Source organism: Duganella sp. CF402, assembly GCF_900109645.1.
Lineage (GTDB): Bacteria > Pseudomonadota > Gammaproteobacteria > Burkholderiales > Burkholderiaceae_D > Rugamonas.
In genome coordinates, this window is record NZ_FOBG01000001.1 from 2,321,974 (window position 1) to 2,379,075 (window position 57,102).

The following is a 57,102-nucleotide window of genomic DNA, read 5'->3' on the forward strand; positions in this document are numbered from 1 at the left end:
TACGCGCCATCACGCGTGCTATCGCGCCGCGCACCAGCAAGTCCTTGCTGACGTTGTAGACCACGTTCAGGTTGGGCAGCACGTCGGTGTAGCTGCGTTTGACGTCGCCCAGCACGTAGTTGCCCTTACCGCTCAGGTCTTGATACGCCTCGGAGGTCTGGTCGGTCTTGACCACGCGGGCGCCGAAGTCGCCGCGCCACTGGCCGGTGGCGAAGTCGGCGCGCAGATAGGTGGCGTAGATTTTTTCCTTGATCTTGTAGTATTCACCCTTGGCTTCGGCGTAGGTCATGGCCTTGTCGTACATTGGGAAACCCTTGGAGTACGCTAGTCCATCATCCACCCATGCATACTGCGTCAGCGAGCCGGCGGTGGCCGCCTCCTGGCTCAGCTTCGGCGAGGCGCCGGTCGACAGATCGGCCAGCGAGTACGAGATCCAGCCAGGGCTGCCCGGACCTGCGGTGCCGATGATGCGGCGGTTCTGCACCGTGGTGTCGCGGAATTTGGCGCCGACCTTGATCGATTTGAAGAAGTCACCGTTCAGGTCCAGCGTCAGGTCGCCCTGTGCGTAGTTCTCCTTGGTCTCCATGCGGCGGATCCAGTCACGCGCGCTTTGCAGCGTGAGCTTGGACGCGTCGAGCGGGCTGATATCGAGGTATTTGACCTCGTAGGTATCCGGTGCGATGTTGAAGCTGGTGCGGGTATTCCCGACGAACCAGAAGTTGCGGTCATGGTCGCTGCCGCCCGAGCCCTTGGTGGTGCCGGCCTGGCCGTGGAACTTCCAGTTGTCCGCATCGTAGGTGCCTTCCAGATCCAGCACTTCCGACTTCACATAGGACTGGCGGAAGATAGGCTCGAACGATACGCCGCCGGTCGGGCCGACGGTGCCGCCGACCAGCGCCTTGGTGCCGTCCGAGGTGGTGATGAACTTCGGATTGGTGACCTGGATATTGCCCTTGGCATCCGCCAGCCCACCAGCTTCCCACAGGTAGTTCTGGTTGCTGTTGTCCATGCTCATATCGGAGTTCATGTAGTTCAGCGAGATATCGGTGTTGGCGTTCGGGCGCGCCTGCAAGGTCAGGTTGCCGGTGGTGCGTTCGCGGTCCTGGCGGAAGATGGCCGAGCCGCCGCCCCACGACGCGTAGGCGCCCGGCGTTACCGCGCCGTTCTGGTCGACGATGTTGTACTTGGTCGAATCGGTGAAGTTTTCCAGGCCGTCGCGGCGCATGGTGCGTTTCTGTTTGCTGATCGCCAGCAGCGCGCCGAAGGTTTTCTGGTCGTTGGTCCAGCTGATCAGGCCAGACAGCTGCGGATCGGTTTTCTTCGGCAGCTCGCTGTAGGTCGCCTCCACCGAAGCCTGCGCCACGAAGGATTTCAACTGGAATGGCTTGCGGGTCTTCACGTTGACCAAGCCGCCGATCGAACCTTCATCCAGATCGGCCGATGGGCTCTTGTAGACGTCGATGCTGCCCACCAGTTCCGAAGCGAGGATGTCGTAGTTGAAGCCACGGCTTTGCGAGTCGTTCTTCCACCAGTAGCCAGAGGCCACGGCCTGGCCGTTCAGCTGCGTGAGGTTGAGGTTCTTGTCGGTGCCGCGCACGAAAATGTCGCGGCCCTCGCCCCAGGTGCGGTCAACTGAAATGCCTGGCACGCGCTGCAGCGAGTCGGCCACGTTCTTGTCTGGGAACTTGCCCACTTCTTCGGCGGTGACTGTGTCGATCACATTACCCGCATCGCGCTTCTCGGCGAGGTTGCGCTTGAGGCGTTCGCGGATGCCGCGCACTTCCACGGTATTGGCGTCCGCTGCCGGTGCGGCATCGCTGGTTTGAGCGTAGGCATGCGGGCCGAATGCTCCGCCCAGCGCCAGCGCAATCACGTGAGGTAGTATTTTTTTCTTCAGTACCGGCTTGTTCATCCAACTCTCCCTGTTTTTAAATTTAAAGGACTCGTGGCGTGTCAGGCGCTGCGCAGGCTGCGCGACGCCGACACCATATTGCCGGGCCGTAGGCGCCGCCGCGCCAGGCCCGTTTCATCAAACACGTGGAAAGCAGTACTCTCGGCCGAGAAGGTGATGGACTGTCCCGGCGCGACATGGCGTTCGCCATCCCCGCGTATTACTACGTCTTCCCTGCCTTCATGGCTGACGTAGATGTAATTGGCTTCGCCCAGGTGTTCGACCACACTGACCTCGCCGCTGAAAACTTCCGAACCGCTGCGCGATTCGCTGATGTGTTCCGCCCGCAGGCCGAGCGTGACCTTGTCGCCGGCCTGCATACCGCTGCCGTCGACCGCTGCGCGCACCGTCTCGCCGCTGTCCAGCAGCACCGAGACGCCACCGGCATGCGCATCGATTACGCTGCCAGCCATGAAATTCATTTTCGGCGAGCCGATAAAACCCGCTACGAACAGGTTGCACGGCTGCTGGTACAAGTCCAGCGGCGAACCGGCCTGCTGGATATGCCCCTCGTGCATGACCACGATCTTGTCGCCCAGCGTCATCGCCTCCACCTGGTCGTGGGTGACGTAGACGATAGTGGCGTCCAGCTGGCGGTGCAGCTTGGCGATTTCCAGCCGCGTTTGCACGCGCAGCGCCGCGTCAAGATTGGACAGCGGCTCATCGAACAGGAACAGCTGCGGTTCGCGCACGATGGCGCGGCCGATGGCCACGCGCTGCCGCTGACCGCCGGACAGCTCGCGCGGCAGCCGCTCCAGCAAGTGATCGATCTTCAGGATGGTGGCGGCTTCGCCGATGCGCTGCTTGATCGCGGCCTTGTCCTTGCCCGCCACCTTGAGGCCGAACGCCATGTTCTGGTACACCGTCATGTGCGGATACAGCGCGTAGCTCTGGAACACCATCGCAATACCGCGTTCCGCCGGCGGCAGCTGATTGACTGTGCGCTCGCCGATCTGCATCACGCCATCGGTAATGCTCTCCAGACCGCATAGCATGCGCAGCAGCGTCGACTTGCCGCAGCCCGACGGCCCGACCAGCACCACGAATTCGCCATGCGCGATGTCCAGGTCGATGCCGGCCAGGACGTCGTTCTTGCCGTCATACGATTTGCGCAGCTGTTTTAAACTTACACTTGCCATTGCGAGACTTCTCCTTATTTCACAGCGCCTGCCGTCAGGCCGCGTATCAGTTGGCGCGAGAACAGCGCATACAGGACCAGCATCGGAATCACCGCCAGCGACAACGCGGCCAGCACCGAATTCCAGTCCGTGACGTACTGCCCGATAAACTGCTGCACGCCCAGCGTGACAGTCTTGGTGCGGTCAGACGGCGCGAGGATCAGCGGGAACCACAGATCGTTCCACGCCGGGATCATGGTGAACACCGCCACCGTCGCAATCGCCGGCCGTATCAGCGGCAGCACCACCTGGAAGAAGATGCGCACTTCGCCGACACCATCGCAGCGCGCGGCGTCCTTCAATTCCGCCGGTACCTGCCGCATGAATTCGGACAGGATCATCACCGCCAGCGGCAGTCCCTGCGCCGTGTACACCAGCACCAGCGCCGTCAGCGTGTTGACCAGATCCAGCTTGACCATCAATTCCAGTATCGACACCGTGCCAAGCCGGATCGGGATCATGATGCCGAAGGCGAGGAACAGCATCAGCACGCGATTCCCCTTGAAGCTGTACTCCGACAGCGCCCACGCGGCCATTGCGCCGAACAGCAGGATGCAGAACAACGCCGCCAGCGTCACCACCAGGCTATTGCCGAAGTAAAGCAGGAAGTTGGTGCTGGCGAGGACCTTCTGGAAACCGACAAAGGTCAGCGATTCCATCGTCGGCAGTGCCAGCGGATCGTCAAAAATCGCCTCGCGGGTCTTGACCGAATTAATCAGGATCAGCGCGATCGGGAACAGCGCCAGCACCGTGTACGCCATCAGGGAGGCGTGTACCATCAAGCGGTTCTTCATAGCGCGAACCTCGTCAGGCGGCGCTGCACGCCAATAAAGTAAACTCCCACGCCGGCCAGAATCACCAGGAACATCAAGGTCGCCACCGCCGACCCGAGGTAGGCGTTGCCAACCTGCGCCTGATAGCCGAAGAAGGTCCGGTAGAACAAGGTGCCCAGAATATCGGTCGAATAATTTGGTCCCGCCAGCGCGCCCTTGATCGAATAGATCAGATCAAACGCATTAAAGTTGGCCACAAAGGTGAGTATCGTCACAAGGCCCAGAGTCGGATAAATCAGCGGCAGCTTGATCTGCCAGAAGATGCGCATGGCGCTGGCGCCTTCCACGTGCGCCGCTTCGACGATTTCGTCCGGCACCGCCAGCAGCGCTGCGTAGATCAGCATCATCGGCATGCCGATGTACTGCCACACCGAGACCATCGAAATCGCCGCCAGTGCGCTCTCTTCCTCGCCCAGCCACGGCGCAAAGAAATCAGCCAGGCCGGCAAAACCCATCAGCTTTTCGCCTACGCCCCACAGCGGCGACAGGATCAACTGCCAGATAAAGCCGATGATCACTACCGACAGCAGCGTCGGCAAAAAGATCAGCGTACGGTAGGTGCGTGCGCCGCGCAGCCCTTTCAGGCTGAATAAAGTCGCCAGCAGCAGACCAATCGGATTTTGCAGCAGCATATGCAGGCAAAAGAACTTGGCGTTGTTGAGCATCGCATTCCAGAAACCGGCCGACCAGTCAGGGTCCAGCAGCACCGTGCGGAAGTTATCGAGGCCGGCGAAGGCCGCATGGCCGCTGTCGTCGGCGCTGAAAAAGCCCTGCCCCAGCGTCTGCACCAGCGGCAGCGCGCTAAACACGCCGTAGACCAGCAACGCCGGCGCCAGGAAAAGCAGCAACTGCCAAGGCCGCACCGTATTCACTTCTTGCTTCAAAACTGCCTCCGGAAAACTGAAAAAAAGCCAGCACCGCGCCCGGCGCTGGCAAACTGGATCACACAAAAATCGAAGGGAGGGACTTAGTGTGACGCTACTTTTGCTGTGGTTTGTACCACTTGGCAAAACCGTTTTGCAGCCGTGCCGCCGCATCCTTCGGCGCCAGCTTGCCGTTCAAGACCTGCGAGTTGATATTCCAAAGTTCACTCTCCATGCTGGGCTGCCCGCGATTGAGCACTTGCGCGTTGAAGCGGATGGTGGAGGCGCAACTGTTGCGCCACTCCGCCATCTGCTTGGCCACCGGATCACGCACTGAAATCAGGTGATGCGAGAGCGAGAAGAAGCCCGTCACCCGGTTGGTGTAGATGTCCGCAAACTCCTGCGATCCCACCCAGGCCAGGAACTTGAAAGCGTCGTCCTTGTTGCGGGATTTCTTGTTAATGCCGATGCCGATGTCCATGTGATCCGAAATGAAGCAGGCATCGCCCGCCTTGCGTACCGGCGGCGCAAACGCGCCCAGCTCCAGCCCCGGCGTCTGGCTGAAGTAGGAGATATCCCAGGAGCCGGTCGGATAGATAGCGGCGCGGCCCAGCGAGAACTGGTTCTGGCTGTCGCCGTAGGTTTGCGCACTGGCGCCGCGACCGAGGTAAGTACCCATGCGCTGCTCGAATTGCAGGGCCTCGACAAACGGCGCGTCGGTCAACTTGGCCTTGCCGGCAATGAGCGCCTTGCGCCCTTCCTCGCCGCGCCAGAAATTGGGGCCGATATTGGTATAAACCATTTGGCTCGATTCCCACTGGTCGGCGGTGCCTAGCGCGAGCGGCGTCACGCCGGCCTTCTTCAGCGTTTCGAGCAAGGTGAAAAACTCGTCCACTGTTTTAGGCGGCTGTACATTGAGCTTCTTGAAGATCTTCTTGTTGTACAAAAAACCGTGGATCACCGACGCCACCGGCATGCAGAAAGTGTCCTTGCCGTCGTCGGTTTGCCAGGCGACGGTGGCCGTCGGCGCGAAGTTCTGCATACCCGCCTTGCCGTCCAGCTTTTCGAGATGGCCTTTTTTGTACAGCGACAGCGACACATCGAACGGACGGCAGGCGATCAAATCGCCGGCGGTGCCGCCGGCCAGTCGCGCGGCCAGGCTGGAGTCGTACTCGGTCGGCGCGGTCGGTGCGAACTTGACGTCGACGCCCGGATGGTTTTTTTCGAACGCCGGGATCAGCACTTTTTCCCACAGCGTCTTGTCGTCCACGCGCCAGCTTTCGATCACCAGCGTACCGGCGCGAGCGGCTGTTGCGGAGCACAGGGCGAGCATCAAAGCATGTCGGAGCAAGCGGCGGAGCGGCATTCGTTAGTCCCTTTCATCACAGCGATGGGACCATCTTAGCTTGCCTTTTACGTAACAGCACCCACGCCACCGCGACAGCTAAGTCATTGAATTTATTGGAATCGCCTTCTGCCGCGATTACATTTCCTAACGCCGCCGGGTGCAGCCGCGCCGCGCGCTGCAACGCTACGCAAGAAAAGCTTACAAAACTTAACAAAAAGGTTGGCGGGAGCGTTGTAAAGCAGCGAGTTTAGTAAAGACGAAGAAACTGAGCGTCGTTTTATGGATTCGTTTGACCCTTCAAACATGGCCGGGAAATACTGAATTAGCAATAAAACCATAAGGAGACGAAACGATGTATTCCACAAAACGGACTCTCATGAGTCTTGCAGTAACCAGCGCATGTGCCCTGATCAGCATGGCCTCCCACGCCGAAGATGACGTCGCGGCACAGGACCAGATCCCGGAAGTCAAGGTCACTGCGACCCGCTATTCCACTTCGCTGCTGAAAACCCCGCTGGCGGTAACGGCGCTGAGCCAGGACCAGCTGACCCGCAAAGGCGCCACCAGCCTGCGCGACTTGAGCGGCGAGATGCCCAACGTGGTGATCGAAAATACCGGCCTCGATTCGGCGGTGCAGATCACCATACGCGGCATCACTTCGACCAATTTCACCGAGACCGGCGACCCGGCGGTCGGCTTCCACGTGGACGGCATGTACTCGCCACGTCCACAAGGCGCGCAGGCGCTGATGTTCGACCTTGAACAGGTCGAAGTGCTGCGCGGCCCGCAAGGCACGCTGTTCGGCCGTAACTCCACCGGCGGCAGCGTCAACGTGATTCCCGCGAAGCCCGATTGGACCGGCAACTACGGCAAGGCCGATCTGGACCTCGGCAACTACGACAAGAAGCAAATCAACCTGGTGCAAAACGTGACGGTCAACGACGCGCTGGCACTGCGCGCCACCTTCATGAAAGTGAAGCGCGACGGCTACGCACACCAGACGCGCGACGTCAGCGAAGCCAATGCGCCGGCGCTGGGCTGGATCCCTAACGGCAAGCCGGACGTGGACCAGCGCTTCAACCGCTATATCGGCGCCAGTGAGTACTACACCAACCAGAACGAATGGGCAGGCCGCCTTGGCGCCCTGCTGAAGATCAACCGCGACGTCACCGCCAAGGCGTCGTATGAAGAGTTCCAGGACTCCAGCGCCGGCGGCGCGGCCTTCCGCGATTGCGAGGCCGGCGCGGGCACGCGCTACGCTTGCACCGATCAGGGCAAGTGGGATATCAATGTCAACGTGCCGGGTCACATCGACATGAAGATCCGCACGCTGCGCACCGGCGTGAACTGGAACATCAACGATCACACCAATTTCGACTACACCTTCCAGGTTGCCGACCAGCGCCGAAATGAAATCACCGACGACGACAAGGGCCTGCAGAACGCCGCGCCGTTCCAGATCAACGGCGCATATCCAAACACCGCCGACGGTAACTGGGGCACGTGGCCGCTGACCGATTCCTTCCACCGCACGCTCGATTCGCGCTACCTGTCGACCGTGCATGAGGCGCAGCTCAAGCAGCAGCTGGGTAGCCTGAAGTACGTGGCGGGCCTGTTCTGGATGCATGAGCGGAACAACATCGACTACGAAATCACCAATACCATCCAGAAGCCGTACGGCGATGTGGGCAGCGTGCTGTATCACCAGCCGAACCGGCAGGTCGATGCGAAGGCCGCCTTCGCGCAGGCCGACTGGCAGTTCATGCCGACATGGACCGCCACCGCCGGCGCGCGCTACAGCGTCGATAGCAAGGAGGACAAAGGCGGCGAAGTGTATGGCGCCAACTGGATCGGCAACGCAGCCTACTACAACGGCTGGTACTCGCAAGGGACACCGGGCACGCCGGGCTTCCACGTCCATGACGGCACCGACCTCGCGCCCGGCATGGGCGGCAGCGTGGCGGCGTATCACCTGTATGGTTCGCCAACCTCGAATGACCACAAGCAGACGTGGAACAAGGTCACGTGGCGCCTTGGCCTGCAAAAGCAGATCGACAATAACAAGATGGTGTACGGCTCCATCTCCACCGGCTACAAGGCCGGCGGCTTCGCCGACAAGACCGACAGCTGCAACTATCACAAGTGCGCGGACGGCAAGCCGGGCGTGGTCACCTTCCTGCCTTACGATCCGGAGACGGTCACCAACTATGAGCTGGGTTTCAAGGGCAAGTTCCTCGACAATACCCTGAGTCTTTCGGCCACCGCCTTCTTCATGAAGTACAAGGGCATGCAGCTGACAGGCACCTACTTCGTCAACCAGATCATCCCGGACAACGGCCTGCCCTGCCCGGCCGACCAGCCGAAGTGCGATGTGTATGAAACCTGGCGCACCATCAACGTCGGCAAGGTGAATATCCCGGGCCTCGAGCTGGAGTGGGACTGGAAGCCGTGGCGCGGCGGCCGCGTCGGCGGCGGCTTCGCCTACATCAACACCAGTGTGCACGACTTCAATTCCTACAGCGACGACTACCAGTGCGACGTGCGCACGGAGCTGGGCCTGCCGGCCTGCCCTGCGGTGTACAACGGTACTGACAAGACGCTGCTGGGCCGCCGCCTCGCCAACATCGAAGGCAACCATTTGCCGAATACGCCGAAGTACCAGTTCAACCTCAACTTCTCGCAGGAATTCGGGCTGGAAAACGGCTACAAGCTGATTCCCTACGTGAAGGTGAACTGGCGCGACAAGGCTTACTTCGATTTGCTGAATTCGGACTTCGCGCACATCGGCCGTTACCAGAAGGCCTATGCGATGGCCGATGCGTCGGTACGGTTTGAAGCGCCAGAAGACAAATGGCACGCGGAGCTGTATGTGCGCAACCTGACGGACGAACATGCGAAGACCAGCACCGATTCGGCCTTCGGCGGCTTTATGCGGGCCTACTACGTGGAGCCGCGCATGTTCGGCCTGCGCGTAGGCGCCAACTTCTAAGCCTTGCTCTTCACCTGCTGCCGCTTACCAGTGCATGATGGCGCGCACTTGCGGCAGCAGGTCGTTGACGATGCTGAGGTTTTGCTCCTTGGTGGGATGGCCGTCGATATCATCGCCGGGATAGCCGGTGGAGGCGATAGCGTGCACGCGCAGGTCGCCAACGCGGCGCACAGTGTCGGCGATGTAGCCACGCAGCGCTGCCTGTTTTTCATCGCGCAGAATGCCGCCTTCGGTCAACATGATCTGCGCTTGCGGATGATCTTGCAGCAGCGTGCGGACCAGCTTAACGTAGGCTTGCACATACTGCTCGCGCTCAGGTATGCCAGTGGTCATGTCGTTGGTGCCGATGGCAACCAGGATGGCGTCGGGACGGTAGTCGCGCTGGTTCCACGGCACGGCGACAGGCTGGGTGGGCAGCGCCATGCCGTAGTAGTCGGCCAGGTTCATGTCGTCGGTCTTGCCTTCCCAGGTGCGGATCAGGCCACGGCCGCCGTAGCATACCAGTTGCACTTGCGCGTTAAGCCGCTGCGCCATCAGCATGCCGTAGCTGGCGCGCGGATTGGCCCATGCGGCGCCGGCCTTCTCACCAGCCACGCGGTCCAGCGATGCGCCGCAGGTGACGGAATCGCCCAGCAACAGCAGCTTGCGCGAGGGCAGCGCGGGTGCGGCGCGCCATGTGCCGTCGGTGTCGAAGCCAAGCAGCGCGGCGCTGCCTTGCCAGGTTTCGGAGCGGTTGACGATTTCCACCGAGTGCTGGCCGGCCGGCAGCCCGTCGGCTAGCGACAGTGTCTGGCGGCCCGCGCTCAGGCGGATCCTGCGTTCGGCGCCGTCCACAATCACGTCCAGATAACTCTGGTCGCCGCTGGCCTGTGCGACGGCGCCGAGGCGCGTGCCTTCGAAGTTCAGGAAGAAGCTGACACCGGGATAGCTAAATCGCACGCCGCCATCCGCCGCCACCTCCGTCCGCCCCATGCGGGCAACGTAGGGATCGGCGGCGGTAATCGAGGCTGCAAGAACGACGGCGGCGAACAGCATGTTTTTACTCCATCAGCTTGCGGATATCCGGCAGCATGGCGTCGGACCAGATTTGATATCCCTTGGCGGTCGGATGGAGGAAGTCGCCCATTACTTCGGCCGACATCTCGCCGTTCGCCTGCAGGAAGCGGTTGCCGTAGTCGTGGAAAATCACCTGCTTGCCATCGCCCAGCGAGGCGACCAGGCGATTGATCTCGACCACTTGCAGGCGCGTCGGGCTGTTGGCGAACTGACCGTAAGGCAGCAACGCGTTAAGCAGGATGCGGCTATCCGGGTACAGCTTACGCAACTGCGCCACCACCGCCTTCACCCCGTCGAATGCTTGCTGCGGCGTGGCGTTGCAGAAGCCGAGGTTATTCACACCCACCGTCAGCACCACCAGCTTGGGATGGAGCTTTTCCGCGTGGCCGTTCTGCAAGCGCCACAACACATTGCCGGTATGGTCGCCGCCGATGCCGAAGTTGGCCGTACGCCAGCTGCCGAACGAACGCTCCCAGACCTCGCGGTTCCAGCCCTCCGTAATCGAATCGCCGACAAACAGCAAATCCACATTGCCCTTGTCGGCCACCGCCACGTCTTCCGCAAACATTTGCTGCCAGCGCTCGCGCGACATCCAGTGATAACTGAGCTTGCGCGGCGCCGGCGTAGTGCTGCATGCGGCGCCGTCCACCGGCTGCGGCTTGAGGCGCAACAGCAGCGCGCTGTGCGGCGCCACCTTGGTTTCCAGCTTCTTGCTGGTGTCGCCCATCTTGCCGCCCCAGATGTCACGCCAGTCGTAGACCGTCTGCTTGAAGTCCGCCTCGTGCTTGCTCAGGTCATCGCTCAGCTGATGCTTCTTCCAGTCGTAGCTGATATTGGCCGCCTGCTCGCCGCGATTGAGCACCATTACCGCCCACTCATTGTTCGCCAGCGGCTTGGCCCAGTATTCAAGCTGGCCCGCGTCCATGAACTTCCATGCCTGGATGCCTGCCTTGTCCTGGTTGATCGCGATCACGTCCTTGTTGGACAGGATACGGCGCGTGGATTCCGGCATGCTGCGCAAGTCGTTGCCGAGAATGAGCGGCGACGCCATCATGGCCCAAATCGCAAAGTGCGCGCGGTCCTCGTCCTCGGTCATGCCCATGCCGACTTCCAGCATGTCCATGTCGTTCCAGTGGCCCGGCCCTGCGTACTTGCGCAAGCCCGCCTGCTTGTCGAGGATCCGCATCACGCCATAGCGGGAGAAACTACTGTGACTAAGCTCGCAATCCCAGCAAGGATAGATATCGCCGGTAGTCCGCCACGAATGGCTCACGTCCGCCGCCCACTCCCACGGCTTGTTATCGCCCCACTCGCACATGCTGAACAACATTGGCCGGCCGGCACTGCGGATGGCGTCGCGCATGGTCGTGTAGGCACCGACCGGACTTAGGCCTTTGCTGTCACACCAGTCATACTTGACGTAGTCCACGCCCCAGGCGGCGTATGTGATCGCATCCTGATACTCATGCCCACGGCTGCCTGGATGGCCGCCGCAAGTGGTGGCGCCGACGTCCGAATAGATGCCCAGCTTGAGACCTCTGCTATGCACATAATCGGCCAGCGCCTTCATACCGGATGGGAAGCGCTTCGCGTCGGGATGGATCACACCATCCTTGTCACGCTTGCCGTGCCAGCAATCGTCGATGTTGACATACTCGTAGCCGGCGTCCTTGAGCCCCTGCTTCACCATCGCATCCGCCGTGTCGCGAATCAGCTGTTCGTTGATATCGCAGGCGAAGGAGTTCCAGCTGTTCCAGCCCATTTGCGGGGTGGCAGCCAGGCCGTCGAACTTCTGCGCTTGCACGTTAAAGCTGGCGACCAGCGCCAGCAAGGTCAGGACGCGCTTCATCGCTTGATCGCGTGCAGGCGGTCGGCGTACTCCTTGATCAGCAACAGCGAGCTGACGTCGGAATCGAATACGGAGTACAGGCCCTGCTCTTCCTGCGGAGGATCACCGACGAAGTCGTTACCCGGCTTCCACCAGTAATCCGCATTGGCCGCGCGGCCGGCGCCGCCCCATGCCCAGAAATTGAAGCCGGCAATCGGATCGCCTTTCGCCGCGCGGGTGGCAACCACGTCGAACACTTCGCGATAGAAGCGGTCGCGGATCTTGGTGGTGGCCTTGATGCTGAACGACGGGCCATCGCGGTCGAGGCCAAATTCTTCCAGCACGATAGGCTTGCCCAGTTTCTTGGCCAGCTCGATGTGCGAATTCAGGTAGTCGCGGCTCTTGCCGATGGCGTTATCCCAAGTGCCGCTTGGGTTGTTGGAGTCGAACCAGCCCCAGTTTTTCGGCCACAGGTGATAGGTCAAGTAGTTGATGTTCTTGGTGCGGTGCGCGTCCAGATACAGCTGCGCGTCCTGCGCCGAACCGGCCAGGCCTTCGCTGCCGCTGCTGACCAAGTGGTTTTTGTCGAGGCTATGGATGTAGCCGGCCACGTCGTCCACCCACTTCACGTAGACGGCCTTTTCTTCCGGCGTCGACTTGCTGTTGCCTGGACGCGGCTCGTTGGCCAGCTGCCACGACAGGATATGGGTGTCTTCAGTGTATGGCTTGCCGGTGATGGTGTTGACGCGCTTGACGATCTTGGCGATGACGTTGCGGTACTCGGCCTGCGCGGCGGCGTTGCGGTAGAAGCCTGCGGTCTTCTGCATATAGGTTTCATAGTCCTTGGTCACATTCGGGTCCAGCGCCGGCGTGCCTTCGAACCAGTTCAGGTACTGCGTCATGCCGCCCGACCATTGCCAGAAGTTGTTCAGGTAGAGCACCACGGTCATGTCGCGCTTGGCCACTTCCGCCATCAGGAAGTCCAGGCCGGCCAGCAGGTTTTCGTCGTACTGGCCCGGCGCGGCGGTGGTGGCCGGGCTGACGGCGCTTTTCATCTCGGTCTTCTCGGACACTGCGAGTACGCGCAGGTTGTTGATGCCGATGGCCTTCATGTTGTCCAGTTCTTTCAGCAGGCGGGCGCGCTCGCCCACGCCGCTGGCCGCACCGAGGTAGCCGCCGTACCAGAAGTTGGCGCCGACGATGTAGTAGGCCTGTCCCTTGCGGGCGAAGTGGGTGTTCTTGACGGTGACGAAGTCGCTGCCGCTTGCCGGTGCTGCTTCAACCATGCCGGCCATGCCGAGCATCAGCGCCGCAGCGCAAAATTTATACAGTTGTTTCAAGTCTCGCTCCTTGGTTTTTTATTTGCCTGCCACGTTCAGCGTGCGCTGAGGCAGTTGAATGGTAATGCTGGCGGCCTTCGCATCTGCCGCGTCTTGTGCCAGCAGGACTTTGTAGCCGCCCTTGGCGATGCGCCAGGTCTTGCTGCGGCTGTCGTACACGCCCAGCAGGCGCGGGTCGACACTCACACTGACTTCCTTGCTTTCGCCCGGCGCCAGTTCAAGCTTGTCCCAGCCGGCCAGGCGTTTCGGCGCTTCCCACTTGGCGTTCAGCGGCGCGACGTACAGCTGCGGCACGTCCTTGCCTTTCACCGCGCCGGTGTTGGTGACCTTGAAGCTCACCGACAGCTTGCCATCTTTCTGGCTGGCCGCGAGGCCAGAATACGCGAACTGCGTGTACGACAAGCCGTGGCCGAACGGGAACAGCGGCTTCAGGCCTTTCAGGTCGAACCACTTGTAGCCGACCGCCGCGCCTTCGTGATAGTTGACGGTAAAGCGCACCGCTTCGTTCTTGGGATCGCCATCCAGTTTAGGACGCGGCAGCTGGCTTTCCGATGCCGGGAAGGTCGCCGGCAAGTGCCCCGATGGATTCACTTCGCCGAACAGCACGCGCGCAATCGCCTCGCCGCCGGCGGTGCCCGGATACCAAGCCTGCACAATGCCGGCTGCCTGGTCGACCCACGGCATCAGCACCGGGCCGGAAGTTTCCAGCACCACCACGGTTTTCGGATTGGCCTTGGCCACGCTGGCGATCAGCGCATCCTGATTGTCCGGCAGCGACAGCGATACAGCGTCCAGCGCCTCGCCCACCCACTGTTGGGCGAACACCAGCACCACATCCGCATCGGCGGCGGCGCGCGCTGCTGCTGCAGGATCCTTGCCATCGTTGTAGGTCACGGAAGCGCCGGGCGCGCGCGCCTGTATCGCTTTCAGTGGCGAAGATGGGTGGTAAACCACGGGGCCCGGCCACACGGTCGGCTCGATGCCCGGCACGGCGTTGCCGCCGATCGGGTACACCAGCGACGAACCGCCACCCGCCAATACACCGACATCGGCATGCGCACCGATGATGACGATCTTCTTCGCGCCGGCTTTCAGCGGCAGCACATTACCCGCGTTCTTCAGCAGTACCATGCCCTCTTCCGCGTCGGCGCGGCTGACCAGGTTGTGTGCGTTGAAATCGATTGCACCGCCTTCCGCAACAGGGTTGTCGACCACGCCCTTGGCGAACATCGAACGCAGCACGCGGAACACCATGTTATCGAGACGCGCTTGCGGCACGTGGCCGTTGGTCACCGCTTCTTCCAACGCGCCGCCGAAGTACTGCGACTTGTCGAACTCCCAGCCCGACTGCTGGTCCAGGCCGGCGTTGGCCGATTCCACCGTGCTGTGGGTCGCGCCCCAGTCGGTCATCACGTAACCTTTATAGCCCCAGTCCTTCTTCAGCACCTGATTGAGCAGATAGTCGCTCTCGCAGGCATACACGCCGTTCAGGCGGTTGTAGGAACACATGACCGAACCGGGATCGGCCTGCTCCATCAGCAGCTGGAAGGCCAGCAGGTCGGACATGCGGTTGCTGGCGTCGTCGAGACGCGCGTCGAGCACGAAGCGGCCGGTCTCCTGATCGTTGACGGCGTAGTGCTTCATGGTGGCGATGATCTTGTTCGACTCAATGCCTTTCACCTGCTGCGCCACCATCGTACCGGCCAGCAGCGGATCCTCGCCCGCGTATTCGAAGTTACGGCCGTTGCGCGGTTCGCGCAGCAGGTTGACGCCGCCCGCCAGCATGACGTTGAAGCCGGAAGCGCGCGCCTCGGCGCCGATCATGGCGCCGCCCTGGTAGGCCAGCTCGCGGTTCCACGTGGCGGTGGTGGCAAGGCCAGACGGCAGCGAGGTGCGTTCGCGCGGCGTCTTGGTCGCCTGCGTGGCGACGCCCAGGCCTGCATCCGTTTCGAACAGCGCCGGCAGGCCAAGACGCGGCACGCCTTCGATGTAGCCGGCCGAGGAAGGCAGCGCCGCCGGGTGCTTCTTGGTCTTGTTCGCGAAGTCGGAGCCGAAGTGGCCCAGCACGTACTTGAGTTTCTCCTGCTGCGTCATCGCTTTCAGCGCGAGTTCGGCACGCTGGTCGGCGCTCAACGATTTGTCCATCCACGGTTCCGCAGCTTGCGCCGACATCGCAGCCAATGCGAGTGTGATTGCCATCGCCAGTTTCAACTTCATACAGTCTCCTTGTTGTTATACATGCCGGCGTATTTAACGCCGAAGTACAGAATAAAGATATAGCAGGCGGCGGGCACGAAGAACGACCATTGCAGGCCGATGGTGTCCGCCAGCAGGCCTTGCGCGAACGGCACCAGCGCGCCGCCGACAATCGCCATGCACAGAATGCCCGAGCCCTGGCCGGTCTGCTTGCCCAGCTTGTGCAGCGCCATGCTGAAGATGGTCGGGAACATGATGGAATTGAACAGCCCCACCGCGATGATGGACCACATGGCCAGCTGGCCGCTGCCGAAGATCGCCACCAAAATCAGGAGGATGGAGGCGGCCGAGTTGAACGCCAGCGCTTTGCCGGGACTAACGTAGCGCATCACGCCGAAGCCGATGAAGCGGCCGGTCATGGCGCCGCCCCAGTAGTAGCTGACGTAGTGCGCGGCCGCGCCGGCCGGCAGGCCGGCCACGTTGGCGTCGCCGAGGAAGTTAATCAGGAAGCTGCCGATGCTGACTTCACCGCCCACGTACAGGAAGATGCCGATAGCGCCCAGCAGCAGGTGGCGATGCGCCAGCACGCCGGTTTCGACGCTGGTGGCGACTTCGTCATCGGCGGCGTGGCTGATCTTCGGCAGGCGCACCACGGCGAACAGCATGGCCAGCGCCAGCAGCGCGGCGGCCAGCGCCAGATACGGCCCCTGCACCGCCGCAGCTTCCTCGGCCTTGGTACGCACCAGATTAGTCACACCTTCCGACAGGATCAACATCCCGCCCAGCGCCGGGGCGATGGTGGTGCCGAGCGAGTTGAAAGCCTGCGTCAGCGTCAGGCGGCTGGACGCGGTAGCCGGCGCACCGAGCACCGTCACGTAAGGATTGGCCGCCACCTGCAGGATGGTGATGCCGCTGGCCAGTACGAAGAACGCCAGCAGGAACAAGGCGTAGCCGCTGACCGAGGCCGGAAAGAACAACGCGCAACCGGCTGCGGCCAGCACCAGTCCACTGACCGCGCCGCGCTGGTAGCCGATCTTCTTGATCAGCATCCCGGCCGGCAGCGACACGATGAAGTAGGCGCCGAAGAAGCAGAACTGCACCAGCATGGCCTGCACGTAGTTCAGCGTGTAGATCGATTTCAGGTGGGGAATCAGCACGTCGTTTAGTGAGGTCAGCAAGCCCCACATGAAGAACAGCAGCGTGATGATGACCAGCGGGATGGTGTTTCCGCTTTCCGTATGGCCGTGCGGGCGCACGGCTGCGGATGCAACGTGTTCCATGAACTGTCTCCGTTTTTGTAATGTTGAAAAGATTCTGCATAGTTGCCGCAGGCCGGTCAAACAACATACGAAATTTGGTCGCAGTTTAGCCCCATTCACTAAACGCAGCGCGTTTAGTAAATTGCGCTAAACTCAAAGGCCAAGTCGACAAGCTGTTTGACCGTCAATAGACGCCTATGCAAGACTTCAATCACACGAGGAGACACAAGAAAAATGGCCACCAACGTAACGATCAGGGATATCGCCCGCGTTGCAGGCGTGTCGGCGGGGACGATTTCACGTGCATTGAAAAATGAACCCGGCCTGACCGAAGCCACGCGACAAATGGTACTGGAGACGGCGCGCGGCCTGGGTTACGACTTTTGCAAGCTGCGCCCGAAACGCCTGCGCCGCCTGACTTTCCTGCTGCACCGCCAGCACAACACCGCGTCCAGCAGCCCGTTCTACTCGCCGGTGCTGCACGGCGCGGAGGAAGCCTGCCGCAAGCAAGGCATTGTGCTGTCCTTCATGGCGGTCGGGCCGGCCGATGGCCTGATCGACCAGATTCGCATGCACGCGCCGGACGGCATTGTCTGCGCCGGTTTCTTCGAGCCGGAAACGCTGAGCGCCCTGCGCTCGACCGGCAAGCAGTTGGTGCTGATCGATATGAAGCTGCGCGGCTATAGCTCGGTCAATCCGGACAATATGATGGGCGGCTACCTCGCCACCCGGCACCTGATCGACACCGGCCGCACGCGCGTTGGCTTCATCTCCGGCCCGCTGGCGCACTACTCGATCCGCGAACGCGCGCGCGGCTACCGGCAAGCGCTGTTCGAGGAAGGCATCCTGGCCGATCCACGGCTGGAAGCGCACCTGCCGGATGGCGTCGACCTCGAAACCGGTGCATGGGAAGCGATGGAGCAGTTGCTGGACCTGCCGCATCCGCCGGACGCGGTGTTCTGCTACAACGACAGCGCCGCGCTGGTGGCCATGCGCTGCTGTATCGCGCGCGGCCTGAAGGTGCCGCACGATATCGCCATCGTCGGTTTCGACGATATTTCGACCGCCGTGCTGGGGCATCGTCCCCTGACCACGCTGCGCATCGATAAAAAGACTTTGGGTGCGTTGGGCGTGGAACTGCTGCTCAACGGCCCGCATGAGGAGCCGGTCGAGAAAGTCTCGCCGGTGGAATTAATCGTACGCGCCAGCACTGTCATGGACGGCTGGCGGCCCAAGAACCTGGTAACTTTCAAACGGACCTGAAGATGGCCCCTGATTTCCGATCCCGCACCACCCTGCTGAACCACATTCGCCACACCAAGCAATTCTATGATGCGCGCTGCACCGACCCTAGCGGCGGCCTGTATCACTTCTACAAAGACGACGGCACGGTCTACGATGCGCACACGCGCCATCTGGTCAGCAGCACACGCTTCGTCTTTAACTATGCGATGGCGTGGCGTCAGTTCGGTGATGAAGCAGATCGGCAGCGCCTGCGCCACGCGCTGGCCTTCCTGCGCGACGCGCACCGCAATCCGGCCACCGGCGGCTACGCATGGCAGCTGGAATGGAACAAGGGCGAAGGCCGCGTCACCGACGGCACCAACCACTGCTACGGCCTGGCCTTCGTGCTGCTGGCCTACAGCCACGCGCTGATGGCCGGCGAAACGCAAGCCGCGCCGTGGATCGCCGAAACCTTTGAACTGATGGAGCAGCGCTTCTGGGACGCCAGGTACGGCCTGTACGCCGACGAAGCCAGCGCCGACTGGTCGCACCTCGACGGCTATCGCGGCCAGAACGCCAACATGCACGCCTGCGAAGCGCTGATCGCCGCGTTTGAAGCGACCAAGGACCGCGCCTACCTGCTGCGCGCCGAAACGCTGGCGCACAACATCGCGGTACGCCAGGCTGCGCTGGCCGACAACATGGTGTGGGAACACTATCACGCCGATTGGACCGTGGACACCGAATACAACCGCCACGACAAGAGCAATATCTTCCGTCCGTGGGGCTACCAGCCGGGCCACCTGACCGAGTGGGCCAAACTGTTGCTGCTGCTGGAGCGCCACGGCGCCCATCTCGCCAACAAACCGGACTGGCTGGCGCCGCGCGCGGTGGAGCTGTTCGATGCGGCGCTGGCCAAGGCATGGGACCACCAGCACGGCGGCATCTACTACGGCTTCGCGCCGGACGGCAGCATCTGCGACGATCTCAAATATTTCTGGGTGCAGGCAGAAAGCCTGGCCACCGCAGCCCTGCTGGCGGCGCGCACCGGCGAGGCGCGCTACTGGACCTGGTACGACAAGATCTGGGCTTACAGCTGGGAGCATTTCGTCGACCACCAGCACGGCGCGTGGTATCGCATCCTTGGCGCGGACAACAGCAAGCTGACCGACGAGAAAAGCCCGGCCGGCAAGGTGGACTATCACACGATGGGCGCCTGCTACGAAGTGCTGAACGTTTTGACGAAGGATTGAAATGACCTTCCCTACTTTCGTCGCGGCGGGCGAAGCGCTGACCGATATGGTGGTGCAGGACGCGGCACAGCAGAACTGGGCCAGCCTCACCGGCGGTTCGACGTGGAATGTGGCGCGCACGATGGCCAGGCTGGATGTGCCGACCGCCTTTGCGGGCGCCATCAGCAAGGATGTTTTCGGCGACGCGCTGTGGCAGGCCAGCGAGGCGGCGCGGCTTGACATGCGCTTCCTGCAGCGCTACGACCGCGCGCCGCTGCTGGCCATCGTGCACCGCACCGATCCACCGGCCTACTTCTTCATCGGCGACGACAGCGCCGACCTGCACTTCGACGCGGCGCAGCTGCCGGAAGGCTGGCGCGCGCACTGCAAGTGGGTGCACTTCGGCGGCATCAGTCTGGCACGTGAACCGCTGGCGGGCAAGCTGGTGGCGCTGGCCGAGCAGCTCAAGCGCGACGGCATCCGCATCAGCTACGACCCGAACTACCGCCTGCTGATGGATGAGCGTTACGACGCCACGCTGCGCCGCATGACCGAACTGGCGGATGTGGTGAAGGTATCGGAAGAGGATCTGGAAGGCCTGTTCCGCACCCAGGATATCGGCGGCGCATTCGCCACGCTGCGCAGCTGGAATCCGGCGGCGACTTATTTGTACACCAAGGGCGGCGACGGCGCCGAGCTGCATCTCGGCGCTCACTCCTGGTCACTGCCGGCGCCGCGCATCACCGTGGTGGACACGGTGGGCGCCGGCGACGCCAGCATCGCGGCACTGGCGTGGAGCATGATGCATCGCAGCGAGGCCACACCGCCGCAGCACCTGCAGTTCGCCGTGGCGGCCGGCGCGGCAGCCTGCCTGGGAGCGGGCGCGTCGCCGCCATCGCTGAAACAGATTGAAAACTTGTTATAAATAAAACCAAGATTATCAAATGCTCTATACCAAAAGGCGCTTATGGCCGAATAGCAACAATTAATACAATTCGATACTCGCGAATCGCCAGTTGCCGGTGCTAAACTCATGAGGTCACCAGACCTAAAAGAGAGGACGACACCATGAACCAGATGTCGAGACGCCAGTTCCTTCGGGTGACTGGCGCGACCATCGCGGGTTCGAGTATCGCGCTCCTCGGCTTTGCACCGGCAACGGCTTTGGCCGAAGTCCGGCAGTACAAGCTGGCGCGCAGCACCGAAACCCGCAACACCTGCCCATACTGCTCCGTCGGTTGCGGCATCCTGATGTACGGCCTGGGCGATGGCGCCAAAAACGCCTCGGCCAGCATCATCCACATCGAAGGCGACGCCGACCACCCGGTCAATCGCGGCACCCTGTGCCCGAAAGGCGCCAGCCTGATTGACTTCATCCACTCGCCGAACCGCCTGCTCGCGCCGAAGTACCGCGCGCCGGGTGCGACCGACTGGTCGCCGATGTCGTGGGATGAAGCGCTCAACCGCATCGCCAAATTGATGAAGGCGGACCGTGACGCCAACTTCGTCGAAAAAACCGAAGACGGCAAAACCGTCAACCGCTGGACCACTACCGGGATGCTGTGCGCGTCGGCCAGCACCAATGAAGTAGGCTACTTAACCCATAAAACGATGCGTGCCACCGGCATGCTCCCATTCGACAATCAAGCACGTGTATGACACGGTCCAACGGTGGCAGGTCTTGCCTCGACATTTGGACGTGGTGCGATGACGAATCACTGGGTCGACATCAAGAATGCTGATGTCATCCTGGTCATGGGCGGCAACGCAGCAGAAGCACACCCTTGCGGGTTTAAATGGGTCACGGAAGCGAAGGCGCATCGCGGCGCCAAGTTGATCGTGGTCGATCCGCGCTTTACCCGGACTGCCTCGGTGGCGGACTATTACGTCCCTACCCGCACCGGCGCGGACATCGTTTTCCTCGGCGGGATCATCAACTACCTGCTTACTAACGACAAAATCCAGCACGACTACGTCCGCAATTACACGGACATGCCGTTCATCGTGCGCGAGGATTTCGCCTTTAACGACGGGCTATATTCCGGCTGGGACAACGAGAAGAACAAGTACACCGACAAGAGCAGCTGGAACTACGAGATCGGCGACGATGGCTTTGCCAAGATCGATCCGACGCTCGAGCATCCGCGTTGCGTGTACCAGCTGATGAAGAAACACTACGCGCGCTACACGCCAGAGATGGTGGAGAAAGCCTGCGGCGTGCCGCCCGAGAAATTCAAGCACGTAGCGGAGCTGCTGGCATCGACCGCAGTGCCGGGCCGCGCCGCGACCATCCTGTATGCACTGGGCTGGACCCAGCACTCGACCGGCGCGGAAACCCTGCGCACCGGCGCGATGGTGCAGCTCCTGCTCGGGAATATGGGTATCGCCGGCGGCGGCATGAATGCGCTGCGCGGCCACTCCAACATCCAGGGCCTGACCGACCTTGGCCTGCTGACCAATATGCTGCCGGGTTATCTCTCGCTTCCGGGCGAGGCGGAACAGGAATGGGATGCGTATGTGGCCAAGCGCGCGTTGAAGCCATTGCGGCCGAATCAGCTCAGCTACTACAGCAACGCCAAGAAATTCCTGGTCTCCTTCATGAAGGCCTGGTGGGGCGACGCTGCCACCGAGGAAAACAACTACGCCTTCAACTACCTGCCGAAGCTCGATAAGCCGTACGACATGATGCAGGCGTTCGAGCTGATGATCCAGGGGAAAATGACCGGCTATATCTGCCAGGGCTTTAACATCCTGGCCTCGGCGCCGGACAAGCAGAAGACCACCGAGGCGCTGTCCAAGCTGAAATGGCTGGCCATCATGGATCCGCTGCAGACCGAAACCGCCGAATTCTGGAAACCGCACGGCGACTTCCATAAAGTCGATCCGACGCAGATTCAGACCGAGGTATTCAGCCTGCCGACCACCTGCTTCGCGGAAGAACGCGGCTCGCTGGTCAGCTCCTCGCGCGTGCTGCAATGGCACTGGCAAGGCGCTGAAGGACCGGGCCAGACGAAGAGCGATCTGGACATCATGTCGGGCATTTTCCTGCGCATGAAGAAAGCGTACCAGACCGACGGCGGCAAATTCCCTGATCCGATTCTGAACCTGACGTGGAACTACGCCAACCCGGCCTCCCCTACGCCGGAGGAACTGGCGATGGAGTACAACGGCAAGGCGCTGAAAGAGATCACCGATCCGAAAGATCCGACCAAGGTTATCCTGAAGAAGAACGAGCAGTTGGCGGGCTTCGCGCAGTTGAAGGATGACGGCAGTACGGCTTGCGGTTGCTGGATCTTCGCCGGTTGCTGGACCGCTGCAGGCAACCAGATGGGCCGCCGCGACAACAGCGATCCGAGCGGCATCGGCAACACGCTGAACTGGGCATGGGCATGGCCGGCGAATCGCCGCGTGCTGTACAACCGCGCCTCGTGCGACCCGAAAGGCAAGCCGTGGGATCCGACCCGCAAGCTGATTGCGTGGAACGGCACCAACTGGGGTGGCGCCGACGTGCCGGACTTCAAGGCGGATGAGCCGCCGGAAAACGGCATGGGCCCATTCATCATGCTGGCCGAAGGCGTGGCGCGCTTCTTCTCGCGCGACTCGATGGCGGAGGGACCATTCCCCGAGCACTACGAGCCGTTCGAGTCGCCGGTCGGGCATAACCCGCTGCATCCGAACAATCCGAAAGCCTTCAACAATCCGGCCGCGCGCATGTTCCCGAACGACCGCAAAAAGTTGGGCAAGAAGGACCAGTTCCCGCACGCGGCAACCAGCTATCGCCTGACGGAGCACTTCCACTTCTGGACCAAGCATGCGCGCCTGAACTCGATTATCCAGCCGGAGCAATTCGTCGAAATCGGCGATGCGCTGGCCAAGGAAATCGGCGTGGTGCACGGCGACCGCGTGAAGGTGACGTCGGGACGCGGCTACATCATCGCGAAAGCGGTGGTGACCAAGCGTATCAAGCAGTTGACCATCGATGGCAAACCGATGCACCACGTCGGCCTGCCGATCAACTTCGGCTTCAAGGGGCTCACTAAACCGGGCTACTTGGTTAACACGCTGACGCCTGTTGTGGGCGACGGCAATTCACAGACACCGGAATCGAAGTCGTTCCTGGTGAAAGTGGAAAAAGCCTAACGCCGGAGGAGAACAACTATGTCATTACAATCACTTGATATCAAGCGCATGTCGGCCACCACGGTGACGCCGCCGCAAGCGCGCACACCGGTGACCGGCACCGTCGCAAAACTGATCGACGTCTCCAAATGCATCGGCTGCAAGGCTTGCCAAACGGCCTGCATGGAGTGGAACGATTTGCGCGACGAGGTGGGTGAAACCACCGGCGTGTACGACAATCCTTTGGACCTGACGCCACAATCGTGGACCGTCATGCGCTTCTCGGAATACGAGAATCCCAAGGGCGATCTTGAATGGCTGATCCGCAAGGACGGCTGCATGCACTGCGAAGATCCGGGCTGTCTGAAAGCCTGCCCTTCGCCGGGCGCCATCGTGCAGTACACCAACGGCATTGTGGATTTCCATCAGGAGAACTGCATCGGCTGCGGCTACTGCGTGGCCGGCTGCCCGTTCGACGTGCCGCGCATTTCCAAGCAGGACAGCCGCGCCTACAAGTGCACCTTGTGCTCGGACCGCGTGGCCGTCGGCCAGGAACCTGCCTGCGTCAAGACCTGCCCTACCGGCGCTATCATGTTCGGCACCAAGGAGGACATGAAGGAGCATGCGGAAGAGCGCATCACGGACCTGAAGTCGCGCGGCTTTGAGCAGGCGGGCTTGTACGATCCGGCCGGCGTCGGGGGCACGCACGTGATGTATGTGCTGCACCATGCGGACCAGCCAACGCTGTATCACGGTCTGAAAAAGGATCCGAGCATCAGCGCCACGGTCGGCCTGTGGAAGGGCCTCACCAAGCCGCTGGCACTGGCGGGCATCGCCATGACGGCGCTGGCGGGCTGGTTCCACTACTCGCGCGTGGGTCCGAACGAGGTGTCGAAGGAAGAAGAAGCCGAGGCAGTGGCGGAAGCTAAACGCATCAGGGAGGAAGCACCATGAGCTCACCCAACCGCGATAAAGACGGCAATCCACTGATCCAGCGCTACAGCAAGAACGAGCGCAGTAACCACTGGATCACCGCCATCTGCTTCATTCTGCTGGCCGTTTCCGGGCTGGCCATGTTCCACCCGGCGACGGCGTGGATGGCGGTGTTCCTTGGCGGCGGCCAGTGGACCCGCATCCTGCATCCGTTCATCGGGCTGGTGATGTTTGTGTCGTTTGCGATTCTGGTGCTGCGCTTCTGGCACCATAACCGCATGGACGCCGCCGACAAGCAGTGGCTCAACCAGATCGGCGATGTGCTCAACAACCGCGAAGACAAGCTGCCCAAGATCGGCATGTATAACGCCGGCCAGAAGATTCTGTTCTTCGTGCTGATCGCCTCGATGTGCGGGCTGCTGTTGTCCGGCATCGTGATCTGGCGCGCTTACTTCGCGTTCTACTTCCCGATCGAGATCGTGCGGCTGGCGGCGTTGCTGCATGCCTTTAGCGCATTTGTGCTGATCTGTTCCATCATCGTGCACATTTACGCGGCGTTCTGGGTCAAGGGATCGATTGGGGCGATGGTGCGCGGCACCGTCACCTACGGGTGGGCGCGCAAGCACCATCCGCGCTGGTTCGAGGAAGTGGTACGCAAGAGCCGCGACTAGGATAGAATGCTCCTTGCGCCAGGAGCATTCACCATCCGTTAATGGGAGAATTTTTTGGTACAACGTTTGTTAGAACCAGGTGAGATCGAGGCGCTCGATCACACCGCCATACCTCGCCTGCTGCTGCCGGAAGCGCGCAGCCTGTTCCCTGCGCGCGCCGCGCGTTTGCGCCAGTTGGCGAATAATCAAATCAAAGGCATACCGGTCGGCGAAACGCTGTCCGGTTATCTCAACATGATGGCCGTGCTGGTGGATGCGCAAGCCGCCGTGCTGCACACCCTGCCCGCCGACACCTTCGCACTGCCGGATGCCGCCGGCATCCAGCAGTCCATCGATCATCACATGCCGCCGCTGCCGGTCAGCGGCCAGCGCCCTGCTACGTGGCGGCGTGTGTTCGACGCCATTCTCGATCAGTTGGATGCCCACGCAGCCGCGCAGCCGCAGCTGGCCGCCGTGCTGGCGGAGTTGCGCGCGCTCGACGCGTCGGATCTGGAAGGCTGCGCCGATGCGGTGCTGGCCGAGCTGACCGAGGGCGTCAATCCACTGCATGCACCATTCGTGGCAGCAGCCTTGCAAGTGATGTGGACTGCGCGCGCCAGCCAGCTGGACGGACGCAGCGTGCAGCCGCTGGTGACCAATACTTTGTGCCCGGTGTGCGGCGCGCATCCGGTGGCGTCGGCAATCCGGATCGGCGGCCAATCGCAGGGCTACCGCTATCTGCAATGCAGCTGCTGCAGCAGCGAATGGCATATGGTACGCGTGAAGTGCTCTTGCTGCGAGGGCACCTCCAAAGTAGCTTACCAGAGCATCGACCAGGAGCTGGAGGCAGACAACAAGGCCAACGATCCAAGCAAGGTGGCGCGCGCGGAGACCTGCGACGAATGCCACACCTACCGCAAGATCTTCAACCAGGAGCACGATTTCTACGTCGAGCCCTTGGCCGACGACCTGGCCAGCCTGGCGCTCGACCTGCTGGTCGGCGAAGCCGGCTATGCCCGCGCCAGCGGCAATCCCCTGTTGTGGTTCAACGCCGAATGAGCACGCCGTCCGACAAAGCCCCCTACGCCGCGCATAACCGCGCCCCGGCCGGCGGCGCCGCAGCGGATTCGCCCGCCGCCGGAGGCGCAGGGGGCGCAATCCGCCTGCCGGCGGTCCACCTGATCCTGTCGGACGCCGGCTGCGAAACGCTCATCGCCGAATATGGCCGCGTGCAAACGCTGGAAACCGCCCGCGCCCTGCTGGCCGAGCTGCGCGCCATGCTGCTGGCCACCCGCGATGGCGGCGCCGCCGCAACGGCAACCGGCGCACCGGACACCAGCATCCCATCCTTGCTAGCCATGCTGTCTGCACGGCTAAAAGAACAAAACACCTCACCGCTGCGCCCCGTCTTCAACCTCACCGGCACCGTCCTGCACACCAACCTTGGCCGCGCCCTGCTGCCCGACAGCGCAGTGCAAGCCGTGGTGGAAGCATTGCGCTGGCCGATGAACCTCGAATGGGACATCGACACCGGCAAACGCGGCGACCGCGATAACCTGATCGAAGACCTGCTGCTGGAACTGACCGGCGCCGAAGCCGCCACCATCGTCAACAACAACGCCGCCGCCGTGCTGCTGATGCTGAACACCGTCGCCTTGGGTAAAGAGGTGATCGTCTCGCGCGGCGAACTGGTGGAAATCGGCGGCGCCTTCCGCATTCCGGACGTGATGACGCGAGCCGGCGCGGTGCTGCGCGAAGTCGGCGCCACCAACCGCACCCACCTCAAGGACTACGACGAAGCAGCGGGTCCGCAAACCGCGCTGATGATGAAGGTCCACACCAGCAATTACGCCATCACCGGCTTCACCAAGAGCATAGAGCTGGACGAATTGGCGCCGCTGGCCAGGAAGCACAACATCCCGCTGGCCGTTGACTTGGGCAGCGGCACGCTGGTCGACCTTGAGCAATACGGCCTGCCGCACGAAACCACCGTGCGCGAAACCATCGCCGGCGGCGCCGACCTGGTCACCTTCAGCGGCGACAAGCTGCTGGGCGGCCCGCAGTGCGGCATCATCGTCGGCCGCAAAGACCTGATCGCGCAGATCAAAAAGAATCCACTGAAGCGCGCCCTGCGCGTCGGCAAACTCACGCTGGCCGCGCTGGAGCCGGTACTCGCGCTGTACCGCGCGCCCGACCTGCTGCCGGAACGCCTGACCACCCTCAAACTGCTGACCCGTCCTGCCGCCGCCATGCGCGCGCAAGCGCAAGCCATCCTGCCATCACTACAGGCGGCTTTGGGCAGCGGCTACGTGGTCAGCGACGAAGCGATGATGAGCCAGATCGGCAGCGGCGCACTGCCGGTCGACCAGCTGCACAGCCACGGGCTGGTGGTGCGCGCAGCGGCGACAACTGCCGAGGGCCGCATCAGCAACGCGCTCGGCGTGCTGGAACAGCGCCTGCGCGCCCTGCCCTTACCGGTCATCGGCCGCGTGGCGCAGGACGCGCTGTGGCTGGATCTGCGGTGCCTGCAGGAGCACCAGCAGCAACGCTTCATCGAACAACTGCCCCTGCTCACAGCATGATCGTCGGTACCGCAGGCCATATTGACCACGGCAAGACCACGCTCACGCGCGCGCTCACCGGCGTCGATACCGATCGCCTGAAAGAAGAAAAGGCGCGCGGCATCTCCATCGAACTCGGTTACGCCTACACACCGCTCGGCAACGATATCCTCGGCGTGATCGATGTGCCGGGCCATGAGAAATTCATCCGCACGATGGCGGCCGGTGTGACCGGCATCGACGCCGCGCTGCTGGTGATCGCGGCCGACGACGGCATAATGCCGCAGACGCTCGAACATCTCGCCATCCTGCGGCTGCTGGGCGTGAAGCGCGGCGTGGTAGCCGTGACCAAGATCGACCGCGTCGATGCGGTGCAGCTCGAGCAGCTCGAACAGGAAATCCGCGCGCTGCTGAAGCCTACCGATTTCGCCGGCGCGCACATCTTCCGCACCAACGCCACACAGCCGGGCGACGTCGGCGTGCAGGCCCTGCTGCATCATCTCGGGCAGATGGCGACCACGTTGCCGGCCAATGACGAGCGGCGCTTGTTCCGGCTCGGCGTGGACCGCGTGTTCACGCTGGCGGGGCAAGGCACCATCGTCACTGGCACGGCGTTGGCGGGCAGCGTGCGCGTGGGCGATGCGTTGCAACTGGCGCCCGGCGGGCAGCAGGTACGCGTGCGCAGTATTCATGCGCAAAACCGTTCGGCGGAGGTGGGACGCGCGGGGCAGCGGCTGGCGTTGAACCTGAGCGGCGCCGGCAAGGACGATATCGCACGCGGCACGTGGGTGGTGGCGCCGGCGCTGGCCGAGTGTTCGCCGCGCGTGGACGTGGAGCTGACGTTGACGCCGGACTGCGGCCTCACGCTGAAACCGTGGTCGCCAGTGCATGTGCACCTCGGCGCGGCGCATCACACCGCCAACGTTGTGCCGCTTGGTGATGAAGTGCTGGCGCCGGGCCATACCGGCCGCGTGCAGCTGGTGCTGGATGCGCCCGTACACGCGGTGCCGGGCGACCGCTTCGTGCTCCGCAACGCGCAAGCCACCACCACCATCGGCGGCGGCGTGGTGCTCGATCCGTTCGGGCCAGCCCGCAAACGCCGCAGCGAAGCCCGCACCGCCTGGCTGCAAGCGCTCGCCGATTTCATCGAAGGCGGCACCGGCGATGGCCGCACTAGCGACAGCCACGCCGCTGGCCGCATCGGCAACGCCTCCGGCGATATCGCCGCGCTGCTGGCGCGTGGCCCGCTCGGCTTGCGCACTTCGATGCTGGTGCGCCTGTCGCAACTGCCCGCATCGCAAATCGTCGCGCCGCCCGGCACTATCGAAGTGCCGCTGCAAGGCGACGACAAGCTGCTGATCGCCCCTGCCGAAATCCAGTCGCTGCAAGCCCGCACCCTCTCCGCGCTGGCCGACTTCCACGCCCGCGCGCCCGACGATGCCGGCCCCGAACTCTGGCGCCTGAAACGCATCGTCTCGCCCGACATGGAAGACCGCCTGTGGCGCCGCCTGATCGACACCCTGCTGGCCGACGGCGCCATCCACCAGCGCGGCCGCAGCCTGCACCTGCCCAGCCACAGCGTCGAACTCAGCGCCGAAGAACAGGCAATGGCCGCACCGCTGCTAGCCTCCCTGCTCGCAGGCGGCTTCGACCCGCCGTGGGTGCGCGACCTGATGCGCGAACACGCCATGCCGGAAGCCGAAGTGCGCCGCCTGCTGCTCAAGCTATCCAAAACGGGAGAACTGAACCAAGTAGTGAAAGACCTGTTCTATCATCCGCAGCAGCTGGACGAACTGGCACGCATCGTCGCCACGCTGCCTGAAGTGCAGGCCGCCTCGTTCCGCGACGCCACCGGCCTCGGTCGCAAGCGGGCCATACAGATTTTGGAATTCTTCGACCGCGTCGGCTATACTCGGCGGGTCGGCAACATCCACCTGATACGACCTAACGCTGCATGGTCGTACAGCGCCAGCTAAACCAAGGAAGGCATACTCATCCGGTGATGGGGCCGGGCTTCAAACCCGGTGGGGGGCGTCAGCCGCTCCCTCGTAAGTTCGACTCCTACTGCCTTCCGCCATTCACTACTCCCACTACCAGGTCGATGGCCGCATCGAACTCGGCCGGTGTTTCTTCCAGCAGCGACCACAGGCGGTTGTGTTCCGCGCCGCGCACGATGTGCAGTTGACGTGATTCGGCGCGCGTAGCGGCGGCCACCAGGCGTTCCGAAATCTCCAGCGGGATCACGGCGTCGTGCTCGGCGTGGATCACCAGCAGCCGCCCTTCAAAGCGCGACAGGATGTCCCACGCATCGCTGTCGGACCAGCTGCGCTCACGGCGAATCACTGCCGAAAACTCCGGACCGAACGGCACCTCGTAGGCCTCCGGCGTGTACACGCCCGGAACCATCAAGATCAGCGCATCGACACGGTGCTGCTGCGTCAGGCGGATGGCGTTGTAGGCGCCCATGCTGGAACCGAGCACCACCAGCGGTTCCGGCAGCGCTTGCGCCGCCATCACCGCCTGCGCCTGCCGCGTGCGGCTGGCGACCGACGATTGCGCCAGCGTGCCGCCGGTGTCGCCGTGGCCGATGGCATCAAAGCCCACACTGCCCACGCCACGCTGCTGCAAGGCGTTGCGCAGCAAATGGTGGCCGCGCCGCGTGCTGCCGCCGGCGCCGTGCAAGTACAGAATCGGATTGCCGCCGGCCCCCACATAATGGTCGGCCTTCAGCACAGTGCCGTCGAACGGCACGTCAAAATCAAGAATAGTCGTCATGGCCAGCAGCCTACCCAAGCTTGTCAGCTTTGTAAGTCTAGGTAATCGCCTCTATCTTTCCGACCGGAATTATCATTCAGTGATAAAATATTTTTTCAGAAACTTTAATTTCTTTTGGATAACATGAAACTCTCGAACATGAAGGTTGGCAAGCGCCTTGCCATCGGCTTTGGTGCGACGCTATTGCTGCTGCTCGCCGTCGCTATCGCCAGCTGGATAAGCATCCGCCAGACTGCCGACGACACCAACGCCCTGCTCTCCCACCACCTCAAGACCGAACGCCTGGTCAGCGGCTGGAAAGCCATTGTCGAGACCAATGTACAGCGCGCCGTGGCCGCCGCCAAGACCTCCGATCCGGCCGCCCAGAAGATGTTCGAGGACGGCATCGCCGCCAATAGCAAGATCGCAGAGGCCAATCAACGCGCTCTGGCCGAGCTGCTCGACGACCCGCAAGCCAAGGCCTTGCTGGACGCCGCGCTGGCACAGCGCACGGTCTACCAGGACGCCCGCAAGCGCGCCCTCGCCGCCAAGGCGGCCGGCGATATGGAGCAGGCCGAGCGCATCATCGCGCAGGAATTCGTTCCGGCCGGCGCCAGCTATGTGGCCAGGATGCAGGCGCTGGTCGAGCGCCAGCAGGCCGCCATCGACGAGATCGGCGTCGCCATCAACCAGCGCAGCACCGGCTCGGCCTGGATGATCGCCATCCTGAGCGCGGCCTCGGTGGCGCTGGCATTGCTGCTGGGCTGGCTCATCAGCGGTTCGCTGCTCAAGCAGCTGGGCGGCGAACCGGACTACGCGGCCGGCATCACCGACCGCATCGCCGGCGGCGACCTGACCGTGCACGTGCAGCTGGCGCCGGGCGACCAGAGCAGCCTGTTGTACAGCATCGCCGCCATGCGCGACCGCCTGGCCGCCATCGTCAGCGAAGTGCGCCATAGTACCGAGGCCGTGGCCACCGCCTCCGATGAAATCGCCAGCGGCAACCATGACCTGTCGGTGCGCACCGAGCAGCAAGCCGGGGCGCTGGAAGAAACCGCATCGTCGATGGAAGAACTGACCGCCACCGTCAAACAAAATACCGAGTTCTCGCGCCAGGCCGATCAGCTGGCGGCCAGCGCATCCGGCGTGGCCGCGCGCGGCGGCGAGGTGGTGGGCGGCGTGGTCAGCACGATGGAGGCGATCAGCGCTTCCTCGCGCCAGATCGTCGACATCATCGGCGTGATCGACGGCATCGCCTTCCAGACCAACATCCTGGCGCTGAACGCGGCAGTGGAAGCCGCACGCGCCGGTGAGCAGGGCCGCGGCTTTGCGGTGGTGGCGCAGGAAGTGCGCACGCTGGCGCAACGCTCGGCCAGCGCGGCCAAGGACATCAAGCAGCTGATCAGCGAATCGGTGGAGAAAATCTCGAACGGCAGCATGCTGGTCGATGAAGCCGGCAAGACGATGGACGAGGTGGTGCGCAGCATCCGCAACGTCAGCGAGATCATGGCGCAGATCACCGCCGCCAGTGGCGAGCAGGAAGCCGGTATCGAGCAGATCAACCGCGCCATCATCGAGATGGACGGCGTGACGCAACAGAACGCCGCGCTGGTGGAAGAAGCTTCGGCGGCGGCCGGCGCCATGCAGGAGCAGGCCTCCCATCTGGCGGAGCTGGTCAGCGTGTTCAGGGTCGATGCCGCGAACCGCACAGCCAGCGTGACGCCGATCGGCAGGCCGCACGGCCACGCCGCACATCCGGCTCCGGCGCGGCTGCCGGCGCCGGTTCAGCAACGCAGCGCCACCGGACGCTGATCCCGCAAGATGATGTGATGTTGGCGGCGCTGATTGTACAATGGCGGCATCACTCATCAGGGGACACAAGAAATGCAAAAGATCGCTCTGCAAGCCGCCGCCATCGGCATGGCGCTCGCTTCCTTCGCCGCCCACGCGGCGCCGGCCCAAACCGCCGAACAACTGTATCAAACCAACTGCGCCGCCTGCCACGGCACCAAGCTGGAAGGCGCGGTCGGCCCGACTCTGGGCGAGCACGCCTGGATCCACGGCGCGCCGACCAAGGCCAACCTCATCAAGATCATCAGCAAAGGCGTGCCGGAAAAGAATATGCCGGCCTGGTCGCCTGCGCTGAACGCGCAGCAGATCGCGCTGCTGGCCGACTACATCGGCGCCAACGCCAACAAGAAGCTGGCGACGCCGGCTGCTACCGCTACTGCCGCAGCCGCCAAGCCAGCCGCCACCGGCCTGCTGGACGGCTTCAAGCTGCCGAAGGGATTCCACATCAGCGTCTATGCTGAAGGCGCGACGACCGCACGCAGCATGGTGGTGTCGGACAGCGGCATTGTGTACGTCGGTTCGCGCAAGGCCGGCAAGGTGTATGCACTGGTGCCGCGTGCGGACAAGCAATCGGCCGAGGTGGTGACCATCGCCGAAGGGCTGGAAAACCCGATCGGCGTCACCCTGCTGAACGGCGCGCTGTACGTGGGCGAAATCGGCCGCGTGATCCGCTTCGACAATATCGACAAGCGCTACGCGCAAAAGCCGTCGTATGAAGTGGTGAAGGTCAGCCTGCCGAACGACAAATGGCACGGCGAGAAAGTCATCAAGGCCAGCCCGGACGGCAAGCTCTACATCCCGGTCGGCGCGCCATGCAATATCTGCGATACCGACGACACCAAGAGCGCCAAGATCTACCGCATGAACGCCGACGGCAGCCAGCTGGAAGAAGTGGCGCGCGGCGTGCGCAACACCGTGGGCTTCGCCTTCCATCCGACCACCAAGCAGCTGTGGTTCACCGATAACGGCCGCGATGAACTGGGCGACAACACGCCGTCGTGCGAGCTGAACGTGTTGACCAAGTTCGGCCAGCACTTCGGCTTCCCGTACTGCCACGGCGGCGTGGTGCCGGATCCGGAATTCGGCAAGGGCCGCACCTGCGAAGAGTTCGTTGAGCCGGTCGCCAAGCTGGGGCCGCACGTGGCGCCGCTGGGCCTGGGCTTCTACAGCGGCAAGCAGTTCCCGGAGGCGTACCGCAACAACATCTTCGTGGCCGAACACGGCTCGTGGAATCGCTCGACCAAGATCGGCTACACGGTGCGCTTCATTACCCTGTACGGCAACAAGCTGGTCAGTGACACCGCCTTCATCGACGGCTTCCTGCGTGGTGATGAAGTGGTGGGCCGTCCGGTGGACGTGGTCACGCAAGCCGACGGCTCGCTGCTCATCTCCGACGACTACGCCGGCCGCATCTTCCGCGTGACTTACGACGGCAAATAACCGTCTTTCAAAACCAGCCCGAAGTCCCATTCACGGACTTCGGGCAAATCGACCAGATTGGCCTCCCGGCCGGCGATGTCCAGCGCATCCTTCCATACCTGGTCATCCCACTCATCCTCTTCCAATAACTTGCGCAGGCTTGGCATTTTTCGGAACAGCTTTGCGATAGCCTCGCGCTGGGGCCGCATCGTATTGATCCCGCTTTTGCCGCGCCGATCGGGCTGATACTTCCACTTGAGCATATGCGCCATCAGGATCGCCATCCGGTGTGCCAGCTGATGGCGAGGGCTGATGTTCATATCGTCAATTTCTTCGACGATATGATCGATGTCCAGCAAAGCCCACTGGCCGGCGCGCAACAGCGCCACCTGCTCTTTCGCCCAGGCGGCGACATCCTCATCGTAGGCAGTGTTCATGGCAACCTCCTCAGTGATTGGACCGGGTGGCTGGCTAAAAGTTCAGTTCAAGTGGGAGAAACCGCCGCCGCTTGTGCGCGTTGCTCCATCACGGCAATGAGCTGGTACAAGCGCCTCTTGTTGTACTGCTGAAGCAAACACGGATAGAGATTGCCGACCGTATTGAAAAAGACAAAGCTGACACCTGTCTTCGGTCCATAGGCACTCCATGCGTAGATCGTCGCGACCATCATCACAGCAAAGCCCACCCAATGCGACACCTCCGCCGTCGCAATGTGTTTTCGAATCTCCTTGAGCAATTGCAGGTCGCGATTCTTCGGCAGTTTGATGTTGGTATTAAACATCCGCAGCGGCGTCGCCAGGAGGATTTTCCGAAACCACCCGACGCCAAGAATTTCATACGTCTTTGAATCAGCAAACACATAGCGTGCGCTGATCCAGCTATAAAACGGCATCCGGCGCAGCACCAGATCAGCGATGACTCCGATGATGAAGGACAGGAACATCACGGCGATCGGATTGCCTAGAAATTGCATTCTTGCTTCCTCAAATAATTGACTGCAGATTCAACGGGCGCCGAAGGCAATCCTCTGACCAGGAATTATCATAGCTGCCTGGCAAATTCACCGCCATATGGTTTTCTCGCGAGCCTCAAGAAAGCGGAGTCCGTTCTCGTGCGCCGCATTGCGCTTGGCTGTCTGCATGTAGTCAAAGGCCTGCTGCTCGTTGATAACAACGAAGGACCTTCGCTTGGGCCTCGATACGGGCGCCGCGTTTGTTGTGCTTTTGATCGTCATCCGAGACACCTCCCAATGCCGCTTAACGTGATTGAATTAACCGGCGCGCGTTAGCGCGTCAGCTGGAACTGAAGGTTAGACATATAGCTACGCAAATAGAGCTGTGTACTCGGATGCTCGATGCGCATCGATCCCCCTTGCCTGCTCAACATAAAGCTGGTGAGCACTCGGCTTCAGAAAAACATCCGGCCGAGTCGTCGGCCCCGTCAACCGAAGTTCTGCTTCTAGACCAAGAGAGCCATTCGAGGCTGGAATTTCATTGGCAATTCGGTCATCGAATGGCGGCTCGCCCTTCGGTCGAAAGCTTCGCGGCATCGTCGGGGCGACGAAAAGTCAGCTCCATTTCTTCCAGCGGATGTTCCTCACCGCATTTTGAGCAAATCAAAGGAAGTACCTTTCTGTCTAGTGTGCACAATAGTCGGCGCGCGTTGCGCGTCCGCGTTGATTAACGGGTTAGGCATTATTACCGCTCCCGATGGAATAACTCACTTGACGAGCACTCATTGAATTCGGAATAGAGTGCGCAAATCAGGTGGTCATCAACCTCAAGGGCGTTCAAAACAAGCTTCTTGGAACTGGACTCTCGGAAGAGATGTATTTCCGTCCACGAGTCGCCGGTCCTCGGGAGAACTCTGCCGGTAAGGCGCGAAAAAGAACTCGGTTTTGGCCCAGCAGGCTCCTGCTCAAAAATGACTTCTCCGTTGTCGCTGATGGTCAAGGTATCTCGATACGTTTCCCACAGAAGGCTTCCTCCGTGGACTTCTGCAAATACCTTTAGATCGGTAACAAACCTCTTCATGGTCCCCCTAACGTGTGCGATAACCGGCAGCTGGAGCGCACAGCGCGGAAGTCGTCCGGTTGCTTAAGTTGTTAGGCATTACGTGGCCGTAAAAAATATGCAGCCGCAGCCACTGCGACGCCTGCAGCAACAGCCCCCAGGGTCGTTCTGAAAGGGGCATCTCCGAAAAACATGAGAAACGGTATAGCAAAGCCAGCTCCACAGGTAGCCAGCAGCAACGCGTATCTGTAAGGCCGCAAAATCAAGAAAATCGGAACCCCGACAAGCAGCATACCCACAAAAGAAGCTGGCACCGCCAGCAGGAGCCCGAAGAAAATTCCCCAACCAAAATCGGATGCCGCGCCCGCATCGGAACTTCCCAAGCCTGCGAGCGTCAAGGCAGGAACGCTAGCGAACGGTGCCAAGAGAAGCGGCTTCCAAGGAAAAGGTCGAATTTGCATATGGACTAGCGTGTTAAGTCAGCGGTGCTGGAGGCGTCCGCTGGAATTGGAAATTAGCCGAATTAGACACGCAATTAAACGTTTCAAACGGACTCTATGGGCAATCATCATAGAGTCCGTTAATGCGCGCCTCGTCGGCGCCTCGCCGAATTTTTACGGCAACCTTATGTGGCCCAGCAATGAGCGATGATCTCATTTCAGCCAACGATAAACCATCGCACCTCCCCACTCGCCTACTAGTTACCGAAATGACGACTTTCACGCCTTCCCCCTCAAAGCGGCCGACAAACCAAACGCCGCTCTCAGGTTGCGCGCCAATACGGCGAAGAGTGTAAGTGACGCCATCAAGTGCAATAAAAAAATCTGATTCAGAACAACGGCTGGTAAAGAACGCAATCTTTGTCTTTTCCGCTGTGATGCGCGTCGCGACACAGTCGTTAGTTGATACCAGTGTTGGCTGAAGATTTGGGGCAGCCTGAGCAGAAGTTGCCAAAATTGCTGCGACCAATACCAAAGGCTTTGTCTTCATAGGCTAACGTTGGACGTAACCGGACACTACAGCGCGAAGCGATGTAGTGTCCGGTTGACGGAATTGTTGGGCAATGTCATTTGCTCGCCACCAGCTTGCGCAGTGCTTCGAATCGGGGCTTCACGTCAGTGCCTTCAGCATTAAGGTAACCAAAAGAGCCGCTGAAAGTTAGGACCAAGTTGTTTGCGTCGGGATAGAAGACGTATTCCATCCCGGCAAGCAAACCAAGACTGCAGTTACCTGGTCCGAATGGTAGGTCGCGCACGACGCCGGCCGCAGCAGGCGCACCTTTGAAAATTTCCCGAATCTCGTATTTCGCTTCCACTACCTCGACCACCTCAGAGGGATTGGAAGGATTAACAAGCTTGCCCAATCTCGTTTCGACGACTCGGGCACGAAACACAGACTTCGCATTGGCAAAGAGTTCCTCGTCAGTCGGTTGCTTGAGCGAGGAGCACGCTAAAGCCGGCAAGGAAAGTATTGCAAGTGCAAATAATAGGTAGTTTCTCATTTGGCCCAACGTTGCTGATAACCGGCGCGCTTTAGCGCGTTCGCGTTGATTGGATGGTTAGGACAGCCAGCATTCATCGTGATACGAATACTTTGTGCAGCAAAAGCAGTAGCCCCAGAACTACTCCGACTGGTACCAAAGCCTTTCGAGCGGCCACCAGGGAGCGCATCGTTGCCCACAAGTTCGTCCAGAACTTCCCCGGTAGTTTTAAGCGCTTAGTGACCGTGTAACCTTCGCCATCCAAGTGGCCAAGAAGTACTTCGAAAACCGGAGTAAGGTACCCGTTGGCCCACATGTGAATGCCGTAAGCCTCTCTCCGTGCTTGATCGACCACGACTAGCCACTGCCACGTTCCTCTGTTTCTAGCACGGTCGTCAATAAAGCTCTCCAGTTGACTTGGTGGCGGCGCCTCAGATGAGAAGTGAAGTACCACGCCGAAGGCGAAAGGCACGAAGAAACCGGGATCGTACTCTTCTTCGACAATCCTTATTACTTGTTCAAAAATCTCGCTCGGAGAGCGTCCTGTGCAGTCGAGTTCGAATACCCCTCGAAAGATGTTCTTAGTCTTATGCCGCCAAATGGACTGAGCGGCGGACCTGCCGGTGAGCGAGACGGGATCGAGCAGATCTATCGGGATAGGAAGCGACATAGGTGGCCTAACGTTCAAAGTAACTGGCTGCCGGAACGCGCAGCGTGGAGGCAGTCCAGTTGACTGCAGTGTTGGGCAGAACAATCACTTTACTCTGGCCTTTGCTATGAGTGAGGGAACAACACCAAAGATAAGTAAGACTCCCCCTGCGGTCAGGGTAAACCAAAGCACCGCCTGCAATGCAGCATAGAGCCATGAGGGGTGAAGCTTTGGATGGACGATTGCGCTGTACTCTGAGTCGAAGGCGAAAGAACAGAACCCTACAAAGAGCCCGAGCAAAACCCCAACAACAGCGGGGCCTAACAAAGTCTGCTTCGCCAGAGGTGTCATTTTAAGAATGCCCAACGTAAAAAGTCACTGGCGGCCGGAACGCGCAGCGTGGAGGCCGTCCAGTGGACTGCCGGGCTGGGCAATTTAGAGCGCATATGACAGGCTCGCACAAATTTGCTTTGCCACGACCGATTGTTTTTCGGCGTCGAAATAAATGGCCATTTGAACATAGCTCACCTTTCCGCGCGCAAAGCAATAGAGTGCTGAGGCCTTTTTGTCTGGCTCGGCAAGCCGATAACTATAGTAGAGCACGCCATTTTTCCGCACCACCTCCGCCGAAGTCGCTTCGGGTGATTTCCTTCCAGCGACTCCGTTCAACCACACGTCTTCGGACTCCTTGTCTTTATTGCCCCAGACAGAAATCCAGGCAGTCATTCCAGGCTGCAAAAAAACAAGACTACCCTCCTCCACGCGTCGATTGAATTTAGATGGAAGTTGCACTATCCATTCTTGGGTCATTTGGACCCGACCGTCGACGACCGGAAAATCTGGATGAAGTGGCATATTTATTGGGCCCAACAAAAAATAGGCCCCCTATTTGTCGCAATTCTTTCCGCCCAAAGCTTGAACTTTCGCAGAATGCAGGACTAGGAAACCAATATTATCAATACGTTATGCTAATTTAGCACACCCTAATGACTTAGGGCAAACCCACCTGCGGAGTAGCCATGAACCTACCTAAGCCTAAATTACTCGAAGAGGTTCGCAACCACATTCGGTTAAAGCATTACAGCATCCGCACCGAGCAAAGTTACATCGGCTGGATTCGACGCTTTATTCTCTTCCACGGCAAACACCATCCCTCCACAATGGGGGCCAACGAGGTAACACAATTTCTGACCCATCTGGCAGTAGCCGCCGGCGTTGCGCCATCAACCCAGAACCAGGCGAAAGCAGCCTTGCTGTTTCTATACAAGGAAGTGCTGGAAGCCGAGCTGCCCTGGCTGGATGAAATCGTCACAGCCAAGTCATCACATCGCCTGCCCGTAGTGCTCACCAACGACGAAGTACAGCGTCTACTAAGCAGCACCAACGGCACCAACGGCCTGATACTGCGCCTCCTGTACGGCACAGGGATGCGAATCATGGAGTGCCTGCGTTTGCGCGTAAAGGATGTTGAATTCACTCGCAACGAAATCATCATCCGTGAAGGGAAAGGCGCCAAAGACAGAGTAACGATGCTGCCACAAACTCTGGTGGCGCCATTGCGCGAACATCTCCACCGCGTTCAACTGCTGCACCAACAAGACCTGGCGGAAGGTTTTGGCGAAACGTGGCTGCCTTACGCACTGGAGCGGAAATATCCAAATGCGAACAAGGATTGGGGCTGGCAGTATGTATTCCCATCCAGACAGCGCTCGACAGATCCGCGCTCTGGCGTCACTCGCCGCCATCACGCTGACGAGAAGGCCATCCAGCGCGCTATGAAACAGGCCACGCGCGACACGCACATCAACAAGCCGGCGACGCCTCACACGCTGCGACATTCCTTTGCCACTCACCTGCTGCAAGCGGGTTACGATATTCGCACGGTTCAGCAACTGCTTGGCCACAAGGATGTCAGCACAACGATGATTTACACCCACGTCCTGAATCGCGGCGGCCAAGGCGTGGTGAGTCCACTGGATCAACCGCTGCGCCCAGCGCGGACATAAAAAAACCGCCGGAGTGGCGATCACTAAATCAGAGGAATAAAGTCATTACAGAGTCTATCAGGATCATTCGTCAGACCGCATGACGTCGAGGTTGCCCTCCCAGTGCAGTGTCCCCCGAAGCTGGCGTATTTTCTCTTGTTGCTTGAGGCGAACCACGGTGCGCAGCCCCAGCTCCACTGCAGCGCTTTCTGGTGTCAATCCAGTCAGCAGCAGCGCTTCTTGCATGAGCTTCTCGTCGATGAAAATATTCGTTTGCATGGCGTCCTCCTCTGTGAGTTAGACCAAGGCACGCCTAAACGGTTCGGGAATAAAAAAACCGCCAGTGTGGCGGTGCGATGGCCTTGGCCATTGCACGCACACACCAGCGGTTCTAGACTGAGCTAGCTCAGATTACTGCGCGTTGGCAGCAGCAGCGGCGGCTTCTTCAGCGGCAGCTTTCATCGACAGCTTCAGGCGGCCGCGGTCGTCGGTTTCCAGAACCTTGACGCGCACTTGCTGGCCTTCTTTCAGGTAGTCGGCCACGGCGTTCACACGCTCGTTGGCGATCTGCGAGATGTGCAGCAGGCCGTCTTTGCCTGGCATGACTTGCACGATGGCGCCGAAGTCCAGCAGCTTCAGCACTACGCCGTCGTAGGTCTTGCCCACTTCGACCGATGCGGTCAGCTCTTCGATGCGGCGCTTGGCTTCCTGGCCGGCAGCAGCGTCCACGGAGGCGATGGTGACCACGCCTTCGTCGCTGATGTCGATCTGGGTGCCGGTCTCTTCGGTCAGCGCGCGGATCACGGCGCCGCCTTTACCGATCACGTCACGGATCTTCTCTGGGTTGATCTTGATGGTGATCAGGCGTGGTGCGAAGTCCGACAGTTCGGTCTTCACGCTCGGCACGGCCTTTTGCATTTCGCCCAGGATGTGCTCGCGGCCTTCTTTGGCTTGCGCCAGCGCCACTTGCATGATTTCCTTGGTGATGCCCTGGATCTTGATGTCCATCTGCAGCGCGGTGATACCGTTGCGGGTACCGGCTACTTTGAAGTCCATGTCGCCCAGGTGGTCTTCGTCACCCAGAATGTCGGACAGCACGGCGAACTTGCCGCCTTCCTTGATCAGGCCCATCGCGATACCGGCCACGTGCTCTTTCATCGGCACGCCGGCATCCATCAGCGCCAGGCAGCCGCCGCAGACCGAAGCCATCGACGACGAACCGTTCGATTCGGTGATTTCCGATACCAGACGCACCGAGTAGCTGAACTCTTCCGGCGACGGCAGCGCGGCAACCAGTGCGCGCTTGGCCAGACGGCCGTGGCCGATTTCGCGGCGCTTAGGCGTGCCTACGCGGCCGGTTTCGCCGGTGGCGAACGGTGGCATATTGTAGTGCAGCATGAAGTCATCGGTGTACTCGCCCATCAGCGCGTCGATCTTCTGCGAATCGCGGGCGGTGCCCAGCGTTGCAATGACCAGTGCCTGGGTTTCGCCACGGGTGAACAGCGCCGAACCGTGGGTACGCGGCAGTACCGAGGTGCGGATCGAGATCGGACGCACGGTGCGGGTGTCGCGGCCGTCGATACGTGGCTCGCCGTCCAGGATCTGCGAACGGACGATCTTCGATTCCATTTCGAACAGGATGTTGCCGACTTCAACCGAGTCAGGCGCAGCAGTACCGGCAGCGGCCGCTTCAGCAGCCAGGTCGGCGACGATCTCAGCCGACGCAGCGCGCAGCTTGTCGGTACGGGCTTGCTTGTCGCGGGTCTGGTAGGCGTCGCGCAGCTTGGCTTCGCCGAAGTGGGCCACGCGGGCGATCAGCGCTTCGTTCTTGGCAGGCGCGGTCCAGACTTGCTCTGGCTTGCCGCCGTCGCGCACCAGGTCGTGGATCGCGTCGATCACGGCCTTCATCTGGGTGTGGCCGAATACCACGGCGCCCAGCATGATTTCTTCGGACAGCTGCTGGGCTTCCGATTCCACCATCAGCACGGCGGTTTCGGTACCGGCAACCACCAGATCCATCTGCGAGGTCTTCAGTTGTTCAACGGTCGGATTCAGGATGTACTGGCCGTTGGCGTAACCCACGCGGGCGGCGCCGATCGGACCATTGAACGGCACGCCCGACACGCACAGCGCGGCCGAAGCACCGATCATCGAGGCGATGTCTGGATCGATTTCTGGGTTGACCGACAGCACGTGGATCACCACTTGCACTTCGTTCAGGTAGCCCTCTGGGAACAGAGGACGGATTGGACGGTCGATCAGGCGGGAAGTCAGGGTTTCTTTTTCCGAAGGGCGACCTTCACGCTTGAAGAAACCGCCCGGGATTTTACCGGCTGCGTAGGTTTTCTCCAGGTAGTCGACGGTCAGCGGGAAGAAGTCCTGGCCTGGTTTCGCGTCTTTACGCGCTACCACAGTAGCCAGCACCACGGTGTCTTCAATCGACACCAGCACCGCGCCGGAGGCCTGGCGAGCGATTTCGCCAGTTTCCAGCGTGACGGTGTGTTGACCGTACTGGAAGGTTTTCGTAACTTTATTAAACATGGGTAATCCCTTTCTATTTGCCGACAGATTTTCAGGAGCTGTCGTTCACCTCACCACAGGCAGCCAGATGGCCGCCTTTACTACATTACTAAAACTTACTTAGCAATTTTTTAATGCTCAGAAAGACAAAATGCCCGCGACAGCAAACTGGCGCAGGCATTCTGTTTTAAGCCGGACGACGCAAAAATTACTTACGCAGGCCCAGTTTAGCGATCAGGTCGCGGTAACGGGTTGCATCTTTGTTCTTCAGGTAAGCCAGCAGGGATTTACGACGGTTAACCATCATGATCAGACCACGACGCGAGTGGTGATCTTTGCTGTGGGCTTTGAAGTGGCCGTTCAGTTCGTTGATGCGGGCGGTCAGCAGTGCAACTTGCACTTCTGGGGAGCCGGTGTCTTTGTCGCCACGGGCGTTGTCAGCGATGATCGCTGCTTTGTTGATGTTTTCTACGGTCATGATATTTACCTTTAACATGCGGTGCGCGGAGTCGGAACCCTGCTCACCGTGATTACAATAAAACCCGGTCAGAAAGACCAGACCCGGAAGTATAGCGGAAATCGCTGCCCGTGTATCTTTTTTTGATGCCTGCCGCTCGACATGTAGCGCAAATACAAAGAATTGATAGTTTTTTCTGTAGTCAAACTACTTTTTGAGTGGATAATACGCTAACAAAACAGCAGGAGACCGCAGATGCACGCCAAAGTCCACGCCGCCGACGCCCCGGCGCCCGTCAGCAAACCCCGTCTTTCGTTCTGGGCCATCTGGAACATGAGTTTCGGTTTCCTCGGCATCCAGGCCGGCTTCGCCCTCCAGCAAAGCAATGTGCCGCGCATCTTTGAAACGATGGGCGCCGAGCTGGACAAGATCGGCTACCTGATGACCGCTGCCCCGCTGGCCGGCCTGCTGGTACAACCCATCCTCGGCTACATGAGCGACCGCACCTGGGGCCGCCTGGGCCGGCGCCGCCCCTACTTCCTGCTGGGCGCCATCCTCGCCACGCTGGGCATGTTGGGCATGCCCAACGCGAGCGTGCTGCTGGCGGCGGCGGCCATGCTGCTGGTGCTGGACGTGGCCATCAACATCTCGATGGAACCGTTCCGCGCGTTCGTCGGCGACATGCTGCCGAAAGAGCAGCTGACTACCGGCTATGCGGTGCAGACCTTCTTCATCGGCGTTGGCGCGGTGGCGGCGTCCGCCCTGCCCTATGTGTTGCAGCACTGGTTCGACATCTCCAACACCGCCGCGCCGGGTCGCGTGCCGGATTCGGTGGTGTATTCGTTCTACATTGGCGGCGCGGTGTACCTCGGCGCGGTGCTGTGGACCGTAGTGCGCACGCGCGAGTATCCACCGGAACAGCTGCAGCAATACCATCCCGAAGTCGCGCACGCGCCGTCCTCCCCGTCCGGCCTGCGCGGCTTCGTACATGACTATCTGCACATGCCGCGTATCATGGTGCAGCTGTCGCTGGTGCAATTCTTTACGTGGTTCACGTGGTTTTCGATGTGGACCTATGGCACCGCCACCGTCACCCAGCATATCTATCACGCCACCGATACCCATTCGGCGCTGTACAACGACGGCGCTAGCTGGTGGGGCGTGTGCGGCGCGGTCTACAACGCTGCCTCGATCGCCTTTGCCTTCCTGCTGCCGCTGATCGCGCGCCGCACCAGCCGCAAGACTGCGCATGCGCTGGCGCTGCTGGTGGGCGGCCTGAGCTTCCTGTCGATCTACTTCGTCAGCACGCCGGGCGGCTTGCTGCTGCCGTTCGTTGGCATCGGGCTGGCATGGGCCAGCACTTTGTCGATGCCGTATGCGATCCTGGCTGGCCGCATCCCAGCGCACAAGATGGGCATGTACATGGGCATGTTCAATATGGCGATCGTGATCCCGCAAGTGATTTCGGGCGCGACGCTGGGCTACTTCCTGACCCACTTCTTCAACGGCAGCGCGGTGCTGATGATGATGCTGGGCGGCGCCTCGATGCTGCTGGCAGCGGCGCTGTCGCTGCGCATCAAGGAAACCCGGTAGGAGCAGTCCCACGTACACGTCGGGCGTGCGCCGACGCAATTGCTGACCTGTGGTTGCTATGATTTTTTCATCGTAACCACAGGAGGCTTCATGTCACGCTACCTCATCGCAGCACTCGCACTGGGCGCCACAGGCGCACTCGCCCACGCCGCACCCGCCGAACCACTGGACCGCGCCAGCCTGTCGCTGGGCGGTTTCTACACCGAACCGCGCATCGACTATCAGGGCGACACCAACTACGGCCGCATCGACACCGGCAGCTACAAAACCGACCATGTCACCCTGCCGCGTGTGAAGGCGCAACTGCTGCTCGGCGATACGCAAGGCCTGGACTTCGATTACTACCGCTACGACAAAACCTACAGCCCCACGCTAAGCGGCAGCACCAATATGAACGGCCTGCCGCTGACCGGCAACGGCCAGCTCAACGCCAAGCTCAGACTCGACCTGGCCAACCTCGCCTACAAATGGTGGATTGGCAGCGGCAAGGATGTCTTTGGCGTCGGCGTCGGCGCGGCCTGGTATCGCGCGCGGCTGGACGGCACCGCCAGCGGCGTGCTGAACGGCGTGGCCGGCAACGCAGCGTACAACGAAAGCGAGCATGCTTATGCGCCATTGCTGGAACTGGGCTGGCGCCACGCCGTGTCGGACACGGTGCGCGTGTACGCGGACGCCTCGGGTATCAAGAAAAACGGCGGCAACATTCGCGGCCATATCTACAGCGGCGCACTCGGCGTCGAGTGGTATCCGACGCCGATGGTGGGTGTGGTGGCCGAATACACCGCGAGCAAAATCAGCCTGAATCGCCACCGCGACAACAGCGACCTCAATGTGCGCCTGAACGGCCCGGCCGCCTACGTCAAGTTCCGTTTCTAAGCATGTAGAATCGGCATATTCCTTTTGAATATGCCGATATGAACCAATACCTGCTTGCTACCGCCCTCTTTATCGCCACGCCGGCAATCGCCGCATCCACCGAGCCGCCTCCCTCCGCAGTCATCACGTCGCCGTCTTGCGATCCGGTCTGGCCTGCTTCGTCGGTGGCGAACCAGGAATCCGGTACGACTGAGATGACAGTACTGGTAAAGCCTGATGGCCGTGCGTCCGACATCAAAGTCACGCAAAGCAGCGGCTACCGCGAATTGGACATCGCCTCCGTGAGGGCCGCAGCAAAATGCACCTACGCGCCAAAAACCGTGGACGGTGTCCGGAGCGAAGAGTGGAAACAGCTGAAGTTCAAATGGGAACCGGGCAAGGAAAAGGCCAGGGCAGAATACTATGTATGCGCGAAACCGGAATGGCCGAAGGAAGCGCTGCGCAATGAATATCAAGGCACCGTCCAACTGGGATTCCTGATCGGCACCGATGGCAAAGTGCGTGACTCGCGCATTGAGAAAAGCAGCGGCCATGCGATTCTCGACGTCACCGCGCAAGATGCGCTGTCGCGCTGCCAATTCAAGCCGCCAACGAAAGATGGCCAGCCGGTCGAAAGCTGGTTCAGCATGCAGTACCGCTGGCAGTTGAATTAACGCTGCCCCAGCCAGGAGGTAAGCGAGGCCGTGCCGCTGGCCGTGGCGGTCAGCACGCGCGAGTCATCGCTGCGACGTCGCCAGCCGCGCTGAGCTTCGGTCATGACACGGCCTCCGTAAAAGTGCGCTATTCACGCAAGATGAACACCAGAATAGCTATTCATCACCGCACATGCTTCGGCGTGGGGCGAAGTATCAGCCCAACGCCGCACGCACTTGCGCCGCTGTTGGGATTGGGGCGACTGCGCCGTGGCCCAGCGTTGACAGGCCGGCGCTGGCGTTGGCGTAGCGAACCGCATCGGCCAGCGTGTCGCCAGCGGCGAGGCGGGCCAGTAGCGAACCGTCGAAGCAATCGCCGGCGCCGGTGGCGTCTACCGCCTGCACTGCGCGTGCTGCGGCCAGTTGTGGCTCGGCGCCCTGCTCCGCATACCATGCGCCGGATGGACCGGCTTTCAGCACCACGGTGCGCGCGCCATGCGAGCGTGCCCACGCGAAGATCGCTGGCACGTCGTCGGTGCCGGCCAGCGTGACCGCTTCATCAAGGCTGGGCAGGAACAGGTCTGTCATGCCGATGGTGGCACAGATGGTGGCGCGGGCGCGGGCGAAAGGCCACAGCGAGAGGCGCAGGTTCGGATCGAAGCTCACCTTGCCGCCTGCTGCACGCGCTGCTTCGATGGCAGCGAACACGGTATCGCAAGCGCCAGCCGAAATGGCCTGCGAGATGCCCGACACGTGGAACCAGCGCGTGCGTGACGCCGCGCTCAGGTCCATCGTCTGCGGCAGCATGCGGCTGGCCGCCGAACCGGCGCGCAGGTAACTGAAGCTGTGCCCCTGCGGTCCGTGGTTCACGAAATACAAGCCGGTCGGCGCCTGCGTATCGCGCGCCACTGCGCTTACGTTCACACCTTCGGCCTGCCACAGGTCGAGCAGCATGCGGCCGAAATGATCTTCGCCGACGCGGCTCAGGTAAGCCGTGCGCGCGCCTTGCCGGCTGGCCGCGATCACCGCGTTGGAGGTGTCGCCGCCGAAGCCCTGGCGGTATAACGGTTCGCTGGCCTTGGCCTGGTTGAACTCCACCATCGCCTCGCCCAGCGCTACTACATCAAACTCTTTACTCATGGTTGGGGATTCACTCGCTCAATCTTGGAATGCAGTTTATTCAGTGCCGACAAATACGCCTTGGCCGAGGCCACGATGATGTCCGGGTCCGAGCCTACGCCGTTGACGATGCGGCCTTCTTTCGACAAGCGCATGGTCACCTCGCCCTGCGACTGGGTGCCGGTGCTGATCGCGTTCACCGAGAACAGCACCAGCTCCGCGCCGCTGCCTACTTCGCCCTCGATGGCGTTGACGGTCGCATCGACAGGGCCGTCGCCACGGCCTTCGCTGACATGCTCTTCGCCGTCGACGAGGAAGGCTACTTTGGCGGTCGGCGTTTCGCCGGTGGACGAGCGCTGCTCGAGCGAGACGAAGCGATAGAACTCGCTCTCCTGCGATTGCTGCTCGTCCGATACCAGCGCCAGGATGTCTTCATCAAAAATGTCGGACTTGCGGTCGGCCAGCTCCTTGAAGCGGGCAAACGCCGCATTCACCTCGGCCTCGGACTCCAGATCGATGCCCAACTCCTGCAAGCGCTGCTTGAAGGCGTTACGGCCGGACAGCTTGCCCAGCACGATCTTGGTGGCAGTCCAGCCCACGTCCTCGGCGCGCATGATCTCGTAAGTCTCGCGCGACTTCAGCATGCCGTCCTGATGGATGCCCGACGCGTGCGCAAACGCGTTCGCGCCCACCACCGCCTTATTCGGCTGCACCGCAAAGCCGGTAATCTGCGACACCATCTTGGAGGCCGCCACGATCTGCGTGGTGTCGATGCCGCATTCGAGATTGTAGTAACCGCCGCGCGTGCGCAGCGCCATCACCACCTCCTCCAGCGCCGTGTTGCCGGCGCGCTCGCCGAGACCATTGATGGTGCACTCGATCTGGCGCGCGCCGCCAATCACCACGCCGGCCAGCGAGTTGGCGACCGCCAGCCCAAGGTCGTTATGGCAGTGCACCGACCACACCGCCTTGTCGGAATTCGGAATGCGCTCGCGCAGGCGGCGAATGGTTTCGCCGAACATCTCCGGCACCGCGTAGCCCACCGTATCGGGGAAATTGATGGTGGTCGCGCCCTCGGCGATCACGCCTTCCAACACGCGACACAGGAAATCCTCGTCCGAGCGGCTGCCGTCTTCCGGGCTGAATTCGATATCGTCGGTATGCTGGCGCGCGAAGCGCACCGCGTTGCGTGCCTGCTCCAGCACCTGCTCTGGCAGCATGCGCAGCTTGGCCTCCATGTGCAGCTTGGAAGTGGCGATGAAAGTGTGAATGCGTTTGCGCTCGGCCGGCAGCAGCGCTTCGGCGGCGCGGGCGATGTCGCGGTCATTGGCGCGCGACAGCGAGCAGATGGTCGACTCGCGCACCGCCGTGGCAATCGCCTTGATCGATTCAAAATCGCCGGGCGAGGCGGCGGCGAAGCCGGCTTCGATGACATCCACGCGCAGCCGTTCGAGCTGCTTGGCGATGCGGACCTTTTCGTCCTTGGTCATTGAGGCGCCCGGCGATTGCTCGCCATCGCGCAGCGTGGTATCGAAGATGATAAGGCGGTTGGATGAGTTGCTCATGATTGCTCCTTGAATCTGCTGCTCAGGGCCTACCGCCCTCTATTTAATGACGTTCGCTCGGATCGTCACTGTCCATATCAGTTTGAATCAGGCTGACCTTCTTGCCCTTGGCCGCGCGCCATGCGGCGACCACGTAACCCGACAGACCGTACACCGCAAACAGAGGCCACAACGTGGCGGCCGGCTTGATCGCGATCAGCGCCAGGCCGAGCGCGATCAGGAACACGCCGATGAACGGCACCGGCTTGCGGAAGTTCACATCCTTGAAACTGTAGAACGGCACGTTGCTGACCATCGTCAGGCCGGCAAACACCGCGATGCCCCACGATACCCAGGCCATCTCCAGCCCGGATACGTCAACATCGAGATCAAGGATCATCAGGATAAAACCAGCCACCAGCGCGGCGGCCGACGGCGACGGCATGCCCTGGAAGTAGCGCTTGTCCACCACTTCGATATTGGTATTGAAGCGCGCCAGGCGCAGCGCGGCGCCGGCGCAGTACACGAAGGCGGCGATCCAACCCAGCTTGCCGAGGCCGCGCAGCGACCATTCATACATCACCAGCGCCGGCGCGGCGCCGAACGACACCATATCCGACAGCGAATCGTACTGCGCGCCGAATTCGCTCTGCGTGTTGGTCAGACGCGCGACGCGGCCGTCCAGGCCATCCAGCACCATCGCGATGAAGATGGCCCACGCTGCGTGCTCGAACTTCTGGTTCATCGCCATGACGATGGCGTAGAAACCGCAGAACAGCGCGGCGGTGGTGAAAGCGTTCGGCAGCAAGTAAATGCCGCGATGGCGCGGCCGGTCCAGATCCTCTCCGCGAGCGCGACGCGCAAAACGGCTGAAGCGTGACGTTTTGGGCAGCTTGGCTTGGGCCGCACTGTTCTTGGCACGGCGGCGGGGGAAGTTGGGCATAGTGGTCCGTTTCTGGTTATCGGGGTTGCGCCACCATTATAGTGGAGGCGAACGCTTACTTGAAGCGCACCTTACCCACCAGCCGCATGGTCAGCGTGGTCTCGCCGGGCTCGAAACTGGGTTCGGCCACCTGCGGCGCAGGGGGTGGCGGCGCGGCCATCGCCATCATGCGCGAGCCGGCCACCGACACGCGCTCGGTGTAATTGCCCGAGCCTTCGAAGTCCACCGTGTCGAGCACCGCGTCGCCGACCTTGCGGCCCATCGCCTTGGCGATCGACGCCATGCGCTCATTCAGGTTCTGGTAAGTGGCGGCGATGCGCTGGTCTTCCAGTTGGCGCGTGGCATCCGGCGACAGGCCGAAGTGCAGGCTGTTCAGGCTGAGGACAGCCTGGGCGGCGGCCACGGTTTTCGGCAGACCGTCGAGATTGGTGGTCACCACCTGCAGCGACTGGCCGACGCGCCACGCGGTCGGCACGCGCGCCTTGCGCGGCTGGCCCTGGATCTGGGCCGGCTCATCAGGATAGACCGGGTAAGTGTAGTAATTGAGGGTTTTCAGGCTGGCTTGCGGATCGGCCTTCTTGACGATATCAAGCCCCTGCTTCATCTTGGTGTTGACGCGCGAGGCGGCGGCGGCCTTGTCCTTGTCCACATCTTCCACCGACAGCGTGGCGGTGGCCTGGTCGTTGGTGCGCTTGACCTCGCCGTAAGCCGGCACCACCACCAGCGTGCCAGCGGTGGACAGCGATTGTGCGTGGGCGGAGAAAACACAGGCCGCGAGCGCGGCCATTGCCAGGTATTTCATTGCAAGCTCCCGTGTTGAGGTAAAGATAATACTTTACCTCAAACACCGGGGAGGCTTACTTGAATCGGACCTTGCCCACCAGTTGCATCTGCAGCGTGGTTTCGCCCGGCTCGAAGCTTGGCTCGGCGACTTCCATGCTGTCGGCGGATTTGGACATGCGCATCATCATCGGCGCGGCGGCTGACGAGCGCTCGGCGTAATTGCCCGAGCCTTCGAAGTCGACGGTCTCCAACACCGCATCTCCGACCTTGCGCCCCATCGCGGTGGCGATCGAGGACATGCGTTCATTCAGGTTCTTGTAGGTCGCGGCAATGCGTTCATCGTCGAGCTTCCTGGTGGTCTCCGGGGCCAGGCCGAACTGGATGCCGTTCAGCGTCAGGATCTTCTGCGCCGAGGCCACGGTTTTTGGCAGCTTGTCGAGGCTGGTGGTAGTCACCTGCAGATACTGGCCGACGCGCCACGCGGTCGGCACGCGCGGCTGCTTGACCGGCTGGCCATTTGGCAGCATGCGCTCTTCCGGATAAACCGGATAGGTGTAATAGCCCTGGGTTTTCAGGCTGGCTTGCGGATCTTCCTTCTTGACGATCTCCAGCCCCTGCTTCATCTTGGTATTGACGCGCGAGGCGGCGGCGGCCTTGTCCTTGTCCTGCTCCTCGATCGCCAGCGTCACGACCGCCTGGTCGTTGGCGTGTTTGACTTCGCCGTAAGCGGGCACCACCACCAGCGTGCCGGCGGTCGGCAGCGATTCCATCGGAGCGGCGTGCGCAGCCAGCGCAATCGAGGTGATGGCAGCAACGGCAGCGAAGTTTTTCAAGATAGTCATACGGGCTCCAAAGTTAAAGTTACAGCAAGCCGCACTGTACCCGAATTTCCTGCCAGCACTTGTAAGACATGGTGAGCGTTTGTAACATAAACACATCTTAAGCATCTGCTAATGGTCGGCCACATGAAGCTTGTTATCATGCGGTTTCGACCTTGGGAGATGTGATCATGGGCGCTGTCCTGGAATTCTTCATGCCGCTGGTATTCAACGTCCTGTTCTATGCGATAGGACGTTTCATCATCCCCATCGTCTCATTCGGCCATGCGCGCGCTGAAAATGCCGGCGAAGTCTTCCAGTTCCGCACCTTCATCTGCACGCGCCGCGAAGGCAAGCTCACCTTCTCCGAATTCGCCACCTCCATCATCGGCCTCATCGCTGCGATCCTGCTCGTCATCGCCTACAACTTGATCGTGTGAAATTCAGGGTCAGCTCTGTCATTTGGACACGCGCGCCAGTTCTTTGATTTTTCTCAATGCACGAATTCCGGGCTTTTTGCGTATTGATATAGATCAAAGATCTGCACTGCGTGTCCAAATGACAGAGCTGACCCTGAATTGCCATAAAAAAAGCCGGCGGGAGCCGGCTTTTTGCTTGCTGAAGAGACTACTTAGTTCTTCGACTGGTCGACCATTTTGTTTTTGGCGATCCAAGGCATCATGGCGCGCAGTTTGGCGCCGACTTCTTCGATCGGGTGCTCGGCGGTCAGGCGACGGCGCGAGATCAGGGTCGGTGCACCGGCTTTGTTTTCCAAGATGAACGATTTGGCGTATTCACCGGTCTGGATGTCTTTCAGGCACTGACGCATGGCGTTTTTGGTGTCTTCGGTCACAACACGTGGGCCGGTCACGTACTCACCGTATTCGGCGTTGTTCGAGATCGAGTAGTTCATGTTGGCGATGCCGCCTTCGTAGATCAGGTCAACGATCAGTTTCAGTTCGTGCAGGCACTCGAAGTACGCCATTTCCGGAGCATAGCCAGCTTCGGTCAGGGTTTCGAAACCAGCTTTGATCAGCTCAACCGCGCCACCGCACAGAACCGCTTGTTCGCCGAACAGGTCGGTCTCGGTTTCTTCGCGGAAGTTGGTTTCGATGATGCCGGCTTTGCCGCCACCGTTGGCCGATGCGTACGACAGGGCGATGTCACGGGCGATGCCCGATTTGTCCTGGTACACGGCGATCAGGTGCGGCACGCCGCCACCCTGGGTGTAGGTGGCGCGCACGGTGTGGCCTGGGGCCTTCGGTGCAACCATGATCACGTCCAGATCGGCGCGTGGCACGACTTGGCCGTAGTGCACGTTGAAGCCGTGGGCGAAGGCCAGTACCGCGCCTTGCTTGGCGTTCGGTGCGACGTTTTCGTTGTAGACCTGGGCGATGTTCTCGTCCGGCAGCAGGATCATGATGACGTCGGCGGCTTTGACCGCGTCGTTCACTTCCGCCACTTTCAGGCCAGCTTTTTCCACTTTGTTCCACGAAGCGCCGCCTTTGCGCAGGCCGACGGTGACGTTGACGCCCGAGTCGGTCAGGTTTTGCGCGTGGGCGTGGCCTTGCGAACCGTAACCGATGATGGCAACGTTTTTGCCTTTGATCAGGGAGAGGTCAGCGTCTTTGTCGTAGAAAACTTTCATGATAATTCCTATGTATTTTGAGTGTGAGGTACTAACTGCACGAAGCTGGATAAGCCGTGCTTAAACTTTAAGGATGCGTTCGCCGCGTCCGATGCCGGAACCGCCGGTACGGACCGTCTCCAGAATGGAGGCGCGGTCGATCGAATCGATGAACGCGTCGAGCTTGCTCTTGGCGCCGGTCAGTTCAATCGTGTAGCTTTTTTCGGTGACGTCGATGATGCGGCCACGGAAGATGTCGGCAGTGCGCTTCATCTCTTCACGTTCCTTGCCCACCGCGCGCACTTTGATCAGCATCAGTTCGCGTTCGATGTGCTGGCCTTCGGTCAGGTCCACCACTTTCACCACCTCGATCAGGCGGTTCAGGTGCTTGGTGATCTGCTCGATGATGTCATCCGAACCGGTGGTGACGATGGTCATCCGCGACAGGGTCGCGTCTTCGGTCGGCGCCACGGTCAGCGTTTCGATGTTGTAGCCGCGTGCCGAGAACAGGCCCACCACACGGGACAAGGCGCCGGCTTCGTTTTCCAGCAATACAGAGATAATGTGTCGCATATTAAAGATCCTCCGAACCCAGCAGCATTTCGGACAGACCCTTGCCTGCTTTCACCATCGGCCAGACGTTTTCCGATTGATCGGTAATGAAGTTCATGAAGACCAGCTTGTCTTTCATGGCGAAGGCGTCGCGCAGCGCGCCATCCACGTCACCCGGTTTTTCGATGCGCATGCCAACGTGGCCATAGGCCTCGGCCAGCTTCTCGAAGTTCGGCAGCGAATCCATGTAGGACTCGGAGTAGCGCGAACCGTAGTCGATCTGCTGCCACTGGCGCACCATGCCCAGGAAGCGGTTGTTCAACATGATGATCTTCGGCGTCAGGTGGTACTGTTTGCAGGTCGCCAGCTCCTGGATGCACATCTGGATCGAACCTTCGCCGGTGATGCAGGCCACCGTTGCGTCAGGATTCGCCATCTGCACGCCCATCGCGTACGGCAGGCCCACGCCCATCGTGCCCAGACCGCCCGAGTTGACCCAGCGCTTAGGCTTGTCGAACGGGTAGTACTGCGCGGCCCACATCTGGTGCTGGCCAACGTCGGAGGTGATGAAGGCGTCGCCTTTGGTCACTTCCCACAGTTTCTGCACCACCGATTGCGGCTTGATCACCAGGTCCGACGTGGCGAAGCCGAGGCAATCCTTGCCGCGCCATTCGTTGATCTGCTTCCACCAGTCCTTGAGCGCAGGCGCGTTCGGCTTGGCATCGGCCGCATCCAGCTGGGCCAGGAATTCGATCAGCACGTCCTTGACGTTGCCGACGATAGGAATATCAACCTTCACGCGCTTGGAGATCGACGATGGATCGATGTCCACGTGGATGATCTTGCGCGGGTTGGAGGCGAAGTGTTTCGGGTTGCCGATCACGCGGTCGTCGAACCGCGCGCCGATGGCGATCAGCACGTCGCAGTTCTGCATCGCCATATTGGCTTCATAGGTCCCGTGCATGCCTGGCATGCCGACGAATTTCTCGTCGCTGGCGCGATACGCGCCCAGGCCCATCAGCGTGTTGGTGACCGGGAAGCCGAGCTTGTCGACCAGCTTGTTCAGTTCCGGCGCCGCATTGGCCAGGATCACGCCGCCGCCGGTGTAAATCATCGGGCGTTCGGCTTGCAGCAGCAGTTGGACTGCCTTGCGGATCTGGCCGGAGTGGCCTTTGTCTACCGGTTTGTACGAGCGCATCTCGACCTCTTTCGGGTACGAGAACGTCGTTTTGTGCATCGAGATATCCTTCGGAATATCGACCAGCACTGGGCCTGGCCGGCCGGTACGGGCGATGAAGAAGGCTTTCTTGATGGTCTCGGCCAAGTCCTTGACGTCCTTGACGAGGAAATTGTGCTTGACCACCGGACGGGTAATACCGACCGTGTCGCATTCCTGGAACGCATCCTGGCCGATCGCGTGGCTCGGCACCTGGCCGGAGATCACCACCATCGGGATGGAATCCATGTACGCAGTGGACAGGCCCGTCACTGCATTGGTAACACCCGGACCGGACGTAACCAGTGCAACACCGACCTTGTTCGACGAGCGCGAGTATGCATCGGCGGCGTGAATCGCAGCCTGCTCGTGGCGTACCAGAACGTGTTGGAATTTGTCTTGCTTGAAGATGGCGTCGTAAATGTACAGAACCGCACCGCCTGGATAGCCAAAGACGTGTTCAACGCCCTCTTCTGCCAGACAACGGACGACGATTTCTGCGCCAGTCAATTGATTACTACTTTGTGAAGATGCTTCGGTATTCATGAAACATTCCTTTCAAGGTCCATAGGAGATTGATCGGATGCTCTGTCCTTGCGAAGTATGAATACCGCTACAGCTCTGCCCTGCGTCCCTTTATTTATGCGGTCGCACTGCCTCTTCCGCCAACCGTAGTGGCGTGCAAAGCGATGCTAGCGCAAACTCTCGTTTGGCCGGGTTTTCCGTAGTGGTGTTGCATACCTCTCACGCTTGTGGCGTGGGCGAGAGCAAACTGCCTACTAAATGAAAGCGCGTCGTGTCGTTTGCGGCGTTGTGTGCCTGCGGCGACCAGACCATAGAGCTTCGGGGTTGTTCAAAGCGTCCCATACGGTAACACCGCGATACGGCTTTCAGCAAGCGCTAATTTGGTAAATGGTCGTTTTTCATGTAAAACCATGCAAAACATGACGTTTTTTGCTAGCATGCGCCACAGTTCAAAACATCCCGACGCATGGCCACAGACAAAGAATTATCCGACTTCCTAGAGAACGTCGAACGCCGGGCCTTCAAGCAGGCAGTCTACGCGGTTCGCAAAGACGAATCCGCCCTCGATATCGTGCAGGACGCGATGATCAAGCTCGCCGAAAAATATGGCGACAAACCGGCCGCCGAGCTGCCGATGCTGTTCCAGCGCATCCTGCAAACCACCATCCTCGACTACTTCCGCCGCGAAAAGGTGCGCAATACCTGGGTCAGCCTGTTTTCCAGCATGGGCCCCTCCGGCGACGAGCATGAGGACTTTGATATACTCGAATCGTATGCCGGCAGCGACGGCGAGGCCGGCGAATCGAGCGCCGACCAGGTCGAACGGCAGCAAACGCTGGCAATAATCGATGCCGAAGTACAAAAGCTTCCGGCACGTCAACGAGAAGCCTTCCTTATGCGTTATTGGCAGGATATGGACGTGGCCGAAACGGCCGAAGCGATGGGCTGCTCAGAAGGCAGCGTCAAAACGCATTGCTCACGAGCAACACATGCGCTGGCCGAGGCGCTGGCAGCCAAGGGAATAAAATTATGAACACCGACGATCTGAATTTCGCTTACAAAGTGCGCCATGCGCTCAATGAAAAGCTGGACGACCTGCCAGCGTCGACCACAGACCGCCTGGCCAAGGCGCGCCAGATGGCGCTTGCGCGCAAGAAAGCCCACGTGGAGCAGCCGCTGTCCGTGCGCGTTACCAAGGCCGAGCTGGCCGTCGCCGGTGGCGGCATCAGCGGCTTCTTCTCGCAGTTTGCCTGGCTGGGCCGCGTCAGCATGGCGGTGCCGGCATTGGCGCTGGTAATCGGCATGGTCGGCATCTATCAGTACGAGCAGCAGGAACGCATCGCCGACCTGGCCGAGATCGACGCCGCCGTGCTGTCGGACGAATTGCCGCTGGACGCCTATCTGGACCACGGCTTCAACGCCTATCTGTCGCAAAGCGAGTAAGCGTATGGCATGGAGCGGTCGCGCCAAACTGGGCGCAGGAGCAGCGGTGATAGCGGTAGCAGCAGCGGGCGCGGCCTGGGTCGCCAGTCGGCCTGACGCGCCGGAACTGGTGAAGGCGCCGGTGGCTGCCGTCACCGGCAAAGGTGGCGCCGCCGCTCCGGAAAAAGTCTTGTGGAAAAACTTGTCCCCGGCGCAGCAGCAGGCGCTGGAGCCGCTGGCCGGCGAGTGGGACGAGATCGAACCGGTGCGCAAGCAAAAATGGCTGGGCATCGTCAACCGCTACAGCAAGATGACTCCGGATGAACAGGCGCGCGTGCAGGAACGCATGCGTGAATGGGTGCGCATGACACCGGAAGAACGCCGCCAGGTGCGCCAGAACTATGCCCGCGCGCAAAAGCTGAATCCCGCCCAGAAGTCGATGTCGTGGGAATCCTATCAGCTGCTGTCGGACGAGCAGAAGCAGGAACTTGCTGCCAAGCCGGTTACCAAGAAACAGGTGGCCAACCTGCCAACGCCGGCGCAAGCCAAGATGGCGACGGTGGCGCCGATCAAGCCGGCCAAGCCGACCAGCTCACCGGGCGTGGCCACGCCGGTGGTGCCGCCAGTGCTGCCCGCCCCTGCCGATCCGAATGCGCCGCTGCCGAATGCATCCAATGTGACGCCAGTGCCGGCGGCGCCATCCACCACGCCGGCCCAGCCAGCGCCACCAGTTCCTGCCGATGTCAAATAATCCGACGATCAAGC

Annotated in this window: 49 protein-coding genes and 1 tRNA gene (2 of these 50 cut by a window edge); 22 read left to right on the top strand and 28 right to left on the bottom strand. The window is 61.1% G+C overall.

Going from position 1 to position 57,102, the window contains the following annotated elements; translation table 11 throughout:
- The 5 genes from BMZ70_RS10425 to BMZ70_RS10445 all read right to left on the bottom strand — a co-directional run.
- On the bottom strand, window positions 1-1,912 hold the 5' portion of the coding sequence (locus BMZ70_RS10425) for a TonB-dependent receptor (RefSeq protein ID WP_092273329.1). Its footprint begins 692 nt before the window's first position; only the first 1,912 of its 2,604 coding nucleotides appear in the window; its start codon is at window positions 1,910-1,912; its stop codon lies off the left edge, out of view.
- A 41-nt stretch (window positions 1,913-1,953) separates the two neighbouring features.
- Window positions 1,954-3,090, bottom strand: coding sequence for an ABC transporter ATP-binding protein (locus tag BMZ70_RS10430; protein WP_092273332.1), 1,137 nt, complete (start codon window positions 3,088-3,090; stop codon window positions 1,954-1,956).
- A gap of 14 nt (window positions 3,091-3,104) precedes the next feature.
- Window positions 3,105-3,923, bottom strand: coding sequence for a carbohydrate ABC transporter permease (locus tag BMZ70_RS10435; protein WP_092273335.1), 819 nt, complete (start codon window positions 3,921-3,923; stop codon window positions 3,105-3,107).
- Window positions 3,920-4,834 (bottom strand): carbohydrate ABC transporter permease, encoded by a 915-nt coding sequence (locus BMZ70_RS10440; protein ID WP_092277737.1) that lies wholly within the window; start codon window positions 4,832-4,834, stop codon window positions 3,920-3,922. Before BMZ70_RS10440 ends, BMZ70_RS10435 begins: the two co-directional genes overlap by 4 nt.
- A gap of 106 nt (window positions 4,835-4,940) precedes the next feature.
- A complete protein-coding gene (locus BMZ70_RS10445; RefSeq protein WP_092273338.1) occupies window positions 4,941-6,191 on the bottom strand; it encodes an ABC transporter substrate-binding protein in 1,251 nt (416 codons plus the stop codon).
- Between the two features lie 358 nt (window positions 6,192-6,549).
- Between BMZ70_RS10445 and BMZ70_RS10450 the strand changes: the two genes are divergently transcribed.
- On the top strand, window positions 6,550-9,162 hold the full coding sequence (locus BMZ70_RS10450) for a TonB-dependent receptor (RefSeq protein ID WP_229205370.1): 2,613 nt from the start codon (window positions 6,550-6,552) through the stop codon (window positions 9,160-9,162).
- A gap of 24 nt (window positions 9,163-9,186) precedes the next feature.
- Here BMZ70_RS10450 and axe2C read toward each other — a convergent pair whose 3' ends face one another.
- Genes axe2C through BMZ70_RS10475 form a run of 5 tightly spaced genes read right to left on the bottom strand, consistent with a single transcriptional unit; the run spans window position 9,187 to window position 16,862 of the window.
- Window positions 9,187-10,197: a bifunctional acetylxylan esterase/glucomannan deacetylase AxeC2 gene (gene axe2C / locus BMZ70_RS10455; RefSeq protein ID WP_092273344.1), complete on the bottom strand. Its 1,011-nt coding sequence runs from the start codon at window positions 10,195-10,197 to the stop codon at window positions 9,187-9,189.
- A 4-nt stretch (window positions 10,198-10,201) separates the two neighbouring features.
- Window positions 10,202-12,067: a GDSL-type esterase/lipase family protein gene (locus tag BMZ70_RS10460; protein ID WP_092273347.1), complete on the bottom strand. Its 1,866-nt coding sequence runs from the start codon at window positions 12,065-12,067 to the stop codon at window positions 10,202-10,204.
- Complete coding sequence (locus BMZ70_RS10465) at window positions 12,064-13,386, bottom strand: glycoside hydrolase 5 family protein (RefSeq protein WP_229205371.1); 1,323 nt, start codon at window positions 13,384-13,386, stop codon at window positions 12,064-12,066. The genes BMZ70_RS10460 and BMZ70_RS10465 overlap by 4 nt, the downstream gene beginning before the upstream one ends.
- 18 nt (window positions 13,387-13,404) lie before the next feature.
- Window positions 13,405-15,603: a beta-glucosidase family protein gene (locus tag BMZ70_RS10470; protein ID WP_092273350.1), complete on the bottom strand. Its 2,199-nt coding sequence runs from the start codon at window positions 15,601-15,603 to the stop codon at window positions 13,405-13,407.
- Entirely contained in the window at window positions 15,600-16,862 is a 1,263-nt protein-coding gene (locus tag BMZ70_RS10475) for a sugar MFS transporter (RefSeq protein ID WP_092273353.1), read from the bottom strand. Before BMZ70_RS10475 ends, BMZ70_RS10470 begins: the two co-directional genes overlap by 4 nt.
- Before the next feature lie 213 nt (window positions 16,863-17,075).
- On the opposite strand from BMZ70_RS10475, the gene BMZ70_RS10480 reads away from it, so the two are divergent.
- The 10 genes from BMZ70_RS10480 (at window position 17,076) to BMZ70_RS10530 (ending at window position 29,637) form a co-directional block, all read left to right on the top strand.
- The gene (locus BMZ70_RS10480; RefSeq protein ID WP_092273357.1) at window positions 17,076-18,104 is read left to right on the top strand and encodes a LacI family DNA-binding transcriptional regulator; all 1,029 of its coding nucleotides are present in this window, start codon (window positions 17,076-17,078) and stop codon (window positions 18,102-18,104) included.
- A gap of 2 nt (window positions 18,105-18,106) precedes the next feature.
- The gene (locus BMZ70_RS10485; RefSeq protein WP_092273360.1) at window positions 18,107-19,318 is read left to right on the top strand and encodes an AGE family epimerase/isomerase; all 1,212 of its coding nucleotides are present in this window, start codon (window positions 18,107-18,109) and stop codon (window positions 19,316-19,318) included.
- Window position 19,319: 1 nt separating this feature from the next.
- Window positions 19,320-20,222, top strand: a complete 903-nt coding sequence (locus BMZ70_RS10490; RefSeq protein ID WP_092273363.1) for a carbohydrate kinase family protein — start codon at window positions 19,320-19,322, stop codon at window positions 20,220-20,222.
- 143 nt (window positions 20,223-20,365) lie between these two features.
- On the top strand, window positions 20,366-23,437 hold the full coding sequence (gene fdnG / locus BMZ70_RS10500; RefSeq protein WP_139212878.1) for a formate dehydrogenase-N subunit alpha: 3,072 nt from the start codon (window positions 20,366-20,368) through the stop codon (window positions 23,435-23,437).
- An 18-nt stretch (window positions 23,438-23,455) separates the two neighbouring features.
- Entirely contained in the window at window positions 23,456-24,370 is a 915-nt protein-coding gene (gene fdxH, locus BMZ70_RS10505) for a formate dehydrogenase subunit beta (RefSeq protein ID WP_092273372.1), read from the top strand.
- Entirely contained in the window at window positions 24,367-25,020 is a 654-nt protein-coding gene (locus BMZ70_RS10510) for a formate dehydrogenase subunit gamma (RefSeq protein ID WP_092273375.1), read from the top strand. The genes fdxH and BMZ70_RS10510 overlap by 4 nt, the downstream gene beginning before the upstream one ends.
- 54 nt (window positions 25,021-25,074) lie before the next feature.
- Entirely contained in the window at window positions 25,075-26,058 is a 984-nt protein-coding gene (fdhE, locus tag BMZ70_RS10515) for a formate dehydrogenase accessory protein FdhE (RefSeq protein ID WP_092273378.1), read from the top strand.
- Window positions 26,055-27,581, top strand: a complete 1,527-nt coding sequence (gene selA, locus BMZ70_RS10520; protein WP_092273381.1) for an L-seryl-tRNA(Sec) selenium transferase — start codon at window positions 26,055-26,057, stop codon at window positions 27,579-27,581. Before fdhE ends, selA begins: the two co-directional genes overlap by 4 nt.
- Window positions 27,578-29,536: a selenocysteine-specific translation elongation factor gene (gene selB / locus BMZ70_RS10525; protein WP_092273384.1), complete on the top strand. Its 1,959-nt coding sequence runs from the start codon at window positions 27,578-27,580 to the stop codon at window positions 29,534-29,536. The genes selA and selB overlap by 4 nt, the downstream gene beginning before the upstream one ends.
- Window positions 29,537-29,541: 5 nt before the next feature.
- Window positions 29,542-29,637, top strand: a tRNA-Sec gene (locus tag BMZ70_RS10530).
- Here BMZ70_RS10530 and BMZ70_RS10535 read toward each other — a convergent pair.
- On the bottom strand, window positions 29,622-30,335 hold the full coding sequence (locus BMZ70_RS10535; protein ID WP_092277741.1) for an alpha/beta hydrolase: 714 nt from the start codon (window positions 30,333-30,335) through the stop codon (window positions 29,622-29,624). The two genes, BMZ70_RS10530 and BMZ70_RS10535, sit on opposite strands and share 16 nt — an antisense overlap.
- Before the next feature lie 123 nt (window positions 30,336-30,458).
- On the opposite strand from BMZ70_RS10535, the gene BMZ70_RS29200 reads away from it, so the two are divergent.
- Together BMZ70_RS29200 and BMZ70_RS10545 are read left to right on the top strand one after the other, a co-directional pair.
- Window positions 30,459-32,126 (top strand): methyl-accepting chemotaxis protein, encoded by a 1,668-nt coding sequence (locus BMZ70_RS29200; RefSeq protein ID WP_092273387.1) that lies wholly within the window; start codon window positions 30,459-30,461, stop codon window positions 32,124-32,126.
- 72 nt (window positions 32,127-32,198) lie between these two features.
- Window positions 32,199-33,605 (top strand): c-type cytochrome, encoded by a 1,407-nt coding sequence (locus BMZ70_RS10545; RefSeq protein WP_092273390.1) that lies wholly within the window; start codon window positions 32,199-32,201, stop codon window positions 33,603-33,605.
- Here the strand turns inward: BMZ70_RS10545 and BMZ70_RS10550 are convergent.
- The 6 genes from BMZ70_RS10550 to BMZ70_RS10575 form a co-directional block, all read right to left on the bottom strand.
- A complete protein-coding gene (locus BMZ70_RS10550) occupies window positions 33,590-34,021 on the bottom strand; it encodes a DUF29 domain-containing protein (protein WP_092273393.1) in 432 nt (143 codons plus the stop codon). The two genes, BMZ70_RS10545 and BMZ70_RS10550, sit on opposite strands and share 16 nt — an antisense overlap.
- Before the next feature lie 47 nt (window positions 34,022-34,068).
- On the bottom strand, window positions 34,069-34,557 hold the full coding sequence (locus BMZ70_RS10555) for a glycosyl-4,4'-diaponeurosporenoate acyltransferase CrtO family protein (protein ID WP_092273396.1): 489 nt from the start codon (window positions 34,555-34,557) through the stop codon (window positions 34,069-34,071).
- 1,594 nt (window positions 34,558-36,151) lie between these two features.
- Window positions 36,152-36,586, bottom strand: coding sequence for a hypothetical protein (locus BMZ70_RS27995; protein ID WP_130300807.1), 435 nt, complete (start codon window positions 36,584-36,586; stop codon window positions 36,152-36,154).
- Between the two features lie 76 nt (window positions 36,587-36,662).
- Window positions 36,663-37,097 (bottom strand): hypothetical protein, encoded by a 435-nt coding sequence (locus BMZ70_RS10565; RefSeq protein ID WP_130300805.1) that lies wholly within the window; start codon window positions 37,095-37,097, stop codon window positions 36,663-36,665.
- 73 nt (window positions 37,098-37,170) lie between these two features.
- On the bottom strand, window positions 37,171-37,746 hold the full coding sequence (locus BMZ70_RS10570) for a hypothetical protein (RefSeq protein ID WP_092273402.1): 576 nt from the start codon (window positions 37,744-37,746) through the stop codon (window positions 37,171-37,173).
- Between the two features lie 414 nt (window positions 37,747-38,160).
- A complete protein-coding gene (locus BMZ70_RS10575) occupies window positions 38,161-38,535 on the bottom strand; it encodes a hypothetical protein (protein WP_130300803.1) in 375 nt (124 codons plus the stop codon).
- A 209-nt stretch (window positions 38,536-38,744) separates the two neighbouring features.
- On the opposite strand from BMZ70_RS10575, the gene BMZ70_RS10580 reads away from it, so the two are divergent.
- The gene (locus BMZ70_RS10580; RefSeq protein WP_092273407.1) at window positions 38,745-39,731 is read left to right on the top strand and encodes an integron integrase; all 987 of its coding nucleotides are present in this window, start codon (window positions 38,745-38,747) and stop codon (window positions 39,729-39,731) included.
- A gap of 63 nt (window positions 39,732-39,794) precedes the next feature.
- Here the strand turns inward: BMZ70_RS10580 and BMZ70_RS10585 are convergent, their stop codons facing one another.
- The 3 genes from BMZ70_RS10585 to rpsO all read right to left on the bottom strand — a co-directional run bounded on the left by BMZ70_RS10585 (window position 39,795) and on the right by rpsO (window position 42,708).
- Window positions 39,795-39,989 carry a type II toxin-antitoxin system VapB family antitoxin gene (locus tag BMZ70_RS10585; RefSeq protein ID WP_092273410.1) on the bottom strand — a complete coding sequence of 65 codons (195 nt, stop codon included), beginning with the start codon at window positions 39,987-39,989 and terminating at the stop codon, window positions 39,795-39,797.
- Between the two features lie 132 nt (window positions 39,990-40,121).
- Complete coding sequence (pnp, locus tag BMZ70_RS10590) at window positions 40,122-42,251, bottom strand: polyribonucleotide nucleotidyltransferase (RefSeq protein WP_092273413.1); 2,130 nt, start codon at window positions 42,249-42,251, stop codon at window positions 40,122-40,124.
- Between the two features lie 187 nt (window positions 42,252-42,438).
- Complete coding sequence (rpsO, locus tag BMZ70_RS10595; RefSeq protein WP_092277743.1) at window positions 42,439-42,708, bottom strand: 30S ribosomal protein S15; 270 nt, start codon at window positions 42,706-42,708, stop codon at window positions 42,439-42,441.
- A gap of 234 nt (window positions 42,709-42,942) precedes the next feature.
- On the opposite strand from rpsO, the gene BMZ70_RS10600 reads away from it, so the two are divergent.
- From BMZ70_RS10600 to BMZ70_RS10610, 3 genes are all read left to right on the top strand, one after another.
- Window positions 42,943-44,280: an MFS transporter gene (locus BMZ70_RS10600; RefSeq protein WP_092273416.1), complete on the top strand. Its 1,338-nt coding sequence runs from the start codon at window positions 42,943-42,945 to the stop codon at window positions 44,278-44,280.
- A gap of 90 nt (window positions 44,281-44,370) precedes the next feature.
- Window positions 44,371-45,156, top strand: a complete 786-nt coding sequence (locus BMZ70_RS10605) for a hypothetical protein (protein WP_092273419.1) — start codon at window positions 44,371-44,373, stop codon at window positions 45,154-45,156.
- 38 nt (window positions 45,157-45,194) lie between these two features.
- Window positions 45,195-45,809 carry an energy transducer TonB gene (locus tag BMZ70_RS10610; protein WP_092273422.1) on the top strand — a complete coding sequence of 205 codons (615 nt, stop codon included), beginning with the start codon at window positions 45,195-45,197 and terminating at the stop codon, window positions 45,807-45,809.
- A gap of 195 nt (window positions 45,810-46,004) precedes the next feature.
- Here BMZ70_RS10610 and BMZ70_RS10615 read toward each other — a convergent pair whose 3' ends face one another.
- From BMZ70_RS10615 to BMZ70_RS10635, 5 genes are read right to left on the bottom strand one after another with little or no spacing between them, the layout of a single operon-like run.
- Complete coding sequence (locus BMZ70_RS10615) at window positions 46,005-46,928, bottom strand: sugar kinase (protein WP_092273425.1); 924 nt, start codon at window positions 46,926-46,928, stop codon at window positions 46,005-46,007.
- Complete coding sequence (locus BMZ70_RS10620; RefSeq protein ID WP_092273428.1) at window positions 46,925-48,472, bottom strand: 2-isopropylmalate synthase; 1,548 nt, start codon at window positions 48,470-48,472, stop codon at window positions 46,925-46,927. Before BMZ70_RS10620 ends, BMZ70_RS10615 begins: the two co-directional genes overlap by 4 nt.
- 43 nt (window positions 48,473-48,515) lie before the next feature.
- Complete coding sequence (gene pssA / locus BMZ70_RS10625) at window positions 48,516-49,394, bottom strand: CDP-diacylglycerol--serine O-phosphatidyltransferase (protein ID WP_092273431.1); 879 nt, start codon at window positions 49,392-49,394, stop codon at window positions 48,516-48,518.
- A gap of 55 nt (window positions 49,395-49,449) precedes the next feature.
- Window positions 49,450-50,196 (bottom strand): SIMPL domain-containing protein, encoded by a 747-nt coding sequence (locus BMZ70_RS10630; protein ID WP_092273434.1) that lies wholly within the window; start codon window positions 50,194-50,196, stop codon window positions 49,450-49,452.
- A 55-nt stretch (window positions 50,197-50,251) separates the two neighbouring features.
- Complete coding sequence (locus BMZ70_RS10635; protein WP_092273437.1) at window positions 50,252-51,019, bottom strand: SIMPL domain-containing protein; 768 nt, start codon at window positions 51,017-51,019, stop codon at window positions 50,252-50,254.
- Window positions 51,020-51,186: 167 nt separating this feature from the next.
- Between BMZ70_RS10635 and BMZ70_RS10640 the strand changes: the two genes are divergently transcribed.
- Window positions 51,187-51,435, top strand: coding sequence for a hypothetical protein (locus BMZ70_RS10640; protein WP_092273440.1), 249 nt, complete (start codon window positions 51,187-51,189; stop codon window positions 51,433-51,435).
- Between the two features lie 191 nt (window positions 51,436-51,626).
- Here BMZ70_RS10640 and ilvC read toward each other — a convergent pair whose 3' ends face one another.
- Genes ilvC through BMZ70_RS10655 form a run of 3 tightly spaced genes read right to left on the bottom strand, consistent with a single transcriptional unit; the run spans window position 51,627 to window position 54,936 of the window.
- Window positions 51,627-52,643 carry a ketol-acid reductoisomerase gene (gene ilvC / locus BMZ70_RS10645; protein WP_092273443.1) on the bottom strand — a complete coding sequence of 339 codons (1,017 nt, stop codon included), beginning with the start codon at window positions 52,641-52,643 and terminating at the stop codon, window positions 51,627-51,629.
- A gap of 60 nt (window positions 52,644-52,703) precedes the next feature.
- Window positions 52,704-53,195, bottom strand: a complete 492-nt coding sequence (ilvN, locus tag BMZ70_RS10650; protein ID WP_092273446.1) for an acetolactate synthase small subunit — start codon at window positions 53,193-53,195, stop codon at window positions 52,704-52,706.
- Window position 53,196: 1 nt separating this feature from the next.
- A complete protein-coding gene (locus BMZ70_RS10655) occupies window positions 53,197-54,936 on the bottom strand; it encodes an acetolactate synthase 3 catalytic subunit (protein ID WP_092273449.1) in 1,740 nt (579 codons plus the stop codon).
- 445 nt (window positions 54,937-55,381) lie between these two features.
- Between BMZ70_RS10655 and BMZ70_RS10660 the strand changes: the two genes are divergently transcribed.
- The 4 genes in view from BMZ70_RS10660 to BMZ70_RS10675 are tightly spaced (at most 4 nt apart) and all read left to right on the top strand, a layout consistent with a single transcriptional unit that may run on beyond the window.
- Window positions 55,382-55,948: an RNA polymerase sigma factor gene (locus tag BMZ70_RS10660; protein ID WP_092273452.1), complete on the top strand. Its 567-nt coding sequence runs from the start codon at window positions 55,382-55,384 to the stop codon at window positions 55,946-55,948.
- Window positions 55,945-56,358 carry a DUF3619 family protein gene (locus BMZ70_RS10665; RefSeq protein ID WP_092273455.1) on the top strand — a complete coding sequence of 138 codons (414 nt, stop codon included), beginning with the start codon at window positions 55,945-55,947 and terminating at the stop codon, window positions 56,356-56,358. Before BMZ70_RS10660 ends, BMZ70_RS10665 begins: the two co-directional genes overlap by 4 nt.
- A 4-nt stretch (window positions 56,359-56,362) precedes the next feature.
- The gene (locus tag BMZ70_RS10670) at window positions 56,363-57,088 is read left to right on the top strand and encodes a DUF3106 domain-containing protein (protein ID WP_092273458.1); all 726 of its coding nucleotides are present in this window, start codon (window positions 56,363-56,365) and stop codon (window positions 57,086-57,088) included.
- On the top strand, window positions 57,078-57,102 hold the 5' end (the start) of the coding sequence (locus BMZ70_RS10675; RefSeq protein ID WP_092273461.1) for an RDD family protein. It continues 476 nt past the right edge of the window; the window shows 25 of its 501 coding nt (coding positions 1-25); its start codon is at window positions 57,078-57,080; the stop codon falls past the right edge of the window. The genes BMZ70_RS10670 and BMZ70_RS10675 overlap by 11 nt, the downstream gene beginning before the upstream one ends.

What these genes read in the sequence shown, in the direction of transcription:
- BMZ70_RS10430 (WP_092273332.1), bottom strand. Translation starts at nt 3,090, where the DNA reads ATGGCAAGTGTAAGTTTAAAACAGCTGCGCAAATCGTATGACGGCAAG.
- BMZ70_RS10435 (WP_092273335.1), bottom strand. Translation starts at nt 3,923, where the DNA reads ATGAAGAACCGCTTGATGGTACACGCCTCCCTGATGGCGTACACGGTG.
- BMZ70_RS10445 (WP_092273338.1), bottom strand. Translation starts at nt 6,191, where the DNA reads ATGCCGCTCCGCCGCTTGCTCCGACATGCTTTGATGCTCGCCCTGTGC.
- BMZ70_RS10450 (WP_229205370.1), top strand. Translation starts at nt 6,550, where the DNA reads ATGAGTCTTGCAGTAACCAGCGCATGTGCCCTGATCAGCATGGCCTCC.
- axe2C (WP_092273344.1), bottom strand. Translation starts at nt 10,197, where the DNA reads ATGCTGTTCGCCGCCGTCGTTCTTGCAGCCTCGATTACCGCCGCCGAT.
- BMZ70_RS10460 (WP_092273347.1), bottom strand. Translation starts at nt 12,067, where the DNA reads ATGAAGCGCGTCCTGACCTTGCTGGCGCTGGTCGCCAGCTTTAACGTG.
- BMZ70_RS10470 (WP_092273350.1), bottom strand. Translation starts at nt 15,603, where the DNA reads ATGAAGTTGAAACTGGCGATGGCAATCACACTCGCATTGGCTGCGATG.
- BMZ70_RS10475 (WP_092273353.1), bottom strand. Translation starts at nt 16,862, where the DNA reads ATGGAACACGTTGCATCCGCAGCCGTGCGCCCGCACGGCCATACGGAA.
- BMZ70_RS10480 (WP_092273357.1), top strand. Translation starts at nt 17,076, where the DNA reads ATGGCCACCAACGTAACGATCAGGGATATCGCCCGCGTTGCAGGCGTG.
- BMZ70_RS10485 (WP_092273360.1), top strand. Translation starts at nt 18,107, where the DNA reads ATGGCCCCTGATTTCCGATCCCGCACCACCCTGCTGAACCACATTCGC.
- BMZ70_RS10490 (WP_092273363.1), top strand. Translation starts at nt 19,320, where the DNA reads ATGACCTTCCCTACTTTCGTCGCGGCGGGCGAAGCGCTGACCGATATG.
- fdxH (WP_092273372.1), top strand. Translation starts at nt 23,456, where the DNA reads ATGTCATTACAATCACTTGATATCAAGCGCATGTCGGCCACCACGGTG.
- BMZ70_RS10510 (WP_092273375.1), top strand. Translation starts at nt 24,367, where the DNA reads ATGAGCTCACCCAACCGCGATAAAGACGGCAATCCACTGATCCAGCGC.
- selA (WP_092273381.1), top strand. Translation starts at nt 26,055, where the DNA reads ATGAGCACGCCGTCCGACAAAGCCCCCTACGCCGCGCATAACCGCGCC.
- selB (WP_092273384.1), top strand. Translation starts at nt 27,578, where the DNA reads ATGATCGTCGGTACCGCAGGCCATATTGACCACGGCAAGACCACGCTC.
- BMZ70_RS10535 (WP_092277741.1), bottom strand. Translation starts at nt 30,335, where the DNA reads ATGACGACTATTCTTGATTTTGACGTGCCGTTCGACGGCACTGTGCTG.
- BMZ70_RS29200 (WP_092273387.1), top strand. Translation starts at nt 30,459, where the DNA reads ATGAAACTCTCGAACATGAAGGTTGGCAAGCGCCTTGCCATCGGCTTT.
- BMZ70_RS10545 (WP_092273390.1), top strand. Translation starts at nt 32,199, where the DNA reads ATGCAAAAGATCGCTCTGCAAGCCGCCGCCATCGGCATGGCGCTCGCT.
- BMZ70_RS10550 (WP_092273393.1), bottom strand. Translation starts at nt 34,021, where the DNA reads ATGAACACTGCCTACGATGAGGATGTCGCCGCCTGGGCGAAAGAGCAG.
- BMZ70_RS10555 (WP_092273396.1), bottom strand. Translation starts at nt 34,557, where the DNA reads ATGCAATTTCTAGGCAATCCGATCGCCGTGATGTTCCTGTCCTTCATC.
- BMZ70_RS27995 (WP_130300807.1), bottom strand. Translation starts at nt 36,586, where the DNA reads ATGAAGACAAAGCCTTTGGTATTGGTCGCAGCAATTTTGGCAACTTCT.
- BMZ70_RS10565 (WP_130300805.1), bottom strand. Translation starts at nt 37,097, where the DNA reads ATGAGAAACTACCTATTATTTGCACTTGCAATACTTTCCTTGCCGGCT.
- BMZ70_RS10570 (WP_092273402.1), bottom strand. Translation starts at nt 37,746, where the DNA reads ATGTCGCTTCCTATCCCGATAGATCTGCTCGATCCCGTCTCGCTCACC.
- BMZ70_RS10575 (WP_130300803.1), bottom strand. Translation starts at nt 38,535, where the DNA reads ATGACCCAAGAATGGATAGTGCAACTTCCATCTAAATTCAATCGACGC.
- BMZ70_RS10580 (WP_092273407.1), top strand. Translation starts at nt 38,745, where the DNA reads ATGAACCTACCTAAGCCTAAATTACTCGAAGAGGTTCGCAACCACATT.
- BMZ70_RS10585 (WP_092273410.1), bottom strand. Translation starts at nt 39,989, where the DNA reads ATGCAAACGAATATTTTCATCGACGAGAAGCTCATGCAAGAAGCGCTG.
- pnp (WP_092273413.1), bottom strand. Translation starts at nt 42,251, where the DNA reads ATGTTTAATAAAGTTACGAAAACCTTCCAGTACGGTCAACACACCGTC.
- rpsO (WP_092277743.1), bottom strand. Translation starts at nt 42,708, where the DNA reads ATGACCGTAGAAAACATCAACAAAGCAGCGATCATCGCTGACAACGCC.
- BMZ70_RS10600 (WP_092273416.1), top strand. Translation starts at nt 42,943, where the DNA reads ATGCACGCCAAAGTCCACGCCGCCGACGCCCCGGCGCCCGTCAGCAAA.
- BMZ70_RS10605 (WP_092273419.1), top strand. Translation starts at nt 44,371, where the DNA reads ATGTCACGCTACCTCATCGCAGCACTCGCACTGGGCGCCACAGGCGCA.
- BMZ70_RS10610 (WP_092273422.1), top strand. Translation starts at nt 45,195, where the DNA reads ATGAACCAATACCTGCTTGCTACCGCCCTCTTTATCGCCACGCCGGCA.
- BMZ70_RS10615 (WP_092273425.1), bottom strand. Translation starts at nt 46,928, where the DNA reads ATGAGTAAAGAGTTTGATGTAGTAGCGCTGGGCGAGGCGATGGTGGAG.
- BMZ70_RS10620 (WP_092273428.1), bottom strand. Translation starts at nt 48,472, where the DNA reads ATGAGCAACTCATCCAACCGCCTTATCATCTTCGATACCACGCTGCGC.
- pssA (WP_092273431.1), bottom strand. Translation starts at nt 49,394, where the DNA reads ATGCCCAACTTCCCCCGCCGCCGTGCCAAGAACAGTGCGGCCCAAGCC.
- BMZ70_RS10630 (WP_092273434.1), bottom strand. Translation starts at nt 50,196, where the DNA reads ATGAAATACCTGGCAATGGCCGCGCTCGCGGCCTGTGTTTTCTCCGCC.
- BMZ70_RS10635 (WP_092273437.1), bottom strand. Translation starts at nt 51,019, where the DNA reads ATGACTATCTTGAAAAACTTCGCTGCCGTTGCTGCCATCACCTCGATT.
- BMZ70_RS10640 (WP_092273440.1), top strand. Translation starts at nt 51,187, where the DNA reads ATGGGCGCTGTCCTGGAATTCTTCATGCCGCTGGTATTCAACGTCCTG.
- ilvC (WP_092273443.1), bottom strand. Translation starts at nt 52,643, where the DNA reads ATGAAAGTTTTCTACGACAAAGACGCTGACCTCTCCCTGATCAAAGGC.
- ilvN (WP_092273446.1), bottom strand. Translation starts at nt 53,195, where the DNA reads ATGCGACACATTATCTCTGTATTGCTGGAAAACGAAGCCGGCGCCTTG.
- BMZ70_RS10655 (WP_092273449.1), bottom strand. Translation starts at nt 54,936, where the DNA reads ATGAATACCGAAGCATCTTCACAAAGTAGTAATCAATTGACTGGCGCA.
- BMZ70_RS10660 (WP_092273452.1), top strand. Translation starts at nt 55,382, where the DNA reads ATGGCCACAGACAAAGAATTATCCGACTTCCTAGAGAACGTCGAACGC.
- BMZ70_RS10665 (WP_092273455.1), top strand. Translation starts at nt 55,945, where the DNA reads ATGAACACCGACGATCTGAATTTCGCTTACAAAGTGCGCCATGCGCTC.
- BMZ70_RS10670 (WP_092273458.1), top strand. Translation starts at nt 56,363, where the DNA reads ATGGCATGGAGCGGTCGCGCCAAACTGGGCGCAGGAGCAGCGGTGATA.